This window comes from Arthrobacter sp. RIT-PI-e, from assembly GCF_001187915.1.
Classification (GTDB): domain Bacteria; phylum Actinomycetota; class Actinomycetes; order Actinomycetales; family Micrococcaceae; genus Arthrobacter_D.
In genome coordinates, this window is sequence record NZ_LGIU01000043.1 from 56,611 (window position 1) to 113,495 (window position 56,885).

53 protein-coding genes and 2 pseudogenes (2 of these 55 only partly in view) are annotated in these 56,885 nt (G+C 70.4%); 20 read left to right on the forward strand and 35 right to left on the reverse strand.

Features of this window, described 5'->3' with window-relative positions; genetic code table 11:
- From AC792_RS04555 to AC792_RS04610, 12 genes and pseudogenes are all read right to left on the reverse strand, one after another.
- Positions 1-261, reverse strand: partial view of an adenosine deaminase gene (locus tag AC792_RS04555; RefSeq protein ID WP_049829377.1) — the start only. 894 nt of this gene lie to the left of the window's left edge; the window shows 261 of its 1,155 coding nt (coding positions 1-261); it begins with the start codon at positions 259-261; its stop codon lies beyond the left edge, outside the window.
- Between the two features lie 24 nt (positions 262-285).
- Complete coding sequence (locus tag AC792_RS04560) at positions 286-969, reverse strand: DedA family protein (RefSeq protein ID WP_049829378.1); 684 nt, start codon at positions 967-969, stop codon at positions 286-288.
- 2 nt (positions 970-971) lie between these two features.
- The gene (locus AC792_RS04565; protein WP_049829379.1) at positions 972-2,258 is read right to left on the reverse strand and encodes a thymidine phosphorylase; all 1,287 of its coding nucleotides are present in this window, start codon (positions 2,256-2,258) and stop codon (positions 972-974) included.
- Positions 2,259-2,345: 87 nt separating this feature from the next.
- On the reverse strand, positions 2,346-2,741 hold the full coding sequence (locus tag AC792_RS04570) for a cytidine deaminase (protein ID WP_049829380.1): 396 nt from the start codon (positions 2,739-2,741) through the stop codon (positions 2,346-2,348).
- Positions 2,742-2,752: 11 nt separating this feature from the next.
- Positions 2,753-4,048, reverse strand: coding sequence for an ABC transporter permease (locus AC792_RS04575; protein ID WP_049829381.1), 1,296 nt, complete (start codon positions 4,046-4,048; stop codon positions 2,753-2,755).
- Entirely contained in the window at positions 4,045-5,457 is a 1,413-nt protein-coding gene (locus AC792_RS04580; protein ID WP_442853598.1) for an ABC transporter permease, read from the reverse strand. The genes AC792_RS04575 and AC792_RS04580 overlap by 4 nt, the downstream gene beginning before the upstream one ends.
- Complete coding sequence (locus AC792_RS04585; RefSeq protein ID WP_049829382.1) at positions 5,454-6,998, reverse strand: ABC transporter ATP-binding protein; 1,545 nt, start codon at positions 6,996-6,998, stop codon at positions 5,454-5,456. The genes AC792_RS04580 and AC792_RS04585 overlap by 4 nt, the downstream gene beginning before the upstream one ends.
- A gap of 153 nt (positions 6,999-7,151) precedes the next feature.
- Positions 7,152-8,264 carry a BMP family lipoprotein gene (locus AC792_RS04590; RefSeq protein ID WP_049829383.1) on the reverse strand — a complete coding sequence of 371 codons (1,113 nt, stop codon included), beginning with the start codon at positions 8,262-8,264 and terminating at the stop codon, positions 7,152-7,154.
- Positions 8,265-8,526: 262 nt separating this feature from the next.
- Positions 8,527-9,705, reverse strand: a complete 1,179-nt coding sequence (locus tag AC792_RS04595; protein WP_442853599.1) for an amidohydrolase — start codon at positions 9,703-9,705, stop codon at positions 8,527-8,529.
- 169 nt (positions 9,706-9,874) lie between these two features.
- Positions 9,875-10,414, reverse strand: a pseudogene (locus tag AC792_RS04600) (MOSC domain-containing protein); the annotation flags it as partial.
- 14 nt (positions 10,415-10,428) lie between these two features.
- Positions 10,429-11,322: an alpha/beta fold hydrolase gene (locus AC792_RS04605; RefSeq protein WP_326947744.1), complete on the reverse strand. Its 894-nt coding sequence runs from the start codon at positions 11,320-11,322 to the stop codon at positions 10,429-10,431.
- A 23-nt stretch (positions 11,323-11,345) separates the two neighbouring features.
- Entirely contained in the window at positions 11,346-12,485 is a 1,140-nt protein-coding gene (locus AC792_RS04610) for a mannose-1-phosphate guanylyltransferase (protein ID WP_049829385.1), read from the reverse strand.
- Positions 12,486-12,732: 247 nt separating this feature from the next.
- On the opposite strand from AC792_RS04610, the gene sdhC reads away from it, so the two are divergent.
- The 4 genes from sdhC (at position 12,733) to AC792_RS04630 (ending at position 16,248) form a co-directional block, all read left to right on the forward strand.
- Complete coding sequence (gene sdhC, locus AC792_RS04615; RefSeq protein WP_082177417.1) at positions 12,733-13,131, forward strand: succinate dehydrogenase, cytochrome b556 subunit; 399 nt, start codon at positions 12,733-12,735, stop codon at positions 13,129-13,131.
- Between the two features lie 6 nt (positions 13,132-13,137).
- Positions 13,138-13,605, forward strand: a complete 468-nt coding sequence (locus AC792_RS04620) for a succinate dehydrogenase hydrophobic membrane anchor subunit (RefSeq protein WP_049829386.1) — start codon at positions 13,138-13,140, stop codon at positions 13,603-13,605.
- A gap of 76 nt (positions 13,606-13,681) precedes the next feature.
- Positions 13,682-15,460, forward strand: coding sequence for a succinate dehydrogenase flavoprotein subunit (gene sdhA / locus AC792_RS04625; protein ID WP_049829387.1), 1,779 nt, complete (start codon positions 13,682-13,684; stop codon positions 15,458-15,460).
- Positions 15,460-16,248, forward strand: coding sequence for a succinate dehydrogenase iron-sulfur subunit (locus AC792_RS04630; protein WP_049829388.1), 789 nt, complete (start codon positions 15,460-15,462; stop codon positions 16,246-16,248). Before sdhA ends, AC792_RS04630 begins: the two co-directional genes overlap by 1 nt.
- Positions 16,249-16,383: 135 nt before the next feature.
- Here the strand turns inward: AC792_RS04630 and AC792_RS04635 are convergent, their stop codons facing one another.
- From AC792_RS04635 to AC792_RS04655, 5 genes are all read right to left on the reverse strand, one after another.
- Positions 16,384-17,385 (reverse strand): YihY/virulence factor BrkB family protein, encoded by a 1,002-nt coding sequence (locus AC792_RS04635; protein WP_152916024.1) that lies wholly within the window; start codon positions 17,383-17,385, stop codon positions 16,384-16,386.
- 70 nt (positions 17,386-17,455) lie between these two features.
- Entirely contained in the window at positions 17,456-18,055 is a 600-nt protein-coding gene (locus AC792_RS04640; RefSeq protein ID WP_235436371.1) for a 2'-5' RNA ligase family protein, read from the reverse strand.
- Between the two features lie 3 nt (positions 18,056-18,058).
- Positions 18,059-19,099, reverse strand: coding sequence for a tryptophan--tRNA ligase (gene trpS / locus AC792_RS04645; protein ID WP_152916025.1), 1,041 nt, complete (start codon positions 19,097-19,099; stop codon positions 18,059-18,061).
- Positions 19,100-19,115: 16 nt separating this feature from the next.
- Entirely contained in the window at positions 19,116-19,949 is an 834-nt protein-coding gene (locus AC792_RS04650) for an exodeoxyribonuclease III (protein WP_082177418.1), read from the reverse strand.
- A gap of 48 nt (positions 19,950-19,997) precedes the next feature.
- Complete coding sequence (locus AC792_RS04655; RefSeq protein ID WP_049829508.1) at positions 19,998-20,486, reverse strand: hypothetical protein; 489 nt, start codon at positions 20,484-20,486, stop codon at positions 19,998-20,000.
- A 172-nt stretch (positions 20,487-20,658) separates the two neighbouring features.
- On the opposite strand from AC792_RS04655, the gene AC792_RS04660 reads away from it, so the two are divergent.
- Both AC792_RS04660 and AC792_RS04665 read left to right on the forward strand, forming a co-directional pair.
- Positions 20,659-21,435, forward strand: a complete 777-nt coding sequence (locus tag AC792_RS04660) for a CHRD domain-containing protein (RefSeq protein ID WP_049829391.1) — start codon at positions 20,659-20,661, stop codon at positions 21,433-21,435.
- A gap of 10 nt (positions 21,436-21,445) precedes the next feature.
- On the forward strand, positions 21,446-22,144 hold the full coding sequence (locus AC792_RS04665; protein ID WP_049829392.1) for a class F sortase: 699 nt from the start codon (positions 21,446-21,448) through the stop codon (positions 22,142-22,144).
- A 22-nt stretch (positions 22,145-22,166) separates the two neighbouring features.
- Here the strand turns inward: AC792_RS04665 and AC792_RS04670 are convergent, their stop codons facing one another.
- The 5 genes and pseudogenes from AC792_RS04670 to glyA form a co-directional block, all read right to left on the reverse strand.
- The gene (locus AC792_RS04670; protein ID WP_049829393.1) at positions 22,167-23,000 is read right to left on the reverse strand and encodes an ABC transporter permease; all 834 of its coding nucleotides are present in this window, start codon (positions 22,998-23,000) and stop codon (positions 22,167-22,169) included.
- Complete coding sequence (locus tag AC792_RS04675; RefSeq protein WP_049829509.1) at positions 22,997-23,854, reverse strand: ABC transporter permease; 858 nt, start codon at positions 23,852-23,854, stop codon at positions 22,997-22,999. Before AC792_RS04675 ends, AC792_RS04670 begins: the two co-directional genes overlap by 4 nt.
- Before the next feature lie 88 nt (positions 23,855-23,942).
- Entirely contained in the window at positions 23,943-24,893 is a 951-nt protein-coding gene (locus AC792_RS16825; RefSeq protein WP_049829394.1) for an ABC transporter ATP-binding protein, read from the reverse strand.
- Between the two features lie 70 nt (positions 24,894-24,963).
- Positions 24,964-25,839: pseudogene (locus tag AC792_RS16830) on the reverse strand (bifunctional methylenetetrahydrofolate dehydrogenase/methenyltetrahydrofolate cyclohydrolase); the annotation flags it as partial.
- A 4-nt stretch (positions 25,840-25,843) separates the two neighbouring features.
- Positions 25,844-27,151, reverse strand: a complete 1,308-nt coding sequence (gene glyA / locus AC792_RS04690; RefSeq protein ID WP_049829396.1) for a serine hydroxymethyltransferase — start codon at positions 27,149-27,151, stop codon at positions 25,844-25,846.
- 182 nt (positions 27,152-27,333) lie between these two features.
- On the opposite strand from glyA, the gene AC792_RS04695 reads away from it, so the two are divergent.
- The 3 genes from AC792_RS04695 to AC792_RS04705 are packed head-to-tail and all read left to right on the forward strand — an operon-like array spanning position 27,334 to position 29,913.
- Positions 27,334-28,500: an NAD(P)-binding domain-containing protein gene (locus AC792_RS04695; RefSeq protein WP_049829397.1), complete on the forward strand. Its 1,167-nt coding sequence runs from the start codon at positions 27,334-27,336 to the stop codon at positions 28,498-28,500.
- Positions 28,497-29,351, forward strand: a complete 855-nt coding sequence (gene purU / locus AC792_RS04700; protein WP_049829398.1) for a formyltetrahydrofolate deformylase — start codon at positions 28,497-28,499, stop codon at positions 29,349-29,351. The genes AC792_RS04695 and purU overlap by 4 nt, the downstream gene beginning before the upstream one ends.
- A gap of 31 nt (positions 29,352-29,382) precedes the next feature.
- Entirely contained in the window at positions 29,383-29,913 is a 531-nt protein-coding gene (locus tag AC792_RS04705) for a gamma carbonic anhydrase family protein (RefSeq protein WP_049829399.1), read from the forward strand.
- Positions 29,914-29,947: 34 nt separating this feature from the next.
- Here the strand turns inward: AC792_RS04705 and AC792_RS04710 are convergent, their stop codons facing one another.
- Entirely contained in the window at positions 29,948-30,424 is a 477-nt protein-coding gene (locus tag AC792_RS04710; RefSeq protein WP_082177419.1) for a DoxX family protein, read from the reverse strand.
- Between the two features lie 138 nt (positions 30,425-30,562).
- Here AC792_RS04710 and AC792_RS04715 point away from each other — a divergent pair, with 138 nt between their 5' ends.
- On the forward strand, positions 30,563-31,639 hold the full coding sequence (locus AC792_RS04715; protein ID WP_049829400.1) for a Gfo/Idh/MocA family protein: 1,077 nt from the start codon (positions 30,563-30,565) through the stop codon (positions 31,637-31,639).
- 116 nt (positions 31,640-31,755) lie between these two features.
- Here the strand turns inward: AC792_RS04715 and AC792_RS04720 are convergent, their stop codons facing one another.
- The 3 genes from AC792_RS04720 to AC792_RS04730 all read right to left on the reverse strand — a co-directional run bounded on the left by AC792_RS04720 (position 31,756) and on the right by AC792_RS04730 (position 36,967).
- Positions 31,756-33,978 carry an NADP-dependent isocitrate dehydrogenase gene (locus tag AC792_RS04720; RefSeq protein WP_049829401.1) on the reverse strand — a complete coding sequence of 741 codons (2,223 nt, stop codon included), beginning with the start codon at positions 33,976-33,978 and terminating at the stop codon, positions 31,756-31,758.
- 144 nt (positions 33,979-34,122) lie between these two features.
- Positions 34,123-35,751 carry a bifunctional phosphoribosylaminoimidazolecarboxamide formyltransferase/IMP cyclohydrolase gene (gene purH / locus AC792_RS04725; RefSeq protein WP_049829402.1) on the reverse strand — a complete coding sequence of 543 codons (1,629 nt, stop codon included), beginning with the start codon at positions 35,749-35,751 and terminating at the stop codon, positions 34,123-34,125.
- 193 nt (positions 35,752-35,944) lie between these two features.
- On the reverse strand, positions 35,945-36,967 hold the full coding sequence (locus AC792_RS04730) for an endonuclease domain-containing protein (RefSeq protein ID WP_049829403.1): 1,023 nt from the start codon (positions 36,965-36,967) through the stop codon (positions 35,945-35,947).
- A 187-nt stretch (positions 36,968-37,154) separates the two neighbouring features.
- On the opposite strand from AC792_RS04730, the gene AC792_RS04735 reads away from it, so the two are divergent.
- Positions 37,155-38,507: an MFS transporter gene (locus tag AC792_RS04735; protein WP_049829404.1), complete on the forward strand. Its 1,353-nt coding sequence runs from the start codon at positions 37,155-37,157 to the stop codon at positions 38,505-38,507.
- Positions 38,508-38,681: 174 nt separating this feature from the next.
- Here the strand turns inward: AC792_RS04735 and AC792_RS04740 are convergent, their stop codons facing one another.
- The 3 genes from AC792_RS04740 to purN all read right to left on the reverse strand — a co-directional run bounded on the left by AC792_RS04740 (position 38,682) and on the right by purN (position 40,972).
- A complete protein-coding gene (locus AC792_RS04740; RefSeq protein WP_049829405.1) occupies positions 38,682-39,281 on the reverse strand; it encodes a DUF6318 family protein in 600 nt (199 codons plus the stop codon).
- Positions 39,282-39,370: 89 nt separating this feature from the next.
- Positions 39,371-40,387: a magnesium/cobalt transporter CorA gene (gene corA / locus AC792_RS04745; protein WP_049829406.1), complete on the reverse strand. Its 1,017-nt coding sequence runs from the start codon at positions 40,385-40,387 to the stop codon at positions 39,371-39,373.
- The gene (purN, locus tag AC792_RS04750) at positions 40,388-40,972 is read right to left on the reverse strand and encodes a phosphoribosylglycinamide formyltransferase (RefSeq protein WP_049829407.1); all 585 of its coding nucleotides are present in this window, start codon (positions 40,970-40,972) and stop codon (positions 40,388-40,390) included. It abuts the gene before it with no gap.
- 38 nt (positions 40,973-41,010) lie between these two features.
- Between purN and AC792_RS04755 the strand changes: the two genes are divergently transcribed.
- Complete coding sequence (locus tag AC792_RS04755) at positions 41,011-41,481, forward strand: hypothetical protein (RefSeq protein ID WP_049829408.1); 471 nt, start codon at positions 41,011-41,013, stop codon at positions 41,479-41,481.
- 18 nt (positions 41,482-41,499) lie between these two features.
- On the opposite strand, the gene AC792_RS04760 is transcribed toward AC792_RS04755, so the two are convergent.
- Positions 41,500-42,777, reverse strand: coding sequence for a cell division protein PerM (locus AC792_RS04760; protein WP_049829409.1), 1,278 nt, complete (start codon positions 42,775-42,777; stop codon positions 41,500-41,502).
- Between the two features lie 63 nt (positions 42,778-42,840).
- Positions 42,841-43,593, reverse strand: coding sequence for a sulfite exporter TauE/SafE family protein (locus AC792_RS04765; protein WP_049829410.1), 753 nt, complete (start codon positions 43,591-43,593; stop codon positions 42,841-42,843).
- 75 nt (positions 43,594-43,668) lie between these two features.
- Here AC792_RS04765 and AC792_RS04770 point away from each other — a divergent pair, with 75 nt between their 5' ends.
- From AC792_RS04770 to AC792_RS04785, 4 genes are all read left to right on the forward strand, one after another.
- The gene (locus tag AC792_RS04770) at positions 43,669-44,304 is read left to right on the forward strand and encodes a DUF1684 domain-containing protein (RefSeq protein WP_049829411.1); all 636 of its coding nucleotides are present in this window, start codon (positions 43,669-43,671) and stop codon (positions 44,302-44,304) included.
- Between the two features lie 103 nt (positions 44,305-44,407).
- Positions 44,408-45,571 carry a glycosyltransferase family 4 protein gene (locus tag AC792_RS04775; protein ID WP_082177421.1) on the forward strand — a complete coding sequence of 388 codons (1,164 nt, stop codon included), beginning with the start codon at positions 44,408-44,410 and terminating at the stop codon, positions 45,569-45,571.
- Positions 45,572-45,757: 186 nt separating this feature from the next.
- Entirely contained in the window at positions 45,758-47,287 is a 1,530-nt protein-coding gene (locus AC792_RS04780; RefSeq protein WP_442853601.1) for a stealth family protein, read from the forward strand.
- A 45-nt stretch (positions 47,288-47,332) separates the two neighbouring features.
- Positions 47,333-48,130 (forward strand): MSMEG_6728 family protein, encoded by a 798-nt coding sequence (locus tag AC792_RS04785; protein ID WP_049829413.1) that lies wholly within the window; start codon positions 47,333-47,335, stop codon positions 48,128-48,130.
- Positions 48,131-48,205: 75 nt separating this feature from the next.
- Here the strand turns inward: AC792_RS04785 and AC792_RS04790 are convergent, their stop codons facing one another.
- Positions 48,206-49,078, reverse strand: coding sequence for a phosphodiesterase (locus AC792_RS04790; protein ID WP_326947723.1), 873 nt, complete (start codon positions 49,076-49,078; stop codon positions 48,206-48,208).
- Positions 49,079-49,372: 294 nt separating this feature from the next.
- On the opposite strand from AC792_RS04790, the gene AC792_RS04795 reads away from it, so the two are divergent.
- From AC792_RS04795 to AC792_RS04810, 4 genes are all read left to right on the forward strand, one after another.
- Positions 49,373-49,783 carry a hypothetical protein gene (locus tag AC792_RS04795; RefSeq protein ID WP_049829415.1) on the forward strand — a complete coding sequence of 137 codons (411 nt, stop codon included), beginning with the start codon at positions 49,373-49,375 and terminating at the stop codon, positions 49,781-49,783.
- Between the two features lie 79 nt (positions 49,784-49,862).
- Positions 49,863-50,618 carry an SOS response-associated peptidase gene (locus AC792_RS04800; protein ID WP_049829416.1) on the forward strand — a complete coding sequence of 252 codons (756 nt, stop codon included), beginning with the start codon at positions 49,863-49,865 and terminating at the stop codon, positions 50,616-50,618.
- Positions 50,619-50,815: 197 nt separating this feature from the next.
- Complete coding sequence (locus tag AC792_RS04805) at positions 50,816-51,559, forward strand: MBL fold metallo-hydrolase (protein WP_049829417.1); 744 nt, start codon at positions 50,816-50,818, stop codon at positions 51,557-51,559.
- Between the two features lie 106 nt (positions 51,560-51,665).
- Positions 51,666-52,922 (forward strand): phospholipase D-like domain-containing protein, encoded by a 1,257-nt coding sequence (locus tag AC792_RS04810; RefSeq protein ID WP_049829418.1) that lies wholly within the window; start codon positions 51,666-51,668, stop codon positions 52,920-52,922.
- Here AC792_RS04810 and AC792_RS04815 read toward each other — a convergent pair.
- The 3 genes in view from AC792_RS04815 to AC792_RS04825 are tightly spaced (each overlapping or abutting the next) and all read right to left on the reverse strand, a layout consistent with a single transcriptional unit that may run on beyond the window.
- Entirely contained in the window at positions 52,891-53,634 is a 744-nt protein-coding gene (locus AC792_RS04815; RefSeq protein ID WP_082177423.1) for a GntR family transcriptional regulator, read from the reverse strand. The two genes, AC792_RS04810 and AC792_RS04815, sit on opposite strands and share 32 nt — an antisense overlap.
- Positions 53,624-55,414 carry a dipeptide ABC transporter ATP-binding protein gene (locus AC792_RS04820; protein ID WP_049829419.1) on the reverse strand — a complete coding sequence of 597 codons (1,791 nt, stop codon included), beginning with the start codon at positions 55,412-55,414 and terminating at the stop codon, positions 53,624-53,626. Before AC792_RS04820 ends, AC792_RS04815 begins: the two co-directional genes overlap by 11 nt.
- On the reverse strand, positions 55,398-56,885 hold the 3' portion of the coding sequence (locus AC792_RS04825; protein ID WP_049829420.1) for a gamma-glutamyltransferase family protein. 327 nt of this gene lie beyond the right edge of the window; only the last 1,488 of its 1,815 coding nucleotides appear in the window; the start codon falls outside the window, past its right edge — the gene reads right to left on this strand; it ends in the stop codon at positions 55,398-55,400. Before AC792_RS04825 ends, AC792_RS04820 begins: the two co-directional genes overlap by 17 nt.

A 56,885-nucleotide genomic window follows, 5' to 3' on the forward strand; every position in this document is an offset into this window, starting at 1 on the left:
CTCGCGCGTCTGCATCACGGCGATGGTGTGGTCGAAGGTCTCGAGGTAGCGGGGCAGGGAGCCGGAGTCGGCGGACTCACGGAACCAGGCTCCGAGCGACCCGGCGTCGCCGGCCGGCAGCTCGTGCCCGATCTCGGCGGCGAGTTCGAGGACGGTGGCCGGCCGGAGCCCGCCGTCGAGGTGGTCGTGGAGGGAGACCTTCGGGAGGCTCCGGATGTCGATGGCGGTGTCCTGGGCGGTGTCGTTCTGCGTCTGTGTCACGTCCCCCAGCCTACGCGACACCCCTCATGCGGTCCCGTGCTCCCGGGCCTCCCCGGCCTCGGAGCCCGGGGCCTCGACGACCTCGTTGAGCGGCGTGTTGCCGCGGACGATGACGATCAGGCGATCGACGATGAACCCGAGCACGATGGCGATGCCCACCGCCACGACCACGCCGAGGAGGTGGTTCTCCTCGAACCAGCTGCCGGCCACCGCGCCGATCCCCACGGAGTAGCCGGCCCACACCACACCGGAGATGACCGTGAGCAGGACGAAGCGCTTCCGCGGGTAGCCGGTGGCACCCGCGGTGAGGTTGACGGCCACGCGCCCGATCGGGATGAAGCGGGCCACGAGGATCAGCGAGGCGGCCCGCTTCGCGAGCTCCCGGCCCGCCCACGCGAACGAGCGCTGCATCCGCGGGCGCCGCATCCAGCGGAACCGGGTGGTCCCGATGGCCCGTCCGATGAGATAGGCGATGTTGTCCCCGAGGAAGGCCCCGAGCGCGGCCACCAGGATCAGCAGCCACGGGTTGGGCACCCCCTGGGAGATCACCAGGGAGGCGAGACCCACCACCACGGACTCGCTGGGCACGGGAGGGAAGAACCCGTCCACGAGGCACAGCAGCAGCACCACGAGGTACACCCAGGGCTGCTCCGCGGCGGACAGGACGAGGTCGCTCAGACCGTTCGCCGCGCTCGTGATCCCTTCCATCCTCAGGCGATGCGGTCGATGATGAGCTGCTGCGCCGGGCCGGATCCCTCCGGTGCGATCACGACGGCGTCCGCGAGGGCGTCCCGCGCGCGGTCGAACCTGTCGGATGTGTCGGTCAGCAGGGTCAGGAGAGGTTCACCCTTCCGCACGCGTGCCCCGGGCTTGGCGTGCATCCGCACCCCGGCCCCGGCCTGCACCGCATCCTCCTTGCGGGCCCTGCCCGCACCGAGGCGCCAGGCGGCCACGCCGACGGACAGGGCATCGAGCTCCACGAGCACGCCGTCGGCCGGTGCCAGGACCACCTCGGACTCCTTCGCCACGGGCAGCTCCGCACGCGGGTTCCCGCCCTGCGCCTCGATCATCCGGTTCCAGACGTCCATGGCGCGGCCGTCGCGCAGCGCCGCGGCAGGATCGGCGTCGTGCACACCGGCTGCGGCCAGCATCTCCTCGGCGAGGCGGACGGTGAGCTCGACGACGTCGGCCGGGCCACCACCGGCGAGGACCTCCACGGACTCCTCCACCTCGATCGCGTTGCCCGCGGTGAGACCGAGCGGCGTGCTCATGTCCGTCAGCAGGGCCACCGTGTTCACCCCGGCGTCGAGACCGAGAGCCACCATGGTCTCCGCCAGCTCCCGTGCCTGCGTCACGTCCTTCATGAACGCACCGCTGCCCACCTTCACGTCCAGCACCAGCGAACCCGTGCCCTCGGCGATCTTCTTGCTCATGATGGAGGACGCGATGAGCGGGATCGCCTCGACCGTACCGGTGACGTCACGCAGCGCGTAGAGCTTCTTGTCCGCCGGCGCCAGTCCGGAGCCCGCGGCGCAGATGACCGCCCCGACGTCGGCGAGCTGGCGCATCATGGCCTCGTTGCTCAGGTACGCCTGCCAGCCCGGGATCGATTCGAGCTTGTCGAGGGTGCCACCGGTGTGGCCGAGGCCGCGCCCGGAGAGCTGGGGTACGGCCACCCCGAACACCGCCACGAGCGGAGCCAGCGGCAGGGTGATCTTGTCCCCCACACCTCCGGTGGAGTGCTTGTCGCTCGTGGGGCGGCCCAGCGAGGAGAAGTCCATGCGCTCCCCCGAGGCGATCATGGCGGCGGTCCAGCGCGAGATCTCGGCGCGGTCCATGCCGTTGAGGAGGATCGCCATGTTCAGGGCGGACATCTGCTCGTCGGCGATGGCACCGCGCGTGTAGGCGTCGATGGTCCAGTCGATCTGCTCGGGCGAGAGGGTACCGCGGTCCCGTTTGATGCGGATGATGTCGACGGCGTCGAAGGCTTCGGTCATGGGATGTCCTCGCGTTGTGCGTACGGGCCCGCAGGGGGCCGGATGGTCGGGGTGGTACCGGGCCGGGTGGTGCCGGGCGGAAGCGCGTCAGGTGAGGTGCTGCGGGCCGAAGGCGTCCGGCAGCACCTCGTCCATGGTGCGGATGCCGCTCACGGTCAGCAGCAGCATGTCCGGTGCGCGGAACTCGTAGAGCAGCTGGCGGCAGCGCCCGCACGGCATGAGCGCGTTGCCCTCGCCGTCCACGCAGGCGAAGGCCCGGATCCGCCCGCCGCCCGTCATGGCGAGGGCGCTGACCAGCGTGCACTCGGCGCACAGGGTCAGGCCGTAGGAGGCGTTCTCCACGTTGCAGCCGGAGACGATCCGGCCGTCGTCGATCAGTGCCGCGGCCCCCACGGGGAACCTCGAGTACGGGACGTACGCCTTCGTCATGGCCTGCCGGGCCGTGTCGGTGAGCGTGTCCCAGGGAATCTCCTGGTCCGTCATGTCCTGTGCTCCTAACCCTTGATGTACGGGATGCCGCTGGCACCCGGTGCCCTGGAACGGCCCACGAGACCGGCGACGGCGAACACCGTCACCACGTAGGGCAGCATGCGCAGGAACTGGTCCGGTACGGGTGTCCCGAGCAGGCTGAGCACGTTCGAGAGGTTGGTGGCGAACCCGAACAGGAGCGCCGCGAAGAACGCCCCGATGGGGTTCCACCGCCCGAAGATCAGCGCCGCGAGGGCGATGTAGCCCTGGCCCGCGGTCATGTCCCGGTTGAAGCCGGATACGGCCACGAGGGTGAAGAAGGAGCCACCCACACCCGCCACCACTCCCGCAAGCAGCACGTTGGTGAAGCGCATGCGGTTGACGTTGACGCCGAGGGTGTCGGCGGCCTTGGGGTGCTCGCCCACCGCGCGGGTCCGCAGACCCCACCGGGAGTGGTAGAGCGCGACGTAGATGACGGCGACCGCCACGTACATGAGGTAGCCCACGATGGTCTGCTCGAACAGGATCGGGCCGATCACGGGGATGTCCGCGAGGACGGGGATCTCGATGACGGGCAGCCGGGGCGGGGAGTTCCAGCGCTGGGAATCGCTCGTGAGCACCGCGGAGTACAGGAAGCCGGTGAGCCCGGAGACCAGCACGTTGAGCACCACGCCCACGATCACCTGGTTGACCACGTAGCGGATGCTGAACACGGCGAGCACCAGGGACACCAGCACTCCGGCCACCGCGGCGGCGAGCAGGCCCACGAAGGCGTTGCCGGTGAGCGATCCCGCCACCGCGGCGGCGAAGGCTCCGAAGAGCAGCTGGCCCTCGATGGCGATGTTCACCACGCCGGAACGTTCACAGAGCACACCCGAGAGCGAGCCGAAGATCAGCGGCACCGCGAGGGTCACGGACCCGGCGAGGAGCCCGTACAGGGCCACGTTCGGCGTGCGGGCGCTGCCCACCACCCAGGTGAGGAAGGCGATGAGGAAGACGACCGAGAACAGGGCCAGCAACCAGACGGGGATCCGGCGTCCGGCGCGCGTGAACAGCACGGCCAGCACCGCGAGGGCGAGCAGCACCAGGGCGGCGATCCAGCCGATCAGCGGCCCGCTGACCACGATCGGCGGCAGGACGATCGCATCGCCCTGCTCGGACAGCCGGAATGTCACGTCGTTGGCCGGCGCACCGATCGCGAAGACGAGGAGCGCGATGACGGAGAGGACGGACAGGATGATCGGGTTCTTCCAGCTCCGGACGCCCTGCTCCTCCGGAGGGCTGCCGGGAGTGGTGGGTGCGCTGGCGGTTGCTGTGCTCATGCTGCTGCTCCGGTCGAGGCTGAGGTGCGGTTCGTCGAGCGGCCGCGCCTCTGTGACCGCGGCGCCCCCGGCGCCGGGAGCCGGAAGAGTGCGCGGATCAGGGGTGGTGCGGCGATGAAGAGGACGATCAGCGACTGCACCACGAGCACGATGTCGATGCTCGTGCCGGTGGAGGCCTGCATGGTCACCCCGCCGGCGCGGAAGGCGCCGAAGAGCAGTCCCGCGGCGAAGGTCCCCCACGGCGAGGAGCGTCCCAGCAGGGCAACGGTGATGGCGTCGAAGCCGAAGCTCGCCGCCACGCCCGAGGTCAGCACCCGCTCGGTACCGGCCACCTGCGCCACACCGGCGAGCCCCGCAAGGCCTCCAGCGACCGCCATGGCCACCATGTACCCGCGGTTCACGTTGATGCCGGCCGTGCGGGCGGCGCTGGGGTTGGCGCCCACGGCGCGCAGCTCGAAGCCCACGGTGGAGCGGTTGAGCAACCACCAGACGAACACGGTGGCGACGACCGCCACCACGAAGCCCCAGTGGAGGCGGAACTGCGAGCCGAGCAGCAGCGGGTACACCGCGGTGGAGTCGAGCTGGGGGCTGATCGGGTTCGTGGATCCGGGCCGCTGGAAGCCGGGGGTGGTGAGCAGGTACAGCACCAGGTTGGTGGCGATGTAGTTGAACATGATCGTGAGGATCACCTCGTGGGCACCCGTGCGGGCCTTGAGCAGGCCCACCAGTCCACCCCACAGGGCCCCCCCGACCACGCCGGCGAGGATCACCAGCAGGAGGTGGAGCCCCACCGGCAGGTGCAGGGTGAAGCCCACCCAGGCGGCGAACGTGGCGCCGATGAGGATCTGGCCCTGGGCGCCGATGTTGAAGAGCCCGGCACGGAAGGCGAGCGCCACGCCGAGTCCCGCGCAGATCAGGGGCGTGGCCACCGTCAGCGTCTGGGTCAGGGGGTAGATCATCCGGGAGAAGGAGTCCGCCTCGAAGTTGATGATCGAGCCCTGGAAGAGCGCGATGTAGGCGCCGGAGGCGGCGGACCAGGCGGCCCCGAGCAGATCCTGCGGGCGCCCCAAGAAGTACGACGACGTCCGCGCGACCTCCGGGTCGGTGAGTGCGATGAGCAGGCCGCCGATGATCAGGGAGAGCACCACGGAGAGGAACGCCACCAGCGCGTTGCCGGTCATGACACGTTCCAGGAGTGATGCCTCGGACGCCTCGTCGGTGGTGCGGCTCGCCGCGCTGACGGGAGCTGCCGGCGGCGGGATCTCCCCGCCCGCCGTCTCGACCTCGTTCTCCTGCCGGACCTCGTCCTGGCGTGCGGTCGCGCGGGCCTGCCTGCGGGTCGGGCTCCCCCCGCCGTCGTCCTTCGGTTCTGCGTTGTCCGGAACCGGACGGTCCTCCTGCGGGCTCACAGGTTTCCTCCTCGAACGTCGTCGAACTGGGCCAGCGCCTCGTCGGCGGGCATGCCGGCCATCATGAGGCCGAGGACGTCACGGGAGACGGTGCCGGGCACGATCCCCATGAGTCTGCCGCGGTAGAGCACCGCGATGCGGTCGGCGAGCTCCAGGACCTCGTCGAGTTCCGTGGAGACGATGATCACCGGCGTGCCACCGTCGCGCTCCGCCACGATCCGGCGGTGCAGGAACTCGATGGAACCCACGTCCACGCCGCGGGTGGGCTGGGAGGCGATGAAGAGCTCGAGCGGACGCGAGAACTCCCGCGCCATGACCACCTTCTGCTGGTTGCCTCCGGAGAGCGTCCCGGCGGCGGCCGACGCCGACTGCGTCCGGACGTCGTACTCGGCGATCTTCTCCCCCGCGTTGCGGTCCACCGCCGTCGGTGACATGGACAGGCCCTTCGCGAAGGGGGCGGTGTCGTAGCGGTTGAGCACCAGGTTCTCCGCCACGGTGAACGTGCCCACGAGCCCTTCGACGCTGCGGTCCTCGGGGACGAACCCCACACCGGCGCGGATGATCTGCTTCACGCTCCGGCCTACGAGCTCGTCGCCGCCGAGGGTGACGGAGCCGCTCACGTGGTCCTGCAGGCCCATGATCGCCTCGGTGAGCTCCGTCTGCCCGTTGCCCTGCACGCCGGCGACGGCGAGGATCTCGCCCCTCGCGACGTCGAAGCTGAGGTCGTCGACCACGCGCTGGCCGTTCGCGGCGTGCACGGTGAGGTTGCGGACCCGGAAGGTCGTCTCCCCGGGCGCGGCGGGCTGCTTGTCCAGTGTCAGGCTCACGGAGCGCCCCACCATGAGGGAGGCCAGTTCCGTGGTGGAGGCCGTGGGGTCGGCGGTACCCACCACCTTGCCACGCCGCACCACGGTGATCACGTCGGAGACCGCCTTCACCTCGCGCAGCTTGTGGGAGATGAACACGATCGACTTCCCGTCCGCCTTCAGCTGCCCCATGATGCCGAGCAGCTCGTCGGTCTCCTTGGGGGTGAGCACGGCGGTGGGCTCGTCGAGGATCAGCACCTCGGCGTCGCGCACCAGGGCCTTGATGATCTCCACCCGCTGCTGCACGCCGACGGGGAGGTCCTCGACCACGGCGTCGGGATCGACGTCGAACCCGTACTGGTCGGAGATCTCGCGGATCCGGGCGCGGGTCTCGCGCAGGTTCAGCATCCCGGCGGTGCGTGTCGCCTCGTTGCCGAGCGCCACGTTCTCGGCCCCGGTGAACACCGGCACCAGCATGAAGTGCTGGTGCACCATCCCGATCCCGGCCGCCATCGCGTCCCCGGGGCCCTTGAAGGTGACGGGGGAATCGTTCACGAGGATCTGACCATCCGTGGGGTCGTACAGCCCGTACAGCACGTTCATGAGGGTGGATTTACCGGCCCCGTTCTCCCCGAGCAGGCTGTGCACCTGTCCGGGTTCCACGACGAGGTCGATGGAGTCGTTGGCCACGAGCGATCCGAAACGCTTCGTGATGCCGATCAGTTCGAGTTTCACAACTCAGCCAGCCTGTTCTCTTCTGTTCAGTTCGCGGAAGTCCTCGTGAAGGATATCGGGTGTACCTCGGTGCCCCGTACCGGCGGGCACACAGGACCGCCTCCCTCCCCGGGTGGGGAGGGAGGCGGTCCTGTGGTCGGGAGACAGCCGGAGCTACTGGGGGCTCGCCGTCGAGTCCACGGTGATCTCACCGGAGATGATCTGCTCGCGCAGGTCGTCCAGCGTGCCCTGGAGATCGGCCGGGACGTTGGCCTCCTGGTCGTGGAAGGGCGCCAGTGCCACCCCGCCGTTCTCCAGGGTGCCCACGTACGGGGTGCTGTCGAAGTTCCCGTCGAGGTCGCTGGAGACGACGTCCTCCACGGCTTCGCCCATGAGCTTCATGACCGAGGTGAGGATGAACTCCTGGCCGCTGTTCGCGGTCAGGAAGCCGTCCGAGTCCACCCAGACCGCCTTGACGTCGCGGCCGTCGGCATTGGCCTCCACCACGGCGTCGAGAGTGCCGGCGCCCACGGGTCCGGCGACGGGCATGATGATGTCCGCACCCTCGTTGATGAAGTTCTGGGTGTTCGTCTTCCCGGCGGCCGTGTCCTCGAAGTTCCCCACGAAGGTGCCGTTCTGACTCTCCTTGTCCCAGCCGAGCAGCTCTACCTCCTCGCCGTTCTCCTCGTTGAAGTAGGCGACGCCCTCGGCGAAACCGTCCATGAAGATGGTGACGGTCGGGATGTTGATGCCGCCGTAGGTCGCCACCTTGCCGGACTCGGTGGTGGCCGCTGCGGCGTACCCGGCGAGGAAGGCCGCCTGTGCCGTGTCGTAGATGATCGGCTTCACGTTGGGGAGCTCGATCGAGTTGTCGTCGATGATCGTGAAGTGCGTGTCCGGGTTGGCCTCCGCGGACGCCTTCGTGGTGTCCGCGAGCAGGAAGCCGACGGTGACGATCATGTTGCAGCCGTTGGACACCATGCTGTCGACGTTCGGACCGAAGTCGGTCTCCGACTGGGACTGCGCCTCGTTGATCTCGATCCCGAGATCCTCCTGCGCCTGGGTCAGGCCCTCGTAGCTGGACTGGTTGAACGAGCGGTCGTCGAAGCCGCCGGAGTCGGAGACGATGCAGCCGAGGTAGTCGGGGTTGGCCTCCCCGGCCGCACCGGCGTCGTTCGTGTCCTCGGCGGGCGGTGCACCGCAGCCGGCGAGGACGAGTGCCGAGACGCCCAGAACAGCGGCGGACAGGCCCGTGCCGCGCGTGATCTTGCGCAGTGAGTTCTTCAAAATTCCTCCAGGAGAAGAGATGCGCCACGGGGATCCACCCCTGGTGAGCGCTCCGGACGGATCTCACGTGATCCGGGGCCGGAGATCAGCGGGTGACCGTGGCGCCGCGACACCGTCGGTGCAGCATGTATGGGGAACATCCTACGGGGCACGTGATGCAGCACACCACCGAGGCTCCGGGGTGGTGCACGATCGTTCGGGTTTCGTTACCCGTCGGTGGGCACGCCGCTCGTCCCTCCCCTGGCGCAGTGCTCGCAGCCGTTCAGCCGACCACGTGGTTCCCGGCGTCGTCCACGGCCTGGAGGGCGGCCGCCGCCATGACCCGGATGCCGCAGGAGATCGCGGCCTCGTCGGGGGCGTAGTCCCCGCGGTGCAGATCGAAGGTCTCACCGCCCGGCGTGCGCGTCCCGAGCCGCATCATGGCACCGGGGACCTGCTGGGTCATCCACGCGAAGTCCTCCCCGCCCATGGACTGCGGCGTGAGGACGACGGCGCCCGATCCGAGTTCGGAGCGTGCGGCGGCCTCCAGCAGCCCGGTCTCGGCCTCCTGGTTGACCACGGGCGGCACACCGCGGATGTGCTCGAGCTTCACGTCCACACCGAACGGCGCGGCCACCTCGCGGACCGCGCGGTCCAGCAGTTCGCCCGCCGACTCCCACGCCTCGGCGTCCAGGCAGCGCAGGGTCCCGGACAGGAAACCGTGCGCGGGGATCGCGTTGGGCGCGGACCCGGCCTCGATCTGACCCCACACCACGGACACGGCACTGCGCACGTCGATCCGGCGGGAGAGGACGGCGGGTACGTTGACGGCGATCGCGGCGAGTGCGAACACGAGGTCCTCCGTGAGGTGGGGCCGTGAGGTGTGCCCACCGCGCCCGCTCAGTTCCACCCGCACGGTGTCCGACGCCGAGGTGATGGCGCCGATGCGGGTGCCCACGAGTCCGACGTCGATCCGCGGGTCGCAGTGGAGTGCGAGGATGCGCGGAACGCCCTCGAGGGCGCCCTGCGCGATCACCTCGAGGGCACCACCGGGCATCATCTCCTCCGCCGGCTGGAAGATGATGCGCACCGTGCCGCCCAGGGGCGTCCCGGCGTCGAGCTCCGCGAGCACCAGGGCCACCCCCAGCATCACGGTGGTGTGGATGTCGTGGCCGCAGGAGTGGGCCACGCCCATGGACTCCGAGGCGTAGGCGAGGCCCGTCTCCTCGAGGATGGGCAGGGCGTCGATGTCCGCCCGCAGCGCGATCCGGATGGGCCCCCGGCCGATGTCCACGAAGGCACCCGTACCCTCGAACCGCTGCGGCCGGAGCCCTGCCTGCTCGAGCCGTGCCACGAGGAGGTCCGTGGTGCGCTGCTCCCTGTAGGACAGCTCGGGGTGACGGTGGAGATCACGCCGGATCCCGGTCAGCTCCTCCAGGTGGGGGGCCAGGGAAGCACCCACGCGGGAACTCGGGCTGCTCGGGGTGCTCAATTTTTCCACCCGTCCAGCCTACCGACCGGAGCGCCTCAGGCCCGCAACAAGGCGTGGCAGCTCGTCTCACGGGCCGGCCGTCGGGACAGCGAGCGCGTTCGTCCTCAGCCCTGGAATCCTCGCGCGCCGCGAGAGGTCGGACTCGCTCGAGGGGTGAGTGCGGTCCAGCCGGCAGCTCGACGTCGATCGGATCCCCCACCCGCACCGGACCGCCGCTGATCACGATGCCCATGATGCCTGCCTTCCGGACCACGTTGCCCTGACCGTCCCGGGGTAGTGCTGCTTCCAGGAGCCCGGCCCGGAAGCGGTCGATCTGCACGCAGGGGTTGCGCAGCCCGGTGACCTCGACGACGGCGTCCGCCCCGAACCGCAGGAGTGATCCCGTGGGCAGGGCCAGGAGGTCCGGACCACGAGTGGTGACGTTCTCACCGAGGTCCCCCGGACCCACGGTGAATCCCTGCTGCTCCAGCTCGTCGAACAGTTCCGTGTGCATGAGATGGACCTGGCGCAGGTTGGGCTGCGTCGGGTCCGCCCGGATCCTCGAGAGGTGCTGGACCGTGATCCCGGAATGGGCGTCGCCCTCCACCCCCAGCCCCTCGACGAGCACGATCGAGGGCAGGCGCTCTTTGCTGAAGTGGTGACCGCTACGTCGGCTTACGGATACGACACACGGGGTCATGTGCACGTGCGTCATCACGGGACCCACTCCCTGATCTGTCTGCGCACAACAGAAGCGACGACATCCGGGTGGGACAACGGGATGTCGTGGGCTGCACCTTCCACCGTGTGCAAGGTGCTCGCGGGAAGCGCCGAGGTGGTGAGAAGCGCAAAATCGTGCATCAGCGTTCGCTCCCCGGCCCCGACCATCACGGCAGCCTGTCCGGGGTACGTGCTCCATCCGACGGGGAGCCCGAAACGGATGTTCTCCCCCACGCTCGACAGCAACGTGCTTCGCGATGTCGCGACGCTGTCGCGCAGGTACTGCTCCATGAGGTGCTCCGGGATGCCGAGCTGACGCGCCTGGGCCACGGCGAACCGTCGTCGTCGGGCCAGGGGTGCGCTCACGGCGAGCAGGGCGAGTGTGGGCCCGGGTAGAGGCAGCGGTTTCGTCTCGGCGCTGATGACGACGACGCCGCGGACGAGGTGGGGCAGCTCGGCGGCGAGCAGGACCGCCAGCTGGGCTCCCAGCGAGAACCCCACGACGTGCGCGCCCTGCGGGGCGTGGTCGTGCAGGACGTCGGAGAGCTCTCGCACCGTTCTCCGGTGTGAGACGTATGCTCGGTCCGCGCTTCGTCCGAAGCCGGGAAGATCCGGCACGATCATCTTCACCGTGGATGGGAGGGCCTTGCGCACAGGTCCCCACAGCCACCCGCTCACACCTGCCCCGTGCAGCATCAGGACCGGGAAGCCCTCTCCGTCCACCTCGGTGTGCATGGGCACTGTCAGCGCGGGACGTGAGGAACATGACGGTCTCCCCATCCGAGAATCCGCCTCACGTCCGCCCCGTGCGTCAGGTCGCGTCCTCGTTGCGGGTGCCCCTGAGCGTCGTCCGTGGATCTCTTCGACCACCCGGCACCTCGCGAGCATCCTGGCCTGCAACCGCCCTCCTCCTAGAGGACGTCGGTGTCCCCGCTGGCCCGGAGCCGCTCGACGGCCTTCTTGACCTCCTGCGCATGCTCCTTGGTGGTCACGAGCAGTGCGTCGGGGGTGTCCACGATCACGACGTCGTCGATCCCGATGAGCGCGATCACGCGCTTGGTGTCCGACACCACGATGCCCGAGGCGTTCTCGGAGAACACCCGCGCGCCCTCGCCCATGACCTTGAGGTCGCTGTTCTCCTCGGCAGGGTTGAGGCGTCCGATGGCGGCGAAGTCCCCGACGTCGTCCCAGGTGAACGTCCCGGGGATCATGGCGACGTCGCCCGCAGCGGCCGCCGGCTCCGCCACCGCGTAGTCGATGGCGATCTTCGGCAGACCCGGCCACACCCGCCTCGCCACCTCGACCCGGCGCGGCGTGTCCCACGCCTCGGCGATCTCCAGGAGACCCGCGTACAGCTCGGGCTCGTTCGTGGACAGGTGCTTGAGCATGAGGTCCACCGGCGCCACGAACATGCCGGCGTTCCAGGAGTAGTCCCCACCCTCGAGGTAGCTCTCCGCGATCTCCTGGGAGGGCTTCTCCACGAACTCGATCACGCTGCGGGCGGTGGGGGCACCGTCGACGGCGAGCGATTCGCCCGCCCTGATGTACCCGAAGCCGGTGGAGGCGTGGGTCGGCTGGATACCGATGGTGACGATGTAGCCCTGCGCGGCGGTCAGGATCGCCTCGCGCACGGCATCCTGGAACACCTCCACCGGTGCGATCACCTGGTCGGCCGCGAAGGACCCCATGATGATCCGCGGGTCCCGCCGGTGCAGGATCGCCGCGGCGAGCCCGATCGCCGCGGCGGAATCCTTCGGCTCACTCTCGAGGACCAGGTTGATGTCCTCGATCTCGGGGAGCTGCTGCAGGACCGCGCGGCGGTGCACCACGCCGGTGACCACCATGGTGCGGCCGTCGCACAGGGGACGCAGGCGGTCGTAGGTGGCGCGGATCAGCGTGCTCCCGGAGCCCGTGAGGTCGTGCAGGAACTTCGGCGCCGCAGCACGGGACAACGGCCACAGGCGGGTGCCCGTGCCTCCCGCGGGGATCACGCCGTAGAAGCGATCGAGCGCATTGTCGGGGGTCTGGGCAGCGGCCCTCTCGGTAGTCATCCCTCCCAAGGTAACCGACACCGGGCGCGCCCGGCCCGACGCCGGGCCCGATGTCGGGAGGACGACGGCGTGCCGGCGCCCTGTCGGCGGGCGCACGCCTGACGTCAGGGCGCCAGGGGTGAGGGCCGCCTAAATTGAACGGGGACTGTCACCGGCCTACATTATTATGGATTCAAGAGTGGCGTCGCACGGCGTAATCCCTGCGTACAACGCGCTGACGCCCACGCGATGCAGGGAGGTACTTTCAATGCCGAAGACACTGTCACCGAGCAAGCTGATCCCAGCCGGGACCCTCTACCGTGGCCGCGAGGGCCAATGGTCCTGGGTGGCCCACCGCATCACCGGGGTCGTGATCTTCTTCTTCCTCCTGGTGCACGTGCTGGACACGTCACTGGTGAGGGTCTCCCCCGAAGCGTACGACGCCGTCATCGGCGCCTACAAGAACCCCATCATGGGTCTCGGTGAACTCGGTCTCGTGGCGGCGATCGTGTTCCACGCGTTCAACGGCATCAGGGTGATCCTCGTGGACTTCTGGAAGCAGGGTCCCAAGTACCACCGCCAGATGCTCTGGGGCGTTCTCGGTCTCTGGGCGCTGGTCATGATCGCCTTCTCGATCCGCCACCTTTCGCACGTCTTCGGAGGTTAGTACGCCATGGCCACTCCCACCATCGAAACCCCGCGCTCCGGCCGGATGACGCCGGGTTACTCCCGCACCACCACCTCCCGCGGCAACTTCGAGATGATCGCCTGGCTCTTCATGCGGCTCTCCGGCGCCATCCTCGTGGTGCTCATCTTCGTCCACCTGTACGTCAACCTGGTCGCCGGTGACGGCATCAGCGGCATCGACTTCGGGTTCGTGGCCGGCAAGTGGGCCAACCCGACCTGGCAGATCTGGGACCTCGCGATGCTCTGGCTGGCCATGCTCCACGGCACCAACGGCATCCGGGTGATCATCAACGACTACGCCGAGAAGAACAGCACGCGCATGTGGCTCAAGGGTGTGCTCTACACCGCGACGGTCGTCATCGTGGTGCTCGGCACCCTCGTGATCTTCACCTTCGACCCCTGCCCCGTGATCAACGGCGTACCCCACGTCGCGGACTACTGCCCCGCCGCGTAGCTCCCGGTACGAGCCGGGACCCGGCGTGCGGGTCCTCACAGCGAATTCGACTGTTCCAACAGAAAGAGCCACCAGAATGCAGGTCCACAAGTACGACGTCGTCATTGTCGGCGCGGGCGGTGCAGGGATGCGCGCAGCCATCGAGTCGGGCCAGCGCGCCCGCACCGCCGTCCTGACGAAGCTCTATCCCACGCGTTCCCACACGGGTGCGGCGCAGGGAGGCATGTGCGCCGCACTGGCCAACGTCGAGGACGACAACTGGGAGTGGCACACGTTCGACACCGTCAAGGGCGGTGACTACCTCGTGGACCAGGACGCGGCCGAGGTGATGGCGAAGGAAGCCATCGAGGCGGTCCTGGACCTCGAGAAGATGGGTCTGCCGTTCAACCGCACCCCGGAGGGCCGGATCGACCAGCGCCGCTTCGGTGGCCACACCCGGGATCACGGCAAGGCGCCCGTCCGGCGTTCCTGCTACGCGGCCGACCGCACCGGTCACATGATCCTGCAGACGCTGTACCAGAACTGCGTGAAGCACAACGTGGAGTTCTACAACGAGTACTACGTCCTCGACATGCTGATGGTGGACGAGGAGGTGACGGTCGACGGCGAGACGCGGATCCAGAAGCGTGTGGCCGGTGTGGTCTCCTACGACCTGGCCTCCGGTGAGCTGCACATCTTCCAGGCGAAGTCGGTGGTGTTCGCCTCCGGCGGTGTCGGCAAGGTGTACAAGACCACCTCGAACGCGCACACCCTCACCGGTGACGGCATGGGCATCGCCTTCCGCCGCGGGATCCCCCTCGAGGACATGGAGTTCTTCCAGTTCCACCCGACCGGCCTCGCCGGACTCGGGATCCTGCTCTCGGAAGCAGCCCGTGGAGAGGGTGCGATCCTCCGCAACTCCGAGGGCGAACGCTTCATGGAGCGTTACGCCCCCACCATCAAGGACCTCGCACCCCGTGACATCGTGGCCCGCTCGATGGCCAACGAGGTGCGGGAGGGCCGCGGTGCGGGGCCGAACAAGGACTACGTCCTCCTCGACCTCACCCACCTCGAGCCGGCGCACATCGACGCGAAGCTGCCCGACATCACGGAGTTCGCCCGCACGTACCTCGGCGTGGAGCCCTACACGGAGCCGGTGCCGGTGTTCCCCACGGCGCACTACGCCATGGGCGGTATCCCCACCAACATCAAGGCCGAGGTACTGCTCGACAACGACACCGTGGTCCCCGGGCTGTACGCGGCCGGCGAGGTGGCCTGCGTGTCGGTCCACGGCTCCAACCGGCTCGGCACCAACTCGCTCCTGGACATCAACGTCTTCGGCAAGCGCGCCGGCCTCGCTGCTGCGGAGTACGCGCTGACGGCGGACTTCGTGGAGATCCCCGAGAACCCGACCGTCGAGACCGAGGAGCTGCTGAACCGGGCACGGAGCTCGGAGGGTACGGAACGGGTGGCGCAGATCCGCAAGGAGCTGCAGGACATCATGGACGCGAACGTCCAGGTGTTCCGTACCGAGGAGACCCTGCTCGAGGCACTGCGCGTGATCGACACCCTCGAGGAGCGGTACACACGGATCACCGTGCAGGACAAGGGCAAGCGGTTCAACCTCGACCTGCTGGAGGCGGTGGAGCTCGGCTTCCTGCTCGACATGGCCAAGGTCATGACGGCGGCGGCCCTGCACCGCAAGGAGTCGCGTGGCGGGCACTTCCGCGAGGACTACCCGACGCGTGACGACGAGAATTTCATGACCCATTCCATGGCCTACAAGGACCCCACCGCCACCGAGACCAGCGGTGTGCGCCTTGAGACCAAACCGGTGATCTTCACCCGATACCAGCCCATGGAGCGTAAGTACTGATGAGCACTGAAACGACGGAGAAGGAGCCGGCCTCCAAGGTCGAGCTCGCGCCCGGAGTCGGCGGCGGCGGAGAGATCCCCACGTTCGACATCACCCTGAAGGTCCGCCGCTACAACCCGGAGTCGTCCGACGACGCCTACTGGGACGAGTGGAAGCTGACCATGTACGGCACGGACCGCGTGCTGGACGCCCTGCACAAGGTCAAGTGGGAGCACGACGGCTCGGTGTCCTTCCGCCGCTCCTGCGCCCATGGCGTGTGCGGCTCGGACGCCATGCGCATCAACGGCCGCAACCGGCTGGCCTGCAAGACCCTCCTGAAGGACCTCGACACGTCCAAGCCCATCCTCGTGGAGCCCATCAAGGGCCTCCCCGTGGAGAAGGACCTGATCGTGGACATGGAGCCCTTCTTCCAGTCCTACCGCGAGATCATGCCGTTCCTGGTCAGCAAGGGCCATGAACCCACCAAGGAGCGCCTGCAGAGCTCCGAGGAGCGTGAGCGGTACGACGACACCACCAAGTGCATCCTCTGTGCGGCCTGCACGTCGTCCTGCCCCGTCTTCTGGACGGACGGTCAGTACTTCGGCCCTGCGGCGATCGTCAACGCCCACCGGTTCATCTTCGACTCGCGCGACGACGCCGGCGACATGCGGTTGGAGATCCTCAACGACAAGGAGGGCGTGTGGCGCTGCCGCACCACCTTCAACTGCTCCGAGGCCTGCCCGCGCGGCATCCAGGTGACCAAGGCGATCTCCGAGGTCAAGCAGGCCATCCTGACCCGCAAGATCTGATTCCTCCGCCTGCCGAGGAGCAGGCGACCCCCGGCTCGCGGAACAGCGATCGATGAAGGGCGGCCCGTCCCGGACGGGCCGCCCTTCTGCGTCCCCGGGGGCCCGGGTCGACGGACCGGCCCGTGGACGCGCCCGTCAGGTGCGCGTGTGGTTCCGCTGCCGGCTCTGCCTCAGCAGCGACCCGACCCGTTCGTGCTTCCGCCGCTCGAGAGCGGCCTCCCTGTCCATGGACCCCACGGCGCACCACGCCGTGGCGAGGAGGTAGACCTGGCTGAGGATGAAGAACCAGACGAACAACGCCAGGATGACGGCGAACGGGAAGAGCAGTGGATTGTCGCTGAGGGACGCGAGCAGCTGGGCGGAGAACGTCCGGAGCAGCGTACTCCCTATGCCGGCGATCAGGGCCCCCTGGAACCGGACGGCACGCGGGATCGTGATCGCGGACGCCGATTTCAGGAGGACGAGCATCACCATGGTGTCGAGTACGATCATGACCCCGAACCCGGCGATCTGCGTCAGCACCTGGCTGATCCCGCGCAGATCCAGCAGGGCGAAGAGGGCGCCGAGAGTGTTGTTCGCGATCACACCGAGCACCGTGGTGAGCACCATCACCACCGCGAGCAGGGCGAGCGTGCCGAGGTCGCGGACGCGGAGCACGATCGGGTGGACCGCCACGGGAGCCAGCCCGAACACACCCCGCATGGCCTGACGCATCCCGGAGACCCAGCCCAGTGAGGTGACGAGCATGACGCCCGTCGAGAGCAGGAGCGTCAGGCCGAGACCGCTGGTGCGATCGAACAGGTCCTCGGGGGTGAACAGTCCGTTCCCGGCGTCGCTGTCGCCCCCCGTCCCGTCGGTGTCGATCAGCCCCGGCACGGCGGCGCCCACCGCCTGGATGATCACGCGTTGCAGGCCCTCGTTCCCGCTGATGACCAGGCCCGCGGTCGCGAAGCCCACCACCAGCAGGGCGGAGATGGCGAAGAACAACCGGTAGGCGAGCCCGGCCGCCATCAGCGGCCCGCGGCGCTCGAGGTACAGGTTGACCACGCGGACCACCCGTAGCGTGAAGAACCTCGAGAGCACCAGGTCCACCCGCGCGAGGACCAGAGCCACCGTGCCGCCGTCGGAACGCTTCAACCGCCCCACGTTCACGCGAGCCGCGATGACCTTCCGCCGAAGTTGCGCGAGGTCCGCCGGGGAGGGTCGATCAGCCGGCGGGGGCTTCGGAGCGGTCAGGGACCTGGCCAAAGTGCACTTCCTCCCTCTGCTTCCACAGTCCGGAGGGCAGCTGTTCGTACAGGCCGACGGACCGGACCTCGAACGACGCCCGGAACGTCTCGAGCTGCTGCTCGGCCGCGTCCATACCGGCGTCGGAGACGTCGTGGGCCACGGTGACGTGCGGGTGGAAGGGGAACTCCGGCGCGCGCTCCAGCGGTCCCGACTGCAGTTCCTCGTGCAGCCGCACGCACTCGTCGAACCCCTCGTCCACCTTCAGGTACACCACGGGGGAGACGGGCCGGAAGGACCCCGTGCTCCGCAGGCGCACCAGGAACGGATGCTGCCGGGAGGCCACGGCACGCACGTGCTGCGCCATGGCGGGCCAGTCCGATGCAGGGGTGGTGGTGATCAGCGTGATGTGCGGTGGCACCACCGTCGCCATCGGGTCGCCGAAGGAGGCACGCCAGGACTCCAGCGCCCCGGCGAGCGGTTCGGGGATGGTGATCGTCACGCCCACGCTGTTGCCGCTCGAACCATGGCCGAGCGGCGCCGCTGTGGCACCGTCGAGGTGGTCGGGCGAGATCTCCACGGGTCAGAAGGTCCCGGTGGCGGGCAGGAACCCGACACGGGAGTAGACCGCCGCGAGCGTGGGGGACGCCAGCTCCCGGGCCTTCGCCGCACCCTTCGCCAGCAACCGGTCCAGCTCGGCCGGATCCTCGAGCAGCTCCTGGGCGCGAGCCCGTACGGGAGCGAGTGCGTCCACCACCACCTCGGCGAGATCCACCTTGAGGTGCCCGTACATCCGGCCCTCGTACTCCGCCTCGAGCTGCGGGACCTCCTTGCCGGACAGCGCCGAGTAGATGGCGAGCAGGTTCGAGATCCCGGGCTTCTCCGCCTGGTCGAACCGGATCTCGGTACCGGCATCGGTGACGGCCGAGCGGATGCGCTTGGCCGTCACCTTGGGATCATCGAGCAGGTTGATCAGGCCGGCGGACGAGGACGCCGACTTGGACATCTTCGCGGTCGGGTTCTGCAGGTCGTAGATCTTCGCCGACTCCTTCTGGATGAAGGGCCTGGGCACGGTGAAGGTGTCACCGAAACGCGTGTTGAAACGCTGGGCCAGGTCACGGCTGAGTTCCACGTGCTGCCGCTGGTCCTCCCCCACCGGCACGCCGTCCGGCTGGTACAGCAGGATGTCGGCGGCCTGCAGGATCGGGTACGTGAACAGGCCCACACTCGCGGCGTCGGTCCCCTGGCGTGCGGCCTTGTCCTTGAACTGCGTCATCCTCGACGCCTCACCGAATCCGGTGAAGCAGTTGAGCACCCAGGCGAGCTGGGCGTGTTCGGGAACGTGGGACTGCACGAAGAGCGTGGCGCGGTCGGGGTCCACGCCACCGGCGATGTACTGGGCCGCGGTGAGCCGGGTGCGGTGCGCGAGCTCCTCGGGGTCCTGGGCCACGGTGATGGCGTGCAGATCGGGGATGAAGAAGACGGCGTCGTACGTCTCCTGCAGGCGCACCCAGTGCACGAGGGCCCCCAGGTAGTTCCCGAGGTGGAGGGAGCCGGCGGAGGGCTGCATCCCGGAGAGGATGCGCTGGCGCGGCACGGCGATCGGCGTGGTGGGGCTGGTCATGGGGGCGTCCTGCACTCTAGATCTGGTAGTCGACGACGAGCGGTGCGTGATCCGAGAATCTCGCCTCCCAGCTCGGCGCCCGGTCCACGGTGGAACTGGCGGCGTTCCTCGCGAGGGCGGAGGTGGCCAGCTGGTAGTCGATGCGCCACCCGGTGTCGTTGTCGAACGCCTTGCCGCGCCAGGACCACCAGGTGTAGGGCCCGTCCACGTCACCGGCGAGGAGCCGGGCGACGTCGAGGAACCCGCATTCCTCGGAGAAGAACCGGTCGAAGTAGGCGCGCTCCTCCTCGAGGAACCCGGCCTTCCTGAGGTTTCCCTTCCAGTTCCGGATGTCCAGCGGGGTGTGACCCACGTTGAGGTCGCCCACCACCACGGCGTGGTCGGCGCCGTCGCGCAGCTGCGGGAGCCGCACGGTCATGGCGTCGAGGAAGCGGTACTTGTCCTCCTGCTTCGGGGTCCCCGCCTCACCGGAGTGGACGTAGGCGCTGACCACGGTCAGCGAGACCCCGCGCACCTGCAGATCCATCTCCACCCAGCGCCCCGAGGTGTCGAAGAAGGGGTCACCGATGGTGGTGCGGGTGGCGGTCGGTTCGGTCCGGGAGGCGATGGCGACTCCCGCACGGCCCTTCGCCTCGGCCTCGGTGTGGACGATGTGCCAGTCCTCGCCCAGCAGTCTGCGGAGTTCGGCATCCGGCGCCCGCACCTCCTGGAGGCAGAGGACGTCCACCTCGCGGCCGGAGAGCCAGTCCTGCATCCCGCGCCGGTAGGCGGCACGTACCCCGTTGACGTTGACGGAGGCGATGCGGAGCGGTGTCTGCGAAGGGGGGGATGCCGGACTCACCCGATCCACCTTACCCGCGACGCCCGGGACACGGAGGCGGAGGATCCGACCCCGGGGTCAGTCGACCACGGTGCCCTCGACCGGCCCCTCGGAGGATCCCTTCATCATGGAACGGGCGTTGTGCGAGGTGATCTCGATGGTCTCCAGCGCACGTTCCACCATGCCCTCGTCCTTGCCGAGGTACTCACGGACCACACCCACCTGCACCTGCACGATCTTGAAGCTGTGATCCAGCTTGAGGTCGCGTGCCCGGTCGGCCGCCGCAGGAGCCCCCGCGGCGGACGCCCCGTTCTTCGGGTCCATGTGGCCCTGCAGCCGTGCGGCGGCCTTCCGTGCGGCGGACCGGAGGCTGAATACCACGAAACTGAACACGAGGAGCCAGCCGAGGGAGATGATCACCACCAGCCACCCGATGACGTCGTTCTGGTTCGCCGCGAAGACCACCGCCACCAGGAACACCACCAGCATGATGGCCATCCCGATACTGCCCATCCGCATGCTCACACCTCGGCCCGCAGGCCGTTCACTACTCCCGACTGACTGCATGGATCCATTGTCCCGCATGTTCGCGCAGCGGCCGTTTCCTTCCACCCGGGGCGAACTGCCGGAACTTTCCGAGAAACTTCCCAGCCGGACCAATCCGTGATCCCCCTCACCCCGAAGTCCATCCGAGTGCGCCCTACGGTGCATTCCATTCGCACACATGGAGGATTTTCCGATGAACAAGAAGATGCGACTCCTCGCAGTCCCGACCCTCGCCCTCGGCGCCATCGCGCTGGCCGGCTCGCCGGCCCTGGCCGCGGACAGCAGCTACTCGTCCACCCTGGGCCAGCTGAACGGCACCACCGGCACCGGGTCGATCACCGTCGACGTCACCGGCGACCAGGCGGCCGTGAAGCTCCAGGTCTCCGGTCTCGCCGAGACCTTCATGGACGGACCGTACCCGCACGTCCAGCACGTCCACGGCGGCGCCCAGGGTGTCTGCCCCACGGCAGCCGATGACGCCAACGGCGACGGCATCGTCAGCGTCACCGAGGGTGCGGGGCGCTACGGCGACATCCTCACCACGCTGACCACCTCCGGTGCCACCACCCCGGCCGAGGGCCTGAACCTCGAGCTCGGCGGCCAGGGCGGCAGCTACACCATCGACCGCACCATCACCCTCGACGACGCCACCAAGGCGTCCCTCGAGGCCGGCACCGCGGTCGTCGTCGTCCACGGTCTGGACCCCGCGACCGCGGGCGTGCCCGAGGCCGTCTTCGCATCGCCCAGCGACCTGGACCCCGCGCTGCCCCTCGGCGCCACCTCGCCCGCCCTGTGCGGCACCCTGGTGAAGACCCAGATGGCCGCCATGCCTTCCGGTGGAGCCGACACGGGTGTCGCCACCCAGTCCTCCAACACGGCCGGCATGATCGCCCTCGGTGGTGGCCTCGTGCTCGCCGCAGCAGCCGGTGGAGTGTTCGTGGTTCGTCGCAACGCAGCGAACAACGCGTGATACTGATCTCATGATCAGTTCCACGGGCGGCCGTCGCCGGGGCTTCATCGCCCCGGCGGTGGCCGTTCTCCTTCTCCTGACCGGGTGCGGGTCCGCTGATGCCCCGGCGGGCACGTCCCCCACCGCTCCGCCGTCGTCGAGCGCGAGTACCTCCGCGGCGCCGTCCGCCGCCGCACCGACGACCGCGCCGGGGACACCGTCGCCGTCGTCGGCCCCCGCTGCTGCTCCGGCCACTCCGGCGGAGCCTGCGGTGCTCGCCGCCTCCGAACCGGTGACGCTGAGCGTCCCGTCGATCGACGTGCGCACGGATCTGCTCAGTCTCGGCCTCCGGGAGAACCGGACGCTGGAGGTGCCGCCCGGCGAACCCGGCTCCCCGGCCGGCTGGTACAACCAGTCCCCCACACCGGGTGAGCGTGGACCCTCCGTGATGCTGGGCCACGTGAATGCCACCGACGGCGGCGACGGCGTGTTCGCCGGTCTCCGGCAACTCGGTGCCGGCGACCGCATCGAGGTGAGCCGGAAGGACGGCAGCACCGCCGTGTTCGAGTTCCAGCGGGGCGAGACGTACATGAAGAACGACTTCCCCCCCCTCGAGGTGTACGGCAACACCGCCGGGTCCGAGCTGCGTCTCATCACCTGCGACGGGTACAACCCGGAGACCGGGGAGTTCGACGACAACTACGTGGTGTACGCGACGCTCGTGAACTGACGCCGCCGCCGCCGGACGGGAACTACTTGAGGAACAGTTTCCGCAGCCGCAGGGTGGTCAGCAGCATCCCGACGACGATCATCACCAGGAAGTACGCGAGGTGGATCAGCGTGGCAGTGCTGAAGGACGCCACGCTGATCTGCCGGAGCAGCTCCACCCCGTGCCAGAGCGGCAGAGCCTGGATGAACCACTGGATCCCCTGCGGGTACACGCTCAGCGGATAGAAGGTGGCCGAGAACAGGAACATGGGCAGCATCACGAAGTTGACCCACTCCATCTGCTGGAACGTCTTCATGAAGCTCGTGATGCCCATGCCGAAGGACGCGAAGCCGAACGCGACCACCACGGCGGCGGGAATCATCAGCAGCGCCACCGGGGTGGTGAGCAGACCCATCAGGCCCATGACCGCGGTGAAGCCCGTCGCATAGAGGGCACCCCGCAGCAGGGCGAGGAAGATCTCGCCGATCGCGACGTCGAGCGGCCCCAGCGAGGTGTAGAGCATGCCCTGGTACAGCTTGGCGAAGTTCATCTTGAAGAAGACGTTCCACGTGCTGTCGTACACCGCGCCGTTCATGGCGGAGACCGCCAGCAGCGCAGGGGCGATGTAGGCCGCGTAGCTGATCTCCTGGCCGTCCGGGCCGGCGACGGTACCCACGAGGGCACCGAGGCCCACCCCCATGGACAGAAGGTACAGCACCGGCTCGAAGAAGCCGGACACCATGATCATCCAGTTGCTGCTGCGGGTGGCGAGGAGGCCGCGGGCGATCACGGCCCGGGCGTTCCGGGAGTAGAGCGCGGTCAGCCGGCGCTCCGAGGCCTGGATCCGGTAATCCTCCAAAGTGAGGTGCTGTGTCATCTGCCGAGCCTCCTGGCGAAGACGGAGCGGGCCGCACGCCACCCGATCAGGCACAGGGCCAGCAGGAACACCACGTGCACGACGGCGAGCCAGGGCGGCAGCGCGTACCCGTAGGTCAGTGCGCGGCCGAGTTCGGTGCCGTGCCAGAGCGGGGAGATCCAGCCGATCCACCGCAGGAACACCGGCAGGGTGTCCAGGGGGAAGAAGGTGCCGGAGAACAGGAAGAGCGGGGTGACGACGAAGCGCATCACGAGGGCGAACTGCCCGCGGTCCTCCTCGAGCCGGGCGGAGTAGGCGAGCAGCGGCAGTCCGAAGGCCAGACCCGCCAGCACGGCCACGGGGACGGCGAGGAATCCCAGTGCGGAGGGGGAGGCCCCGAAGGCGGCGATGATGAGGAAGTAGACGATCGTGGTGAGGCTCAGCCGGACCGTGATGGCGATGATGTGCCCGTTCACGATCTGGTGGGTGCCGAGCGGGGAGGCGTGCGGACCGTAGTACACCCGCCGCCATTTGAAGCCGTCCATCACGGGGTAGGTGAACTCGGTGGCGGCGGTCATGATGGTGGCCGAGGCGAGCAGCGCCGGTGCGATGAACACCAGGTAGCTGACGCCGCCGAACGAGCCCTCCGAGTTCTGGTCCACGAGCGTGGCCAGGCCCACGCCCATCGCGAAGAGGTACATGACCGGTGTTCCCACGCTGGAGGCGAGCAGCGTCCAGCGGTAGCTCCTCATGGCACGCAGGACGTGCTCGGCGTAGTACCAGGACCCGAACTTCCGGGCGCGCACCGCGGACACCCCCGGCGCGTGGGCGGAGAGGCGCGGAGGCAGCACCGCACCCTGCCGGCCGGGGGTCACCGCGGTCCCGGCGGCCACGCCGTCGTTGTTGTCACTGTTGTCGTTATCATCACCGTCGGCGTCGGAGCGCTGTTGCACGGGGGTCGGCTCAGTCAATGAGGCTCCTCCCGGTGAGGCGCAGGAAGACGTCCTCGAGGGACGAGCGGCGGACGAGGGAGGTGATGGGCCGGAGCCCGCGTGCCACCACCTCGTCCAGGGCGGCCTCGGCGTCGTGCGCGTAGATGAGGATGCGGTCCGGCAGCGGCTCCAGCCGGTCGCCGATGCCGTGGAGCTCACCGGCCACCGTGGTGTTCCGCTCCGAGCCGAAGCGCAGCTCCAGCACCTCACGGGTGGAGTGCTCGCGGATCAGCTGCGCCGGTGAGCCCTCGGCCATGATCCGGCCCTTGTCCACCACCACGAGGCGGTCGCAGAGCTGCTCCGCCTCGTCCATGTAGTGGGTGGTGAGGATCAGGGTGACGCCGGATTCCTTGAGCCGGAACAGGCGGTCCCACAGGATGTGGCGTGCCTGCGGGTCCAGACCCGTGGTGGGCTCGTCCAGCAGGAGGATCTTCGGTTCGTTGATCAGCGACCGCGCGATCGTGAGGCGCCGCTTCATGCCCCCGGACAGGGCGTCCACCTTCGCGGAGGCCTTGTCCGTCAGCTGGGCGAACTCGAGCAGCTCGTCGGCCTTCGGCTTCAGGTAGCTCATGGGGAGCCCGAAGTACCTGCCGTACACCAGCAGGTTGTCGCGCACCCTCAGCTCCTCGTCGAGGTTGTCCTGCTGCGGCACCACGCCGAGGTGGGCCCGCACCTCGGGGCCGTGCTCCTCGGGATCCAGCCCCATGATGGTGAGCGCACCCGAGGTGCGCTGGGAGACCCCGCCGATCATCCGCATGGTGGTGGACTTGCCGGCCCCGTTGGGGCCCAGGAGGCCGAAGGACTCCCCTGCCGGGACGTCGAAGGAGATGGCGTCCACGGCCTTGAACTCGCCGTAGTGCTTGCTGAGGTCCTGCGCGGAGATCACCGGCGGACCGGGAGGAGGAGAGTGCACGCACCCCAGCGTAGGGGCCGACCCCCGGTCGCGGGAGGTGTCCGGGGCATCGGCGCGGCGGGGGCCCCCCCCCCCCCCCGCGCCCCGCCCCCCCCCCCACGGTGGCCAGGAGCCTGGCGCGCGCCCTGGGCCCCCCCCCCCCGGGGTTCGGGGACAACCAGCTGGCCACGGGGGCCGTCTCCGGTGCGACGTCGCCCGTGAGGGTGGCCTTCCCGGTCCCCGGGTCCTCCACGCGGCTGACGCCGACGTCCAGCACGATGGCTCCGGGCTTGAGCTGCCCGGCGCGGATCATGTGCGGGATCCCGGCGGCGGCGACGACGACGTCGGCCCGGCCGAGGTGCGCCGCGAGGTCCGCCGTCCCGGGGTGGGCGAGGGTCGCCGTGGCGTTGCCCTGCTTGCGGGTGAGCAGGAGACCGAGGGGCCGCCCCACGGTCACGCCGCGTCCGACCACGAGGACGTCGAGGCCCTTCAGCTCGATCCCGTGGCGGGCGAGGAGCTCCACGATGCCGTGCGGCGTGCAGGGCAGCGGCGAGTCCAGCTCCGCGTTGACGTTGAGCACCAGTTTCCCGAGATTGGTGGGGTGCAGCCCGTCGGCGTCCTTGGCCGGGTCGATCCGCTCGAGGATCGCGTTGGTGTCGAGATGCGCGGGCAGCGGGAGCTGCACGATGTACCCGGTGGTGGCGTCGTCGGCGTTCAGCTCGTCGAGGACCGCCTCCAGCTCCTCCTGGGTGATGGTGTCCGGCAGGTCCCGCCGCACCGAGGTGATGCCCACCTGGGCGCAGTCGCGGTGCTTGCCCGCCACGTAGGAGTGGCTGCCGGGGTCCTCCCCCACGAGCACGGTGCCGAGCCCGGGCGTGACGCCGCGCTCGCGCAGCACGGCCACCCGCTCGGTGAGTTCCGCCTTGATCTGCGCGGCGGTCGCCTTCCCGTCGAGGACGCGGGCGGTGGTGCTCATGCTCCTACCACTGCTCCTGGCCCGGGTAGAGGGGGAAGTCCGCGGTGAGGGCGGAGACGCGGGCGCGCAGGGCGTCGACGTCGGGGGAGGGCTTCAGCGCGGCGGCGATGATCTCGCCCACCTCGGTGAACTCGGCGGCGCCGAAGCCGCGGGTGGCGAGCGCCGGCGTGCCGATGCGCAACCCCGAGGTGACCATGGGCGGGCGCGGGTCGAACGGCACCGCGTTGCGGTTCACGGTGATGCCCACCGAGTGCAGCACGTCCTCGGCCTGCTGCCCGTCCAGTGAGGAGTTCCGCAGGTCGACGAGGACCAGGTGGACGTCGGTGCCGCCGGTGAGCACGGAGACACCGTGCTCGGCGACGTCGGTGCCGGTGAGGCGCTCGGCGATGATCCGGGCGCCCTCGAGCACACGCTCCTGGCGTTCCCTGAACTCGGCGGACCCTGCGATCTTGAAGGCCGTGGCCTTCCCTGCGATCACGTGCATGAGCGGGCCGCCCTGCTGACCCGGGAACACGTTGGAGTTGATCTTCCTGGCCCACCCCTGCTTGGCGAGGATCACGCCCGAGCGGGGTCCGGCGAGGGTCTTGTGCACGGTGGAGGTGACGACGTCGGAGTACGGCACCGGGTTGGGGTGCACGCCGGCGGCGGCGAGACCGGCGAAGTGCGCCATGTCCGTCCACAGGAGCGCGCCGACCTCGTCGGCGATGGAGCGGAACGCCGCGAAGTCGAGCTGCCGGGGGTACGCGGACCAGCCGGCGATGATCACCTGGGGCTTCTCGGCCACCGCCTGCTCACGGACGCGCTCCATGTCGAGCCGGTGGGTGTCCTCCTCGACACCGTAGGCCGCGACCTCGTAGAGCTTGCCGGAAAAGTTCAGCTTCATGCCGTGGGTCAGGTGCCCGCCGTGGGCGAGCGAGAGGCCCATGATCTTGTCGCCGGGCGTGATCATGGCGGAGAGCGCGGCCGCGTTGGCCTGTGCCCCGGAGTGCGGCTGCACGTTGGCGAACTCCGCACCGAACAGTGCCTTGACCCGCTCGATCGCGAGGTTCTCGGCCACGTCCACGTGCTCGCATCCGCCGTAGTACCGGCGGCCCGGGTAGCCTTCCGCGTACTTGTTGGTGAGCACGCTCCCCTGCGCCTCGAGGACGGCGCGTGGCGCGAAGTTCTCCGAGGCGATCATCTCGAGGGTGTCGCGCTGCCGGGCGAGTTCGTCCCGCAGCACCGCGGCGATCTCGGGGTCCACCTCGGCCAGGGGCGTGTTGGTGACGGAGTCTGCGGCGGTCCGGGAGGGAACCGTGGGGGAAGTGGTCATGTGTCGATCCTTCTCTGGGTCTCGCGTCTCAGTCGCGACGCTCCCATGCTAGCCGCACCCCCGCCCGCGCTTCCAACGGGTTACGCCGCCCACCCGGCCGGTGCCGTACCCCCGTGGAATACGGCTGCGGAGGACGTCGTTCGGGACTCCGGGACAGGAGCACGTGACGGAGGGAGAGCCAGATGGAGGAACGTGGGACGCAACCGGCCATCGGTACCGCCGTGCTGGAGGTCCGCGTGGTGGTGATCGGTGCGGGGCAGGCGGGGCTGAGCAGCGCGTACCAGCTGATCCGCCGGGGCCTGGTACCCCACCGCGACTTCGTGGTGCTCGACGCGAATCCCGCACCGGGCGGGGCCTGGTTGCACCGCTGGCCCGCCCTCACCTTCGACGCCGCCCACGCACTGCATCCCCTCCCCGGGCTCCCCCTCGGCACCCCTGACCCCGAGGAACCGGCCTCCGCCGTGGTGAACCGCTACTACGGGGCCTTCGAGGAGATGTTCCGGCTGCCTGTGATCCGCCCCGTGCGCGTGCTCCGCGTGGAACCCGCGACGCCCGGAGACATGCAGGAGCCCTCCGGGTCCATCCGCACGGACGGCCCGCTCACGGTGACGACGACGGCGGGCACCTGGCGCGCCGACGTCGTCATCAGTGCCACGGGGACCTGGGACCGCCCCTACTGGCCCTCCTACCCCGGCCGTGGGCTGTTCGCCGGCCGGCAGCTGCACACCCACGACTACCGCTCGGCGGAGGAGTTCGCGGGCCGGCGCGTCCTCGTGGTGGGGGCCGGCACCTCGGCGGTACCGTTCCTGCTGCGGCCCGCGGCGGCCGGGGCGCGCACCGTGTGGTCCACCCGCCGTCCGCCGGAGTTCGTCCGGCGTCCGTTCGACGCCGAGTGGGGCCGGGAGGTGGAGGCCGAGGTGGGTGCGCGGACGGCCGCGGGGCTTCCTCCGGAGAGCGTGGTGGCTGCCACCGGTCTGCCCCTGACGCCCGAGTACCGGGCGGGGATCGACGCCGGGGTGCTGGTCTCGCGCGGTCCGCTCGCCGAGCTCCGGGAGCACACCGCGGTGTTCACCGACGGGTCGGAGGAGGAGGTCGACGTGGTGCTCTGGGCCACGGGGTTCCGCGCGTCCCTGCAGCACCTCGCTCCCCTGCGCATCCGCGAACCGGGCGGCGGCATCCGGATGGACGGCGTCCGCGTGGTGAAGGAGCCGCGCCTGATGCTGGTGGGCTACGGGGCCTCCGCCTCCACGCTCGGCGCAACACGGGCCGGGCGCGCAGCGGCCCGGGCCGCCGTCGCCCGTGTCACGGAGGGCGGGGAAGGCGGGGCCACCGGTAATCTGGCGGGATGACCTCTCCCAGCCGCTCCTACTCCCTGACGCTCTCCTGCCCCGACCGGCCCGGCATCGTGCACGGCGTCTCCGGGGCGCTGGTGGAGGTGGGGGCCAACATCACCGAGTCCCAGCAGTACGGGAGCCCGGGGACGGGAAGCTTCTTCATGCGCGTCGCGCTCACCACGGACGCTCCGGCGGAGGACGTCGAAGCAGCCCTCCGACCCCTGGCGGAGGAGTTCGGCATGGACTTCTCCCTCGCCGGGACCGAACGCCGTACCCGCACCATCATCATGGTCTCGAAGGCGGCGCACTGCCTGAACGACCTGCTCTTCCAGCACCGCTCCGGCACCCTCCCCATCGACATCCCCGTGATCGTCTCCAACCACCGCGATCTCGAGGGCCTCGCCGCCTTCTACGGGATCGAGTTCCGCCACATCCCGGTGACCCCGGAGACCAAGGACGCCGCGGAGGACGCCCTCCGTGAGCTGATCGCGGAGCACGACGTCGAACTGGTGGTCCTGGCCCGCTACATGCAGATCCTCAGCGACCAGCTCTGCGAGGACCTCCTGGGCCGTGCCATCAACATCCACCACTCGTTCCTGCCCTCGTTCAAGGGCGCACGCCCCTACCATCAGGCGCACGCCCGCGGCGTGAAACTCATCGGCGCGACGGCCCACTACGTCACGGGCGCCCTGGACGAGGGGCCGATCATCGAGCAGGAGGTCATCCGCGTGGACCATGCCCGGACGGCCGAGCAGCTCGCCTCGATCGGACGGGAACTCGAGGGGCGGGCGCTCGTACAGGCCGTGCAGTGGCACGCCGAGGGCCGCGTGCTGCTCGACGGACGCCGCACGGTGGTGTTCAACTGACAGGTACGGACCGCGCCCCTAGGCTGATGTCATGAGCCACATCATCCCCTTCCGCGGCACCACCCCCCGCGTGGGCGTGTCGGCCTTCGTGGCGCCCACGGCCACCCTGATCGGCGAGGTGTCCCTCGGCGCCTTCGCGAGCGTGTTCTACGGCGCGAGCGTGCGTGCGGACACGGCCGCGATCAGCATCGGGGAGGGCACCAACCTGCAGGACAACGTGGTGGTCCACGCCGACCCGGGGTATCCCGCGTCGATCGGGGACCGCGTCAGCGTGGGCCACGGCGCGGTGGTCCACGGGTGCACCGTCGAGGACGACTGCCTGATCGGCATGGGTGCCACGGTGATGAACGGCGCGGTGATCGGTGCCGGCTCCCTCGTGGCCGCCGGGGCGGGGGGGCTCGAGGGGGCGGGGGTCCCGCCGCGCTCCCCGGTGGCCGGGGGGCCGGCGAAGGGGCGGCGGGGGCTCGACGACGACGAGGTGGCGGCGGTCCGCTCGAACGCCGGGCGCTACCGCAGCCGTGCGCAGGAGCACCGCGACGCCGTCGGAGGCGGCCCCGGGTAGGTGCACTCCGGGCGCAGGTCCCGGTCCTGCGGACCTAGGCGTCGACCCGCACGTCCTTCGGGGCACGGCGGCGGGAGGCGATGACGTGGTCCACGGACCAGCGGCCGGGACCGGCGAGGACGAACAGCAGGCTCGCGGCGGCGAGCAGCAGGACGAACTCGTACCCGCCGTCGGCCACGAAGAAACCGGCCTCGCCGTGGACGAGCACGAGCGCCCCGAGCACGGTGAGGGCGAGCAGACCGGCGATCACGCGGGTGCCGAGGCCGAGGATCAGCAACACACCACCGCCGAGTTCGAGGACGGCGACGGCGGGGGCGGCCAGGTCGGCTGCAGGTACGCCCATCTCGGCGAACGACGCCTGGGTCCCGGCGATGGTGAACTCGTTGAACTTCTGCCATCCGTGTAGCACGAAGATGATGCCGAGGACTGCGCGGAGCACGGTGTGCCCCAGGGTGGGGAGGGAGGTGGCTGCGGGCGTGGAGGTGCGCGGCGGCACGTGCGTGGTCGACATGCCTCCACCCTAACGGCTTTACTTGTAGTTTCAAGCATCGCGGAGGGGTGCGCCCATACTGAGGCGCCCTCCGGTGTCGGGGTGCCTTCAGGTGTCGGGACGATGGACGCATCCCCGCGCAGCGGCAAGGATGAGGAGATGAACCCATCGATCTGCATCCCCGTTCCTCCCTGCGCCATGACAGGTGCCCCCAGCCCCGTCGCGGCAACGGGCCGCCCCCTGAAGTGGGGCGTCGTCGCCACTGGAGGCATCGCCGCGAAGGTCACCGGGGACATCGCCCTCCTCGAGGACGCCGACCTCCACGCGGTGAGCTCCCGCAGCCAGGACAGTGCTGACGCCTTCGCGGAGCGCTTCGGTTTCACCACGGCGTACGGCGACGACGGCGGCACCTCCGGCTACCAGCGCCTCGTCGACGATCCCGCGGTGGACGTGGTGTATATCGCGACCCCGCACGGACAGCACCACGAGGTGGCGCGGGCCGCCCTGCAGGGAGGCAAGCACGTCCTCTGCGAGAAGCCGTTCACCATCAACGCCGAGGAGGCGGAGGACCTCGTGGCCCTCGCCGCGGACCGCGGGCTCTTCCTCATGGAGGCCGTGTGGACGCGCTTCCTGCCGAGCGTGAACCGGGCCTGGGAGATCATCGGCTCCGGCGAGCTGGGTGAGATCCGCTGGGTGCAGGCCGATCTCGGCTTCACCGCACCGGAGGATCCCACCAGCCGCCTCTGGGACCCGAAGGCGGGCGGCGGGGCCCTGATGGACCTCACCGTGTACCCGCTGACCTGGGCGCTCGGGGCCCTCGGCTTCCCGGACTCGGTCTCCGCGATCGGCAAGCTCAACGGCGACGGCGTGGATCTGCAGACCGCCATCACCCTCGGCTACGCGAGCGGGGCGCACGCCCAGCTGTCGTCGTCGTTCGTCTCCGCGTGCCCCGGCCAGGCCACGGTGAGCGGCGCGAACGGATGGCTGCGCACCGGGGACGGTCAGCTCCCCAATCCCCGGGAACTGACCGTGCAGACCGGGCCGGAACCCCGCGTGGAGCGGTTCGACCACGTGGGTGCCGGGTACACGTACCAGCTGCGAGAGGTCACGCGCTGCATCCAGGAGTGCCTCTCCGAGAGCCCCACCATGCCCCTCGAGCACACGGTGCGCACCATGCGCCTGCTCGACGGCGTGCGGGCACAGCTCGGTCTGCGCTATGCGAACGACGACGCCTGAGACGCAGTCGCGGTCGTCCGGCCCGGTTCACCTGACCGGGCGACAGGGACCAGGACCGACGAAGCAGCCGACGTACCGGTGCGGTACGTCGGCTGCTCGCGCCCGGACGTGGGTACTTACTTCGCGAGGATCGCGAGCACCTCGGACAGCGTCCCCGAGGGGCGCATGACCTCGCTCACCTTGGCGACGTCCGGGTGGAAGTACCCGGCGATGTCCACGGGCGAGCCCTGGACCGCCAGGAGCTCGGACACGATCGCGTCCTCGTTCCCGGTCAGCGCCTCGGCCACCTGCGCGAACGCGGCCGCGAGCTCCGTGTCCTGGTCCTGCTGCGCCAGCTCCTCCGCCCAGTAGCGGGCGAGGTAGTAGTGGCTGCCACGGTTGTCGATCTCACCGACGCGGCGGCGGGGCGACTTGTTCTCGAGCAGGAAGGTCCCCGTGGCGCGGTCCAGCGTGTCCGCCAGGATCTGGGCACGCGCGTTGCCCGTGGTGGTGGCCAGGTGCTCGAAGCTCACGGCGAGGGCCAGGAACTCCCCGAGGCTGTCCCAGCGCAGGTGGTTCTCCTTCACGAGCTGCTGCACGTGCTTGGGAGCCGAACCGCCGGCGCCGGTCTCGAACAGGCCGCCGCCGTTCATCAGCGGTACCACGGAGAGCATCTTGGCGCTGGTGCCGAGCTCCAGGATGGGGAACAGGTCCGTGAGGTAGTCACGCAGCACGTTGCCGGTCACGGAGATGGTGTCCTCACCGCGGCGGATGCGCTCGAGCGTGAACGCCGTGGCGTCCTCGGGCGACATGATCCGCAGGTCCAGACCCTCGGTGTCGTGCTCCCCGAGGTACTCCTCGACCTTCGCGATCAGGTTGGCGTCGTGCGCGCGACCCGCGTCCAGCCAGAACACGGCGGGGGTCGCGGAGGCGCGGGCACGGGTGACGGCGAGCTTCACCCAGTCGCGGATCGGGGCATCCTTGGTCTGGCAGGCGCGCCAGATGTCACCCGGGGCGACGTCGTGCTCGAGCAGTACGGTGCCGTCGGCGTCGAGCACCTGCACCTTGCCCTCGGAGCGGATCTCGAAGGTCTTGTTGTGGCTGCCGTACTCCTCGGCGGCCTGCGCCATGAGACCCACGTTCGGCACGGTGCCCATGGTGGTGGGGTCGAAGGCGCCGTGGGCCCGGCAGTCGTCGATGACCACCTGGTACACCCCGGCGTAGCTGCTGTCGGGGATCACCGCGAGGGTGTCCGCCTCCTCGCCGTCCGGGCCCCACATGTGACCGGAGGTGCGGATCATGGCCGGCATGGAGGCATCCACGATCACGTCGCTCGGCACGTGCAGGTTGGTGATGCCGTTGTCCGAGTCCACCATGGCGATCGCCGGGCCGTCCTCCATGCCCTTGATGATGAGCTGCTGCACGCCGTCGCGCACGTCCTCGGGCAGTGCGTCGAGCCCGCCGAGGATCGAGGCGAGACCGTTGTTGGGGCTCAGGCCCGCGGCGGCGAGCTGGTCACCGTACGTCGCGAAGAGCTCGGGCAGGAAGGCACGCACGACGTGGCCGAAGATGATGGGGTCCGAGACCTTCATCATGGTGGCCTTCAGGTGTGCCGAGAAGAGCACCCCCTCCTCCTTGGCGCGGGTGACCTGCTGACCGAGGAACGTGTCGAGCGCACCGGCGCGCATCACCGTGCCGTCCACCACCTCTCCGGCGAGCACGGGGAAGGCCTCCTTGAGCACCGTCACCGAGCCGTCCGGGGCCAGCTGCCGGATGGAGACGGTGGTGTCCGCGGCGATCACCACGGAGCGCTCGTTGGAGCGGAAGTCGTCGGTGGTCATGTGCGCCACGTTGGTCTTCGACTCCGGCGTCCAGGCACCCATGCTGTGCGGGTTCTGGCGGGCGTAGTTCTTCACCGACGCCGGGGCGCGGCGGTCCGAGTTGCCCTCGCGGAGCACGGGGTTCACGGCGCTGCCCTTGACCTTGTCGTAGCGCGCGCGGGTCTCGCGCTCCTCGTCCGTGGACGGGTGGTCGGGGTAGTCCGGGATGGAGTAGCCCTGGCCCTGCAGCTCGGCGACGGCCGCCTTCAGCTGCGGGACGGACGCACTGATGTTCGGCAGCTTGATGATGTTGGCGTCAGGCGTCTTCGCCAGCGCGCCGAGCTCCGCGAGCGCGTCGGGCACCTGCTGGTCCTCGGGGAGCCGGTCCGCGAACAGGGCGATGATGCGGCCCGAGAGCGAGATGTCCCGGGTCTCCACCTCCACCCCTGCCGTGGAGGCGAAGGCCTCGATGATCGGCAGGAACGAGTAGGTGGCCAGCATGGGTGCTTCGTCGGTGTGGGTGTAGATGATCTTGGCCATGGGTTGGCGTCTCCCTGGTGCTCTTCGTCGTGCGGGTGGTCGGGTGAGGTTCTCAGCTCCAACCTACCGAGGTCCCGGGGCCAGTACCTAACGATCTGTACCCCGGGTCCGCGGCGGCGGCGGGCCGTACGGGTGGTGCGGAACCTAGTGGAAGAAGTGGCGCGCACCCGTGAGGTAGAGGGTGATCCCGGCCGCGTTCGCGGCGTCGATCACCTCCTGGTCGCGGACCGACCCACCGGGCTGGACGACGGCGCGCACACCGGCGTCGAGCAGGATCTGCAGGCCGTCGGCGAAGGGGAAGAAGGCGTCGGAGGCGGCCACGGAGCCGCGGGCCCGCTCGGTGTCGGCGAGGGTGGTGGCCCGTTCCACGGCAAGGCGGCAGGAATCAACACGGTTGACCTGCCCCATGCCCACCCCCACGGACGCGCCGTCGTGCGCCAGCAGGATGGCGTTGGACTTCGCGGCCCGGCAGGCCTTCCACGCGAAGGCGAGGTCCGCGAGCGTGGCGTCATCGGCCGCCTCGCCGGCGGCGAGCGCCCAGGCCGAGGGGTCGTCGCCGTCGGCGTCGAGGGTGTCGGCGGACTGCATCAGCACTCCCCCGGACACCTGGCGGAACTCCACGGCGTTCCGGCCGTAGCCCTCGGGCAGCGTGAGCAGGCGGATGTTCTTCTTCCGCGAGAGGATCTCCACCGCCTCCGCGGAGAACGACGGCGCGATCACCACCTCGGTGAAGATGTCCTTCACGGTCTCCGCCATGCCCGCGGTGACCTCGCGGTTCGCGGCGATCACGCCACCGAACGCGGAGACGGGGTCGCAGGCGTGCGCCTTGGCGTGGGCGTCGGCGATCGGGTCCGCCGCGTCCGCCGAGCCCACCGCCACGCCGCACGGGTTGGCGTGCTTGATGATGGCGACGGCCGGGAGATCGAAGTCGAAGGCCGCACGGAGCGCGGCATCGGCGTCCACGAAGTTGTTGTAGCTCATGGCCTTGCCGTGGAGCTGGTCGGCCTGGGCGATGCCCGGGGTCGCGGCCGCGTCCACGTACAGGGCCGCGCGCTGGGGCGGGTTCTCGCCGTAGCGCAGCACCTCGGAGCGCTCGAGCGCGAGGCCGGCGTAGCCGGGCCAGGTGGCGTCACTGCCGCCGTCGCCGTCGTCGGCGCTGTCCTCGAGCTCGAACTGGGCGGCGGTCCAGGTGGCGACGGCGGTGTCGTACGCCGCGGTGTGCGCGAAGGCGAGCGCGGCCAGCCGGCGTCGGACCGTCAGCTCGAAGCCGCCCTCGGCGGCGGCCGTGACCACGTCACCGTAACGGGCGGGGCCCACGACGACGGCCACCGGCGGGTGGTTCTTCGCCGCGGAGCGGACCATCGCTGGGCCGCCGATGTCGATCTGCTCCACGACGGCGTCGGGCTCCGCGCCGGAGCGGACGGTCTCCACGAACGGGTAGAGGTTCACCACCACGAGGTCGAACGGCTCGATGTCCAGCTCCGCGAGCTGGTCCACGTGCTCGGGCCGGCGGCGGTCCGCGAGGATGCCGGCGTGCACCGTGGGGTGCAGGGTCTTGACGCGTCCGTCGAGGGTCTCGGCGAAGCCGGTCACCTCGGAGACCTCCGTGACCGGGACGCCCGCGGCGGCGATGCGCTGCGCCGTGGAGCCGGTGGAGACGATGGAGACACCCGCGCGGTGCAGGCCCTGCGCGAGTTCCTCCAGCCCGGTCTTGTCGAACACCGAAATCAGTGCTCGGCGCAGGGGGACACGGTCGAGGGGTGTGGGGCTCACGCGGATCTCCGTCGGTAGTGCTTCGCTGGGGTCGGTCCCGATTCTATCGGGGTGGTGCGCGGGTACCGCGAGGGGGCAGGAACGACGTCCTCGGCCCGCTCTTCGGCGTCATTTCTGTCCTCTCGGCTCCGCCCCGTCACGCCGGGGCCGCGAGGGGGCAGAAACGACGCCGTCCGCCGGCCTTCGGACGTCTCTACTGTCCCCTCGGCCCCGTGACTCCTCCGCACTCCTCCGCCGTGGACAGCGCGCGGGCGATCCGGGCGACGGCGTCCCTCCGGCCCTCCCCCAGGTGCACCTTGGTGAAGCGCAGCACCGTCCAGCCCAGGGCGCGGAGCCTCTCGTCGCGTTCGATGTCGTGCGCCCACTGCCGCGCATCCGTGAGGTGGTGCTCCCCTTCGTACTCGAGGGCTATCCGCCGGCTCCGGTACTGCAGGTCGGGTCGGGAGATCCGCCGGCCGTCGACGTCGGTGATCCACCGGTTCACCTCGGGTTCCGGCAGGCCCGCATCGCGGATGAGCAGGCGCAGCAGGGTCTCCGGCACCGAGTCGACGCCGGTCCGCAGCAACGGTAGCGACTCCCTGGCCCTCCCCGTTCCGCGGGCCCCGGCTCTCGTGGCGAGTTCTGCCGTCAGGAGCTCCACGGTGGTCAGCGGGTTGGGCAGGGCGAGCCCGCCGATCAGCCGGGGAGCATCCGGCTTCCTGAGCAGCGCGTCACCGGCGGCCACGAGTTCGGGCGTCGTCAGCTGCGTCGCGAGATCGCACCAGGTCCGCGCCGGCGTGGTGAGCGGCACCCCGTAGACCGTCACCGTGGCCCCGTACGGCAGGTCGGCGAGGTGCCCGACGACGCCCTTCCTCCTCGGCCGGGAACCGCCCACCGGACGGGTCAGGTGCAGCGGTGCGTCGTGGAGACGCCGGGGCAGCGGCATCCCCCACAGCACGGCCGCGGTGCTGTGGCTCGCCACCGTTCCCGGGACCAGCGAACCGAGGCAGGTGACGACGTCGGACACCTCCGCCGGGATGCCCTTCACCGAACGGAGGCTGCGCGAATGCCGCTGGTACCCGGTGCGACGCAGTACGGAGGGCGGGATGCCCAGGCCCCGGGCACGCTCGACGGTGAAACACCGGGCGGTGCCGAGGCTGAGCAGTGCGGCGGCCATGGGATCGGTCTGCATCGACCCATGGTGGACCAGCTCCGCGCCGGCCTCGGCGCTGTCCACAGGTGGAGCGCACCCGTTACGCCGAAAGGGCACGAATGACCGCCCCACGGCCGGAACCGCCGTCGTAGGTGTCCTCTCGACGCCCGGCGCACCCACCACTCGGAGTAACGCGCGGCGTGACGCGGCCCACGGCGGCGGTATTGTTCTCCCAGCTGTTCTCCCGACGTCCCCCTTCCGCGAAGGCATCATGAGCACCGACACCACACTCCCCACCGGCGACCAGGTGGTGCAGGATCTTCCCTGGCGCTGGAAGGTCCAGGGCAAGATCTTCCTCATCGGCGGCCTCGGCTTCATGTTCGACGCCTGGGACGTGACCCTCAACGCCTACCTCATCCCGCTCCTGATCGCGGACTGGGGGATCACCACCGGCCAGGCCGCCTGGGTGGCGACATCCAACCTGATCGGCATGGCCGTGGGCGCCTTCGTGTGGGGCTCCGTGGCGGACCTGATCGGCCGGAAGCGGGCCTTCACCCTGACGCTCCTGATCTTCTCGGTCTTCACCGTGCTGGGTGCCTTCTCCCCGGACATCGTCTGGTTCTGCGTCCTCCGGTTCTTCGCAGGATTCGGGCTGGGCGGCTGCATCCCCGTGGACTACGCCCTGGTGGGTGAGTTCACCCCGCGCCGCCAACGCGGGCGGGTGCTCACCGCGATGGACGCCTGGTGGCCCGTCGGCGCGTTCCTGTGCGGCGTGGTGACGACGGCGGTGGTGGCCGCGTCCGGCAACTGGCGGCACGCGATGCTCGTCATGGTGCTGCCCGCGCTGCTGGTGTTCTGGGTGCGTACCGGCGTCCCCGAGTCCCCCCTCTACCTCGTGCAGCGCGGCCGCCGGGAGGAGGCCCGGAAGGTCATCGACACCCTGGTGACCAGGACCGGAGCGGAGGCCCGGGCGTGGCGGCTGCCCGAGCCCGAGCAGACGCCGAAGCTCTCGCTGGGGAGCATCTCCGGTCAGCTCGCCGGGTTGTGGCGGTTCGACTGGCGCATCACGCTCACCGCGTGGAGTCTGTTCCTGACCATCCTGCTGGTGTACTACGGGGCGCTCACCTGGATGCCTCGGATCCTGATCGCCTCCGGGTACGCGCAGTCCGTGGCCTTCATCACCACCACCTTCATGACCGGCGTCGGCTTCCTCGGGGTCGTCGCCGCGGCCCTGCTGGTGGAGCGGGTGGGCCGCAAATGGCTGCTGGCCATCACCGGGCCCGGCTCCGCGCTGCTGCTCGTGGTCTTCGCCCTGAACCTCGACCTGCCCGCCGTGGCCACCGCCTGGCTGCTGGCGTTCGGCTTCGTGGTGCAGGTGGCCATCCCGGTGCTCTACACCTACGTGTCCGAGCTCTACCCCACGGAGCTGCGGGGCAGCGGCTTCGGATGGGCCTCCACGATCTCCCGTATCGGCGCCGGGCTGGTGCCGCTGATCTTCGGCAGCCTGCTGTGGCCGTATCTCGGGCTGCCGCTCACCTTCGCGCTGATCGGGGTGCTCGTGGTGCTCGCCGTCGTGTTCATGGCCTTCAACGCACCGGAGACGCGCAACGCGGAACTCCGGTGACGCCGCCTGCGCACCGGGACGGAGACCCGAGGGCGGCGAGCACCGGGGGCAGGGCACGGTCCGTGCACCGGCGAACCTGACACGACGACGGCGCCATCGACGACGCCGGAGAACCTGACATGACGACGGCGCCGTCACGGCGCTGTGGACGGCGGCGCCGGGGAGGGTGCGTCCCTACGCCTCGGGCACCTCGACGTCGGGGGTCTCCTCGAGCTCGGTGACGTGCCAGGCGCCGTCCTCGTGGCGGATCGTGGCGGCGTACACGGTGCCGCCCGGGACGAAGGGCCGCTGCTCCCCCCCGGAGCCGTCCTCGGCGACCTCGGCGTACGCGCCGGGATTCACGGGAATGACCGCCGTGACGTCCGAGCCCTCCGTGCCGTCGTCGTCCGCCGTGGTGAGCAGCACGTTGGTGACCTTGGGCGGGCCCCCGAGCCCCCCCCCGCCGTCGTCGTACACGGCGGCGAGCCGCTCGGCCTCCGCCTCCTCGGCCGAGGCACCGTCCACGGAGTCCAGCAGGGCAGCGGGGTCCCCGGTCTGGAGCCCGTAGCCCTTCAGCTCGAAGGAGTGGTAGAGGAATGCTCGGGCGCCCGCGGGCGAGACCTCGCCGACGAGGCGTTGCTCGCCGGCTGCCGGATGCTCGCGGCGGGGGCGGGGGGCTCGCCGGCGCGGGACGGGCGGCGGCGGAGGTCGCGGGGCGGAGGCGGGGGTGCCGGCACAGGCGGTGAGCGCCAGCAGCGTGAGGGCGGCGGTGGCCGCGGTACGCGAGAAGTTCATGGGGGTCCCAACGGTGGTCGGAGAGGGGTGGAGACGGCGAGAGCCCTCATCACTGTACCGGTGCCCCGGGCAACCTCCGGGGGCGAGGGCTACAACCAGTCGTTGCGGCGGAAGGCCCAGAAGAGCCCGAGGCCCAGCCCGATCATCAGGGCCACCGCGAACGGGTATCCCAGGGCCCAGTGCAGTTCCGGCATGTTGTCGAAGTTCATGCCGTAGATCGAGGCCACCAGGGTGGGGGCGAAGAGGATCGCGGCCCAGGAGGCGATCCGCTTGACCTCCTCCCCCTGGGCCAGGGAGGTCTCCGTCAGGTGGGTCATCTCCTCGTTCTGGCGCTGCGCCACGAGGGTGGAGTGCACGGTCAGGGCGTTCTGCAGCAGGGTGCGGAAGGTGTTGACCCGTTCCACGATCCGGATCACGTGGTCCTGCACGTCGCGGAGGTTCCGGCCGAGCTCCGAGTCCAGCCGGTACTTCTCGGACCCGTGCAGCAGTGAGGCCAGCATGTCCTCCAGCGGTTGGGTGGCCCGCTGGAACGCGATGACCTCGCGGTGGAGCTCGTAGATGCGGCGGGAGACGTCGGGTTCGCCACCGAAGAGCTCGTCCTCGATCTCGTCGATGTCGATCTCGAGCCCCTCGACCACGGGCCCGTACTCGTCCACCACCTGGTCCAGCAGCGCGTAGAGCACGGCCTGCGGACCGGCGCCCAGCAGCTCCGGGTCGGCCTCGAGCCGCCGGCGCACCAGTCCGAGGTCGGGCGACTCCGCATGACGGATGGTGACCACGAAGTCAGGGCCGATGAACAGGTGCAGCTCACCGAACTCCACCTTCTCCTCGGCGTCGACGTACCGGGCGGGGCGGAGCACCACGAAGAGGGTCTGCCCGTAGCGCTCCAGCTTGGCACGCTGGTGACCGTTGGCGGCGTCCTCCACCGCGAGGGGATGCAACCCGAACTCCGACGCCACGGCGCGCAGTTCCTCGTCCTCCGGACGGTAGAGACCGATCCACCCCATGCCGCCGGTCTCGCGCATGAGCTCGAAGGTCCGGGTGAGGTCGGTGGGGGTGAGTCGTTCCGTCCCGCCCACGTAGACGGCGTTCGTGACGAGCGCCATTCAGCTCGGCCCGCCCTGCGCGGAGGAGGCCGCGAGCCCCGCGAGCGTCTCAATGAGGAGCCTGCGCTCCTCCACCTTGATCCGCTCGTGCAGGGTCTCCTCGGTGTCCTCCGGGAGCACGGGGACGGCGGCCTGGGCGAGGATGGGGCCGGTGTCCACACCGGCATCGGCGATCATCACGGTGCAGCCGGTGACCTTCACACCGTAGGCGAGCGCGTCCCGTACGCCGTGGGCGCCCGGGAAGCTCGGCAGCAGCGCCGGGTGCGTGTTGAGGTAGCGGTCCGGGAAGGCGTCCAGGAAGTGCTGGTCCACGATCCGCATGAATCCCGAGGACACCACGTAGGCGGGCTCGTGCGCCGCGACGGCCCGGGCGAGGTCGCGGTTCCACTCCCCGCGGTCCGCGTACTGCTTGAGATCGACCACGAAGGTCTCGATCCCGGCGGCGGCCGCCCGCTCCACGCCACCGGTGCCGGGGCGGTCGGCCCCCACGGCCGCGATGGTGACCGGGAGGCTGCCGTCCGCGGCGGCGTCGAGCACCGCCTGGAGGTTGGATCCGGTTCCGGAGACGAGGACGACGATGCGCATGGCTCAACCTTAGGACTCCTCTCCCCTAGGGTTGAACCATGCCGAGGGAGAAGCGAATCAAGGAACAGGACCCGCAGCAGGGCAGCGCTCGAGCGGGCGCCCCCGGGAAGGAGCCCGAGGACGCGACGACGGCGCGAGCCGAATCGGCCCGACTGTGGCTGCGTGTGTTCCTGCTCTCGCTGCTCGGCGCCCTGCTCACCAGCGGACTTCCCCTGCCGTGGAAGGTGCTGGGGCTCGCCCTGGGACTGTTCGCCCTGACCGCCGGGGTGGTGGCCCTGGTCAAGGCCGTCCGCGCCGACCTCCCCCGCTTCCTGGTGGTCACGGTGTGCCTCGGACTGTTCGCCGCCCTTTTCATGACCGCGGGATCGGGCGCCTCGGTGATCCTGTGGCCGGTGACCCAGCAGTACGAGACCTGCCAGGCGGAGGCGCTGACCCTGCGGGCGGAACGTCAGTGCGAGGACGAGCTGAGGGATCTCGGCGGGCTCCTGCCGGGCGGCACCGGCCGCTGAGGTCCTACCGGTTGCAGCTCAGCGGCGCCGGGGCTCGCGCTCCAGGAGCGGCCCGGCGGCGTGACCGAGCACGGCGCCCACCGCCACCTCGAGAGCCAGCCAGGCACCCAGGGCGACGGGGTCCGGACCGAGATCGGTGAAGCGCCCGAGGCCCAGGGAGGCACGGGAGACCAGGGCGACGACGGCACCCACCACACCGGCCGCGAGGCCGATCAGCACGGCCAGTGCCGCCGTCGACGCCGTCCAGGTCAGCCAGCGCTGCCTGCTCTGCAGCACCAGCCACTCGTCGAAGTGGTTCTCGCCCTCCCGGAAGAACCACCAGCCCGCCAGGAGCCCGGCGAGCACCGGGACGGCCAGTGCCGCGTACCCGTACTCGAGGACTCCCGCGGGCAGCGCGCCGAGGACGGGCAGCGCCGGCAACGGACCCACGCTGGTGGCCAGCGGCGTGATCGAGCTACCGGCCCCCAGGGCGAATCCGGCCCCGGTGGACCAGGACATCGTCCACACCGCGAGGTTCGGGAGCATCCCCAGCTGCAGCAGGGTGAGCACCGTGGCGCCGGCGGCCCCGCCGTCGACCCGCTGGTAGATCGCGGCGATCCCGGTCCAGTTCAGGGCGATCGAGACGGCGAGCAGCATCGCGGACAGACCCCCGGCCACCAGGACGGCGAGGAACCCCGACCGGATCACGGACCAGGCGTACGAGCCGGCCCAACGTGAGTGCTGGCTGGTGCGCCCCACCCGTGCGGCGAAGTCCACGCCCACCAACCGGCTCCAGGCCCCGGCCTCGCGGTAGGCGCCGGTGACGAGGCCGATACTCGCGGACACCGGGGGGATCAGCGCACCGGCGACCACGGAGGCGGAGGCGTCGGGTGTGGCGGAGAAGAACGCCACGAGGGCGCCCAGGGCGCCGTACGTGAGGACCGCCCCGAGCAGTGCCTGCCAGAGCTGGTCGGTGTAGGAGGCACGTGCCAGGCGGCGTCCTGCACGCCAGGCCAGCAGCAACGGCACCAGGAACAGGCCGAGCGGGATCACCTGCAGCAGCCCGGTGGGGGACCCCGCACCGAGCTCCGGGGGGAACCGGAGCACCAGCGGCACGCCGTGCATCACGAGCCACCCCTGCCCCGCGAGCCGGGCCGCGGAGGCCGCGGGGCGGGCGGCGGACCCGCCGGTGAACCAGACCGCGGCGACAGGGAGCACCACGAGCAGCGCGGAGAGGAAGGCGGCCTGACCGAGCTCGAGGACGCCCTGCAGCCACAGCGGCATGGGAAGGGCACGGGGTCTGGTGGGAAGTCTCATCCCTCCCATGATCCCATCGGTGGGGATGCCCGCCGGTGGGTACCGGCCGGACGGCGCCCCGGGTCAGGCGGTGAGGTCGATCACACCCTTGACGACGGCGAGTCCGGCACCGATGAAGGCGATCACCACCACGAAGACCCGCGCGTGCTCGTCGCGCACGAACCGGGCGAGCTTCTCCCCCACGGCGATCCCCGCCACGATGGCGAGGCCGATCGCCACCCACATCCAGGTGTCGAGGGCGGGTGCCTGGCTGGGGTCCAGGAGGAGCTTGGTCACCAGGGTGACGCTGCCGATCAGGACGAAGAAGGGCTGCAGCGTCGCGGCGAAGGAACGCTGGGGCCAGCGGGACAGGAGTGCGTAGGCGCTGACGGCGGGGCCGCCCACACCGGCCATCGAGTTCGTGACACCCGCGGTGAGTCCCGCGACCGCCTTCGGCAGGTTGCCGCGCACCACGACGTCGGAGCGCTGCAGGAGCAGCGACACCGTGAGGGCCACCAGGACGATCCCGCCCACCGTGACGGACAGCGGAGCCGACGGCACGATCACGGCGAGGTAGGAACCGGGGAGCGAACCGAACAGCGAGGGGATCGCCAGCCAGCGGAACATGCTCCAGTCAATGTCCCTCCAGACCCGGCCCACGATGATCGCCGAGGAGACCACACCGCACATGTTCACGAGGAGCACGCCCGCGTGGGGGCCCAGGATGATCACCATGAAGGGTGCGATCAGCAGGGCGAAGCCGAGACCGGCGATGCGCTGCGCGACGGCACCCACCACGACGGCGGCCAGGACGATGCAGAAGATGCCGAGGGTCACCCAGCTACAGTACGCCCGGGCAACCATTCGGTGCCCTGCCCTTCCCGCCGCCGGGGGCGGCGGTAGCCTGTGCACATGACAGCACCCATGACCGCCCTGGCCACAGCCGACTGGCGCCGGCTCGTGTTCGGGCTCTACGCGGACGTCCGCGAGCGCGCCGCGGCCGACTCCCCGGAAGCCGCCCACGCGCTCTGGCGCCGGGGCCGCGACGAGCTCTTCCGGGACCACCCGGCCTCCCCCCTGGACGACGCCGCACGGGCCTCGTTCGACGGCCTGGCCGTGGCGCCCTACGACCCCGCGTTCCGTTTCGAGGCGGTGCTGCACGACGACGGTGCCGGTGAGGAGATGGACGTGGCCACCGGTACGGACGGCGTGGTGCCGTTCCGCCGCCTCGGCACCCTCGTGCTGTCCGGGCTGGGGGAGCTGGCCCTGTGGCGGCTCGCGTCCTACGGCGGTGGGTTGTTCCTGCCCCTGCGGGACGGCACCGCGGGATCCCCGGACGGCAGCTACGGCGGTGGGCGCTACGTCCTGGACACCGTCAAGGGAGCGCACCTCGGCGAGGGCCGGGTGCCCGGGAGCCTCGTGGTGGACCTCAACTTCGCGTACAACCCGTCCTGCGCCTACGACGAGGCGTGGGCCTGCCCGCTCCCCGGGCCGGACAACCGGCTGACCGATGCCGTACCGGTCGGGGAGCTGTACCGGACGTACTGAGCGCGGACCCGCACCCCGGTGCCGCGGGGAAGTTCGCCGAACGTTCACCGGACCTCCATCCCGCGGTGCCCCCGCCTCCGCCCCTGCGCGGGATGCTGGGCGCGTGAGGATAGCAATCGTCGCCGAATCGTTCCTGCCCCACATGAACGGGGTCACCCACTCGCTGCTGAAGGTCCTCTCCCACCTGCGGGGGCGGGGGGACGACGTCCTGGTGATCGCGCCGTCGTCCTCCTGGCCGGTGGACGAGGCACCGACCACGGTGGAGGGCTTCCCCGTGCACCCGCTGCCCTCCGTGCCGCTGTCCGGCTACGCGAACGTGCGGCTCGCCGCAGGCACCGTGGCGCGGGTACGGCGCATCCTCCAGGACTTCGGGCCGGACGTGGTGCACATCGCCTCGCCCTTCGTGCTGGGCTGGCGCGCCGTCCAGGCCTGTGAGCAGCTGGGTCTCCCCTCGGTCTCGGTGTACCAGACGGAGGTGCCCGCCTACGCGGCGCGGTACGGCTTCCCCTGGCTCGAGGGGCTCCTGTGGCAGCGGGTGGAGAACATCCACGACGCCTCCACGCTGACCCTCGTGCCGTCGTCCTTCGCGCTCGGGCAGCTGCGCGACCACGGGGTGCAGCGGCTCAACCTGTGGCGCCGCGGCGTGGACACGGAACGCTTCTCGCCCGGCCGGTACGACGCCGCGTGGCGGGCCACGGTGGCCGCACCGCACGAGCGGATCATCGGCTTCGTGGGGAGGCTGGCCGCGGAGAAGCAGGTGGAGGACCTCGCGGTCCTGGACTCGATGCCGGGAACCCGCCTGGTGATCATCGGCTCCGGGCCGCTGGAGGAGAGCCTGCGCGCCCGCCTGCCCCGCGCCCACTTCGCCGGTTTCCGGAGCGGGACGGAGCTCGCGCGCATGGTGGCCACCTTCGACCTCTTCGTCCACCCGGGCGAGTCGGAGACGTTCTGCCAGACCATCCAGGAGGCCATGGCGTCGGGCGTGCCGGTGGTGGCCGTGGGCCGCGGAGGTCCGCTGGACCTCGTGGACGCCTCCCGCACCGGGTGGATCTACCGGCCCGGGGATCTCGCCGGTCTCCGCTCATCAGTGGCCGATCTGATCGGGGACGACGCCAAGCGGCGCGCCTTCGGGCGGGCCGCCCACGCCTCCGTCCAGGGCCGCACCTGGCCCGTGCTCTGCGAGCAGCTCGTGGGCTACTACGAGAAGGCCGTCGCGGTGCAGGCACGCCGTGCAGGGGCAGCCCACCGGGTCCGCAGGACGCAGTAGTCCCTGCGATCCGGCGCCGGGCGGACGGCACCCGCGGGGGTCGCGGTGGCCCCTGCGCCCGGGGCGTCCGGTGCGGGAGGCCCTATCATTGGAGCGTCCCACCCACTTCCGGAGGTTCCGATTACAGACACTGCTGCCCAACACGACATTTATTTCGGTGCACCTGAACCGGAGAATGAAGCCGAGATCCTCGAATCGGCGTCTCGCGCGGCGGTGGCCCGTTTCGAGGGACGCTCCGACATCACCACCGTCAAACGCCGCTTCACCCTCATCAACGCCGACCGCACACCGCACCAGGCCATGGTGGAGGACCTCCTGTTCATCCGCGCGGCCCTGGACGAGGCGGAGATCGGTTTCCTGCTGGTGCGGGGCAACGATCAGCGGCCCGTGATCGCCGTCGACCTCGCCGACCGCGAGCGGCTCCGCGCCGCGCTCGTGTCCGCGTGCCGTGACGAGCCCTTCTACTCGCGCACGGTGGACACCAAGCGCCGCACCACCCTGCTCGTGAGCGACGGCGAACTCACCAAGAGCGGGAAGGCGCGGATCTTCCGCCTGTTCCGCCCCCGCATCGAGCCGCTGGGCGGTCTGGCCTACGGGCCCTCCGCGGGCGTGCAGATCGAGCTGTGGACGCTCGACGAGGCGGAGATCGAACTCCCGGTGGAGAACTCGCTGACCCGGCGCTCCCTGCCCGCCGCCGAGGTGGTGCGCGGCGAGGTGGAGCGCCACGGACTGACCTGGCCCACGATCGACAACATGTTCGCCGACCACGCCAAGGACATCGACTTCGACGTGGACCTCGTCTTCTCCTGGGTGGACGGCAGCAGCCCCGAGTACCAGGCCGCGCGCGCCGCACGCATGCAGGGCGTGGTGGTGGGCGAGGGCGACGACCACGAAGCCCGGTTCCGGCAGATCGACGAGCTGAAGTACGCCCTGCGCTCCGTGTACATGTTCGCGCCATGGGTCCGCCGGATCTTCATCGCCACGGACTCCGAGCGCCCCGCTTGGCTGGCGGACCACCCCTCCGTGACCCTCGTCCGGTCCGAGGAGCACTTCCTCGACCCGTCGGTGCTGCCCACCCACAACTCGCAGGCCGTGGAGTCGCAGCTGCAGCACATCCCGGGGCTCTCCGAGTACTTCCTCTACTCGAACGACGACATGTTCTTCGGCCGTCCCGTGGCCCCGGACATGTTCTTCTCCCCCGGGGGCATCACCAAGTTCATCGAGGCGGACACGCGCATCGGGCTCGGTGAGAACGACGCCGAGCGCAGCGGCTTCGAGAACGCGGCACGCGTGAACCGCCGCCTGCTGCACGAGCGCTTCGGCCGCATCACCACGCGGCACCTCGAGCACGTCGCGGCACCCCTGCGCAAGAGCGTCCTGCTCGAGATGGAGGAGGAGTTCGCCGCCGAGTTCACCGCCACGGCCGCCTCGCGGTTCCGGGCCAAGGACAACATCTCGGTGACCAACTCGCTCTACCACTACTACGCGCTGCTCACGGGGCGCGCCGTGACGCAGGAGATGGTCCGCGTGAAGTACGTGGACACCACCCAGCGCTCCGGCCTGCACAGCCTCACCAGGATGCTGGACAAGCGGAACCAGGACTTCTTCTGCCTCAACGACGGCAGTTTCCCCGAGGTCTCCGCGGAGGAACGGGCGCACCTGGTCACGGACTTCCTCGAGAAGTACTTCCCGGTCAAGGCGCCCTGGGAGGTCTGAGCGGGGTACGGGGAGGGGGTCGGTGGTGCGTGCAAGACTGACCGCATGCAGAACTTCCTCCCCTACCCGGACTTCGCGGCGAGCGCCCGGGTGCTGGACCAGGCGAGGCTCGGGAAGCAGCGCGTGGAGACGCTGCAGACCCTGCGGGCGCTGGTCATCCCGGACTACGGATGGGTGCGGCACCCGGCGATCCGCATGTGGATGGGGTACGTCCCGGCGCTGACGGCCTACGGGCTGGCCGTCGTGTCCGAGTGGGTGTCGCGCGGGCACGCCGATTCCACGTACCGGCAGATCCTCGAGTTCGCCCCCGAGGTGCTCGACGATCCGCACGTGCCGCTGCCGCCGTGGTTCGGCGAGCCCGGGCTGCACCTCAGCCACCGGTCCAACCTGATCCAGAAGGCGCCGGAGGTGTACCGCGAGAGGTTCCCGGGCACCCCCGAGGATCTGCCGTACAGCTGGCCGGAACCTGCGGAGGAGTGCGTCGCCGCCGAACCCGCCGGGCGCCGTCTCTGGGTGTGGCGCTCGCCGGATCCCTTCGAGGAGGCCGCGGACATCCTCCTGCCGCCGACCTCACCGGGCGGGTCCGCCGGCCCCAAGTGGGGGCGGCAGCTGCGGGCGTTCGAGGAGACCGTGCAGGACGGCGATGCCGTGGCCGTGCTCGCCGCAGACCGGGACCACCTGCGCACCGGGCACCTGGGGCCGGTCCTGATGCACGAGGACGGGTTGCTGCGTCCCGTGCGGCCGCACGGCGTCCTGAGCAGGAGCGAGGTGCACCCTCCGGCGCTGCTGCAGGATCCCCGGACCTTCTTCGGCGTGGATCTCCCCCCGGTACTGGTACGCTGACGCCGCGTCGGAGCCGGTTCCGGACCCGGCCCGGACCCGGTCCGTCAGGACCGGGCACCACGACGGGTGGGTGCGTCAGGCCGAGGTGAGGTGCCGCTCGCGTGAGCTGTCGGCGATCCGCACCCCGTGGGCCTCGAGCCTGCGCTGCGCCTCGGCCCTCGACACCACCTCGCCCACCGGGGCGTGCGTCCCGGCGGGCACCACGGAGTGGACGATCGTGGACTCGTAGACGTGCACCAGGTTGTAGGACTGCGCGCCGTCCCGGCCCCGGGTCCCGCCGCCGTCGAACAGCAGGTCCTGGGTGTAGCAGGTGGCGCTGGCCACCGAGACGGGGACCCCGGCGAACATCGCGGTGGTGGAGTAGTGGAGGTGCCCGGCGAGGATGCTCCGGACGTCCGAGCCCCGCACCACCTCGGCGAGGCTGCGCTGGTCACGCAGCTCCACCAGGACCGCGAGGTCCTGCACGCAGGGGACGGGAGGGTGGTGGAGTGCGAGGATCGTGCCGTGCGGAGCGGGCACCTCGAGCTGACCTTCCAGCCAGCGCAGCTGCGCCGCCGTGAATTCGCCGTGGTGGTGACCGGGCACGGTGGAGTCCAGGGTGATGATCCGCAGCCCGTCGACGAAGTGGACGGCGTCCACGGGGGCATCCGCCCCGGCCGACCCCGGCTCCTCGTCCAGGAGCCCCGCACGGAAGGCGGCGCGGTCGTCGTGGTTGCCCATCGCCCAGATCACCGTGGCCCCCAGTCTCGCCGCCGACGGGTCCACGATGGCTCGGAGCTTGGCGTACGCCCCGGGTTCGCCCCTGTCCGCGAGGTCGCCGGTGAACACGATCGCGTCCGGCCGTGCACCGGTGGCCTCGAGTTCCGCGAACACCTCCCGGAGCCGCCGCTCGCTGTCCACCGCACCGTAGAGCGGATCGGTACCGCCGAGCAGGTGGGTGTCGCTCATGTGGAGGATGAAGTGCTGTGGTCGGGGGTGTTCTGCCGTCCGGGGGACCATGGAACCTACTTGCGCTAGCTGTCGGGTGTCGCGAGCTACGTACCATCCAACCAGCGCAACCTCCGAATAGGGTGAACACGCCGCGGCCCGTCGCCGAACTTCACGAGAACTTCGGCCCGTGCTACCTCCGAACCTGCGGTGACGAGGTGCGGTGCGCCGTTATGCTTGAGGCTTCAACCAGCGAGCACCATCCACGCCCCGTAGGCTTTCAGGGCGAAGCATCATCCACCGAAAGGCATCACCATGGGTTTCCGCCCCAGCCACCTGCCCCTCCGCCTCACCACGGGCGCGCTCATCCTGAACTCGGGGATCGGCAAGCTCGGCCTCGACGAGGGAACTGCCGGCTACCTGCAGTCCATGGCCGCCAAGGCCTTCCCGCAGGTGAACCAGCTCAGTGCCGCGCAGTTCGGCAAGGTCCTCACGGGCTCCGAGATCGCCGTCGGCTCCGCGCTCCTGGCCCCCTTCGTCTCCAGCAGGCTCGCAGGCATCGGTCTGCTCGCCTTCTCCGCGGGCATGATGACCATGTACTTCAGGACCCCGGAGATGACCGAGGAGGACGGCGTGCGTCCCAGCCAGGAGGGCACCTCCGTGGCCAAGGACATCTGGATGGTGGGCATCGCGCTCGCCCTCATCATGGACCGCAAGCGCAAGTAGCACGCGTGAACACTGCGGCCCCGGCCACCTGAGGGGCCGCAGTACCCTTCGGCAGCACTTCTGGACGGGAGACCCGGGTATGTGCGGACGGTTCGTGATCGCCGGGAACAAGGCGGATCTCGTGGATGCCTTCGACATCGACGAGGCGGCGGAGGGCGAGGTGGAACCCTCGTGGAACGTGGCGCCCACACAGACCGTGCAGCTGGTGGTGGAGCACCTCGACCCGGAGACCGGCGAACTGACCCGCCATCTGGAACGGGCACGCTGGGGACTGATCCCCTCCTGGGCCGCCTCCGCCGCCGTCGGTGCCCGCATGATCAACGCCCGCAGCGAGACCCTCCTCGAGAAGCCCTCCTTCCGCACCGCCGCCCTGAAGCGGCGCGGGATCGTGCCGGCGGATGGCTACTACGAGTGGCGGAGGAACAGCGACGGCTCGAAGACCCCCCTCTACCTGCCCGGGGGGGGCGGCGCCCACCTCGGCTTCGCGGCCCCGTACGGGTTCTGGCGCGCCCCCGCCGCGACGTCCGAGGAGCACCCTCGGGGTACCTGGGTGCTCAGCTGCACCATCATCACCCGGCCCGCGGACGACGCCCTCGGCGAGATCCACGACCGCACGCCCGTGATCGTGCCCGCGGAGCTCCGCGGCGACTGGCTCGATCCCCACAACGACTCCAAGGGAGCCGTCCGCGACCTGCTGGCCGCCATCCCCGACCCCCGCCTGGTGCCCCGCGAGGTGGGCACCCGCGTGGGATCCGTGCGGAACAACGGCCCGGAGCTCATCGAGCCGCTCCCCGGGGACACCACGGCCGACGCCGGGCAGCAGCGCCTCCTGTAGCCCGATGGGTGCGGGACCCGCGGCCCGCAGGGCGGACGCGGGACCGGCGGCGCCGGGGCGGGCGACGAGCGCCTAGCGTTCCGGCGCGCAGCGGGGAACCCCCTGCGCGCGAGACGTTCCTCCTTGTCGCATCCGGGGTGCATCCCTATCGTCGAGGACAGGACAGGACACGGCAGGACACGGAGTCGAGGAGACACATGATCAGCACGGACATCGCCCCGGGTATCCACCACCTCGAGCACGCACGGACCAACGTGTACCTGGTGGAGGACGAGAACGGCCTGCTCCTGGTGGACACCGGGCTGCCCCGGTCCCGGGCCCTGCTCAGCAGCGCGCTCTCCCAGATCGGGAGGTCGGTGCGGGACATCACGGCGATCGTGCTCACCCACGGGCACTTCGACCATGTGGGGACGGCGGAGCAGCTGCGGACCCGGTACGGCATCCCCGTGTACTGCCATCCCGCGGACGCGCGGATCGCCGCCCACCCCTACAGCTACGACCACGAGCGCTCCCCCTTCCTGTACCCGGTGCGGTACCCGGGGGCCGTCCCCGGCCTGCTGCGGATGACCCTCGCTGGCGCCCTCACCGTCAGGGGCGTCCGCGACACGCAGGCGCTGACGGCGGAGGTCGCCGCCGGCCTGCCCGGTTCACCCGTCCTGGTGCCGACGCCGGGTCACACCGACGGCCACTGCGCCCTGCACTTCCCCGACCGCGACGCCGTGATCAGCGGCGATGCGCTCGTGACCCTCGATCCCTACACCGGCAGGCCCGGCCCCCAGGTGGTGGCGAGCGCCGCCACCGCGGACACCCGGGCGGCCCTGCACTCGCTGGAGGCCCTGCGCTCCACCGCGGCACGGACCGTGCTCCCCGGCCACGGTCTCCCGTGGCAGGCAGGGGTGGAGTCCGCCGTCGCCCGTGCGCTGGAGGTGGGCGGGCACTGACCCGCACGGGCCTCGCGCACCCGGGGCCGGCCTGCGCCGCCCGGACACCACGGGTGACCCGCGCCGTCCGGGCGGACCCGGAGGGGCCGGGCGATACGCTGGGACTATGGTCAGGGTCACGCGCGGAGTCGTCATGGGTCTCGTCGGTGTCACGGCGAAGCGTGCGACCCTCGCGCTGGTCTCGGCGCAGGCCCTGGTCATCGGTGGCATCGTGGCGATCGACGCCTACCAGAAACGGCAGCGCACCAAGCGGCAGGGCTTCCCGCAGCCGGGGACGTTCCGCACCACCATCGGGGACACCGACACCACCGTCTACACCTACGGCGAGGACCTCTTCGACGCCATGATCGCGGCGATCGACGCGGCCGAGCACCAGGTGCTCTTCGAAACGTACATCTGGAAGGGCGACGAGGTGGGCGCGCGCTTCCGGGACGCGGTGAACCGTGCCGCGGAACGCGGTGTGAAGGTCCACGTCGTCTACGACGGCTTCGCCAACCTCGTGGTGAACCCCTTCTTCTACGACTTCCACCCCGAGGTCCAGGTCTACCGTTTCCCGGTGCTCCGGCCGTCCCTCGTGTTCACCAACATCCGCGGCACGGGCCTGGACCACCGCAAGGTCCTCGTGGTGGACGCCGAGGTCGGCTTCGTCGGCGGCTACAACATCGGCACGCTGTACGCCACGAAGTGGCGGGACACGCACCTGGAGATCCACGGCCCCTCGGTGTGGGAGCTGCGCGAGGCGTTCGTCAGCCTCTGGAACCTGCGGGCCGGACCCCGCCGACCGGAACTGCCGGATCTCAGCGCGTCGTTCTGGGAGCCGCGCATCCGCGCCGTGAACAACATCCCCGCCTACCTGGTCTTCCCGATCCGCGGTGTGTACCTGGAGGCGATCAACCGCGCGGAACGGCACATCCTCATCACCACCGCCTACTTCATCCCGGACCGCCAGATCCTCGATGCACTGCTGCGGGCCAGCCGCCGGGGCGTGGACGTGCGCGTGATCCTGCCCGAGGACTCCAACCACGTGATCTCCGACTGGCTGTCCCGTGGCTTCTACTCCGCCCTGATCGACGCCGGGGTGCAGATCCTGCTGTACCAGAACTCCATGATCCACGCGAAGACCGCGACGGTCGACGGCGAGTGGAGCACCGTGGGCACGGCGAACATCGACCGCCTCAGCCTCACGGGGAACTACGAGATCAACCTCGAGATCTTCGACCGTGATCTCGCGGGCACCATGGAGAGGATCTTCGAGGTGGATTCCTCCAACAGCCGTGTCCTGACCAAGGAGGAATGGGACAGCCGGCACGTGGTGGCGAGGGTCAGCGAGTTCATCCTCGCCCCGCTGCGTCCGTTCCTGTGATCCCGGCCGCCGGGCCCGCTCCCGGTCCGGGCACCGGCCCCGCGGCGAACCGCTCCAGGTAGCCCCGCTGCGACGACGCCACGTGATCCTCCATCAGACGCTCGGCCTCACCTGCGTTCCCGGCGTCGATCGCCGCCATCACCAGGCGGTGCTCCCCCCAGGACTGCTTGCCGCGGTGATCCACGTCCGCGGCGTAGAGCCACTCGATCTTCCCGGAGATCTGCCGCAGGAGGGCGCTCAACGACGCGCTCCCGCTGAGTTCCGCCACCCCGAGGTGGAAGCGGATGTTCAGTTCCGGCAGGTCCCCGAGGGCATCGGAGGCCACCGCGCGGTCGCCGTCGTCGAGGATGTCCGTGAGGGCGCGCCGCGCGGTCCACCAGGAGGTGTCCGGTGCGTCGCCGGCCACGTGCGCCGCCGCGCGGAGGGCCGCCCGCCGTGCGATCGTGGCCTCGATGACCCGCCGGACGCCGAAGAGGTCCTCCGCATCGTCGAGCGGGATCGCCGCCACCGTGGACCCCGCGTACGGCCTGGAGTCGACGAAGCCCTCCGCCTCCAGGGCGCGCAGGGCCTCGCGGACGGGGATGCGGGAGACCCCGTACCGGGAGGCGAGTGCCACCTCCGTCACCCGGGCGCCCGGGGGCAGCCGGCCGAGGATGATGTCCCGCCGGATCGAGTCGAGGACCCGCTGCGGGGCATCCTGCTCAGGCCGCAAATCCCGCCCCCGGGATCGCGCCGAGCAGTTCCCTGGTGTAGTCGGAGCGTGGCCGGAGGTAGACCTCGTCCGCGCTCCCGTACTCCGCGACGTCGCCCGAGCGCATCACCACCACCGAGTGCGCGATCTGGCGCACCACGGAGAGGTCGTGGGTGATGAAGAGGTAGGACAGGCCCAGCCGCCCCTGCAGATCCGCGAGCAGGGCGAGGATCTGCTCCTGCACCAGGACGTCCAGCGCGGACACGGCCTCGTCGCAGATGAGCAGCTCCGGTTCCAGCGCCAGGGCCCGGGCGATGGCCACCCGCTGGCGCTGGCCGCCGGAGAGTTCGTTGGGTCTGCGCTGGGCCACCGAACGCGGCAGGGCCACCTGGTCCAGCAGCTCGGCCACCCTGTCCCGCCTCCCGGCCCTGTCACCCACCTTGAAGATCCGCAGCGGCTCGTCGATCAGGCGCTCGATGCTGTAGGTGGGATCGAGGGAACCGTACGGGTCCTGGAACACCGGCTGCACCTTGCGGCGCAGGGCACGGCGCCGGGTGCCGCGTGCCGTGACCAGGGATTCGCCGTCGATCAGGGCCTCGCCCGAGGACGGCTGCTCCAGGCCCAGGATGATCCGCGCCACCGTGGTCTTGCCGGACCCCGATTCCCCGACGACGGCGGTGGTGGTGCCGCGCGCCACCTCGAAGGACACGCTGTTCACCGCGCGGACCGTCCCGCCGCGCTGCCCGCGCAGGGGGAACTCCTTGACGAGGTCGTCCACCACCAGGATCGGCGCCGTGCGCTCCCCCTCGCCGTGGGGTGTCCCCTCCGGGGCACCCGGTCCGGCGGCGTGTCTGCCATCCCCTGCCCGGCCCGTCGCAGGCGTCCCGACGGCGTGGGCCCCGAAGGTGGCCACGGTGCCGGACCCGGGCTCGGGCTCGGATGTCGGAGCCGGCGGGGCCGGCGGGGGCCTCGCCGCCCTCGACGGCGCCGCGGCCACGGGCCGCCGCGTGTACTCCTGGCGCGGGTCGAGCAGGATTTGGCGCGGGGTTCCCACCTCCACGATCCGGCCCTCGGACATCACGATGATGCGGTCCGTGCGGTCGGCGGCCAGTCCGAGGTCGTGCGTGATGAACAGCAGCGAGGTTCCCCGGGCGTCCACGAGGGACTGCAGGTGGTTGAGGATCTGCCGCTGCACGGTGACGTCCAGCGCCGAGGTGGGCTCGTCCGCGATCAGCAGTTCCGGTTCCCCCGCGAGCGCGATGGCGATCAGCACCCGCTGGCGCATCCCGCCGGAGAACTCGTGCGGGTACTGGCCGTACCGGCGCCCGGCGTCCGGGATGCCGGCCTCGGAGAGCAGGGCGACGGCGCGGGCCTTCACCTCGGAGCGGTCCAGCCTCCCCTCGGGGCCGAGGTCGCGGCGGCTGGCCACCAGGGCGTCGGCCACCTGCGGGCCGATCTTCATGGCGGGGTTCAGGTTCGCCATCGGGTCCTGGGGCACCAGGCTCACGCGCTGGCCACGGATGGTCCGCATGACCGGCTCGGACGCGACGGCGAGGTCCTCGACGTCGCCCCGGGTGCGCCCGGCTCCCAGCACGATCGAGCCGTCGGTGATCCGCCCGCTGCCGGGCAGCAGGCGGAGGATCGCGCCGATGGCGGTGGACTTCCCGGAACCGGACTGCCCCACGATCGCCACGCGCTCCCCGCGGCGCATGGAGAACCCGATGCGGTGCAGCACCGGTGTCCCACCGAAGCTCACCTCGAGGTCGGTGACCTCGAGGATGTTCTCAGCGTCCTGCAGCATAGCCCTGTGCTCCTCGCGGGTTGGCGGCGGCGGAGAGCACGCCGGTCTCGTGGTCCCGGGTCACGGAGGAGAGCCGGCCGAGCGCCCAGTCCCCCGCCCGGGTGATGACGTGGCCGCGGCGCTCCAGGTCATTGATCACGTCCTCGCCCAGGCGGTCCTCCACCACGGCGCCGCCCGCTTCCCAGGTGCGCGGCCAGAAGGAGCCGGGGATCGAGGTGGTGTGCAGGGACGGGGCGTCGATGGCCTGCTGCGGTGTGTAGCCGCCCACGATCGTGCGGAGGAGGTAGAGCAGCTGCCACTGGTCCTGCTGATCGCCTCCGGGTGAGCCGAGGGCCACCGCGGGGCGGCCGTCCTTCAGGATCAGCGTGGGGGTGAGCGTGGTCCTCGGCCGCCTGCCCGGGGTCAGGGTGGAGGGCGCGCCGTCCTCCAGCCAGGTCATCTGCAGCCGTGAGCCGAGGCAGAACCCCAGTTCCGGGATGGGGGGTGAGGACTGCAGCCACCCGCCGCTCGGCGTCGCGGAGACCATGTTGCCCGCCGAGTCCACGACGTCGATGTGGCAGGTGTCCCCGCGGGTCTCGCCGCTGCGGGAGACGGTCGGCTCACCCGCGCCGGCGAATCCGCTGCCGTCGGCCAGTGCGGGCGGTGTGTAGGCGGTGCGCAGCGGCGGGACGAAGGGCTCGTGCCCGGGGACGGTGCCGGGGCGGAACTCGTGCGAGGCCGTCTCCGTGATGAGCGCACGCCGCTCGGAGGCGTACTCCGGCGAGAGCAGGTGCCCCATCGGCACGTCGGCGTCCCCGTAGTAGGCCTCCCGGTCCGCGATGGCGAGTTTCTGCGCCTCGAGGATGGTGTGCGCGCCGAGCGCCGTGGAGGGGTCGAGGTGCTCGTCGTCGAACCCGTCGAGGATCGCGAGGGTCTGCAGCAGCGCCGGGCCCTGCCCCCAGGGTCCGGTCTTGGCGATGGTGTGGCCGCGGAACTCGAGGGTGGTGGCCTCCTCGTACCCGGCCTCGAACCCGGCGAAGTCCTCGAGTTCGATCACCCCGGCGTGGTCCAGGCCGGAGGAGTGCCGGTGCGGGGTCCGGCTGAACTCGACGGCGGCCCGCGCCACGGTGCCGGTGCGCCATGCGAGGCGGGCGGCGTCGATCCGCTCGGTGCGGGTGGCGCCGTCGTCCTGGGTGCCTGCGTGAACGAGTGAGTCGAGGACGCGTGCATACGCCTCGTTGCGGATGATCTCGCCCTCGCGCGGCGGCCTGCCGTCGGGCATCCAGAGCGCGGCGGAGGTGGGCCAGTGCTCGGTGAAGAGGTCGGCGACGGCGGTGATGGGGGCTCCCACGCGTCCCACGATCGGGGGGCCGTCGCGGGCGTATCGAACCGCGAACGCCAGGACGCCGCCGAGCTCCCACGTGCCGCGGTCGCGCAGCAGCACCAGCCAGGCATCGACGGCGGCGGGCACGGCGGCGGCGAGCGCCCCGGC

Coding starts and splice junctions, on each gene's coding strand:
- AC792_RS04655 (WP_049829508.1), bottom strand. CDS start 20,486: ATGCAGTCAGTCGGGAGTAGTGAACGGCCTGCGGGCCGAGGTGTGAGC.
- AC792_RS04610 (WP_049829385.1), bottom strand. CDS start 12,485: ATGACTACCGAGAGGGCCGCTGCCCAGACCCCCGACAATGCGCTCGAT.
- AC792_RS04630 (WP_049829388.1), top strand. CDS start 15,460: ATGAGCACTGAAACGACGGAGAAGGAGCCGGCCTCCAAGGTCGAGCTC.
- purU (WP_049829398.1), top strand. CDS start 28,497: ATGACCTCTCCCAGCCGCTCCTACTCCCTGACGCTCTCCTGCCCCGAC.
- AC792_RS04820 (WP_049829419.1), bottom strand. CDS start 55,414: ATGCTGCAGGACGCTGAGAACATCCTCGAGGTCACCGACCTCGAGGTG.
- AC792_RS04805 (WP_049829417.1), top strand. CDS start 50,816: ATGATCAGCACGGACATCGCCCCGGGTATCCACCACCTCGAGCACGCA.
- AC792_RS04695 (WP_049829397.1), top strand. CDS start 27,334: ATGGAGGAACGTGGGACGCAACCGGCCATCGGTACCGCCGTGCTGGAG.
- AC792_RS04735 (WP_049829404.1), top strand. CDS start 37,155: ATGAGCACCGACACCACACTCCCCACCGGCGACCAGGTGGTGCAGGAT.
- trpS (WP_152916025.1), bottom strand. CDS start 19,099: ATGACCAGCCCCACCACGCCGATCGCCGTGCCGCGCCAGCGCATCCTC.
- AC792_RS04790 (WP_326947723.1), bottom strand. CDS start 49,078: ATGAGCGACACCCACCTGCTCGGCGGTACCGATCCGCTCTACGGTGCG.
- sdhA (WP_049829387.1), top strand. CDS start 13,682: ATGCAGGTCCACAAGTACGACGTCGTCATTGTCGGCGCGGGCGGTGCA.
- AC792_RS04755 (WP_049829408.1), top strand. CDS start 41,011: ATGCCGAGGGAGAAGCGAATCAAGGAACAGGACCCGCAGCAGGGCAGC.
- AC792_RS04575 (WP_049829381.1), bottom strand. CDS start 4,048: ATGAGCACAGCAACCGCCAGCGCACCCACCACTCCCGGCAGCCCTCCG.
- sdhC (WP_082177417.1), top strand. CDS start 12,733: ATGCCGAAGACACTGTCACCGAGCAAGCTGATCCCAGCCGGGACCCTC.
- AC792_RS04670 (WP_049829393.1), bottom strand. CDS start 23,000: ATGACACAGCACCTCACTTTGGAGGATTACCGGATCCAGGCCTCGGAG.
- AC792_RS04740 (WP_049829405.1), bottom strand. CDS start 39,281: ATGAACTTCTCGCGTACCGCGGCCACCGCCGCCCTCACGCTGCTGGCG.
- AC792_RS04760 (WP_049829409.1), bottom strand. CDS start 42,777: ATGAGACTTCCCACCAGACCCCGTGCCCTTCCCATGCCGCTGTGGCTG.
- AC792_RS04720 (WP_049829401.1), bottom strand. CDS start 33,978: ATGGCCAAGATCATCTACACCCACACCGACGAAGCACCCATGCTGGCC.
- AC792_RS04605 (WP_326947744.1), bottom strand. CDS start 11,322: ATGCTCGCGAGGTGCCGGGTGGTCGAAGAGATCCACGGACGACGCTCA.
- corA (WP_049829406.1), bottom strand. CDS start 40,387: ATGGCGCTCGTCACGAACGCCGTCTACGTGGGCGGGACGGAACGACTC.
- AC792_RS04620 (WP_049829386.1), top strand. CDS start 13,138: ATGGCCACTCCCACCATCGAAACCCCGCGCTCCGGCCGGATGACGCCG.
- AC792_RS04795 (WP_049829415.1), top strand. CDS start 49,373: ATGGGTTTCCGCCCCAGCCACCTGCCCCTCCGCCTCACCACGGGCGCG.
- AC792_RS04660 (WP_049829391.1), top strand. CDS start 20,659: ATGAACAAGAAGATGCGACTCCTCGCAGTCCCGACCCTCGCCCTCGGC.
- AC792_RS04560 (WP_049829378.1), bottom strand. CDS start 969: ATGGAAGGGATCACGAGCGCGGCGAACGGTCTGAGCGACCTCGTCCTG.
- AC792_RS04770 (WP_049829411.1), top strand. CDS start 43,669: ATGACAGCACCCATGACCGCCCTGGCCACAGCCGACTGGCGCCGGCTC.
- AC792_RS04665 (WP_049829392.1), top strand. CDS start 21,446: ATGATCAGTTCCACGGGCGGCCGTCGCCGGGGCTTCATCGCCCCGGCG.
- AC792_RS04570 (WP_049829380.1), bottom strand. CDS start 2,741: ATGACGGACCAGGAGATTCCCTGGGACACGCTCACCGACACGGCCCGG.
- AC792_RS04565 (WP_049829379.1), bottom strand. CDS start 2,258: ATGACCGAAGCCTTCGACGCCGTCGACATCATCCGCATCAAACGGGAC.
- glyA (WP_049829396.1), bottom strand. CDS start 27,151: ATGACCACTTCCCCCACGGTTCCCTCCCGGACCGCCGCAGACTCCGTC.
- AC792_RS04800 (WP_049829416.1), top strand. CDS start 49,863: ATGTGCGGACGGTTCGTGATCGCCGGGAACAAGGCGGATCTCGTGGAT.
- purN (WP_049829407.1), bottom strand. CDS start 40,972: ATGCGCATCGTCGTCCTCGTCTCCGGAACCGGATCCAACCTCCAGGCG.
- AC792_RS04715 (WP_049829400.1), top strand. CDS start 30,563: ATGAACCCATCGATCTGCATCCCCGTTCCTCCCTGCGCCATGACAGGT.
- AC792_RS04710 (WP_082177419.1), bottom strand. CDS start 30,424: ATGTCGACCACGCACGTGCCGCCGCGCACCTCCACGCCCGCAGCCACC.
- AC792_RS04705 (WP_049829399.1), top strand. CDS start 29,383: ATGAGCCACATCATCCCCTTCCGCGGCACCACCCCCCGCGTGGGCGTG.
- AC792_RS04785 (WP_049829413.1), top strand. CDS start 47,333: ATGCAGAACTTCCTCCCCTACCCGGACTTCGCGGCGAGCGCCCGGGTG.
- AC792_RS04810 (WP_049829418.1), top strand. CDS start 51,666: ATGGTCAGGGTCACGCGCGGAGTCGTCATGGGTCTCGTCGGTGTCACG.